Below are 54,801 nucleotides of genomic sequence, written 5' to 3' on the forward strand. Positions count from 1 at the left end.
GCGGCCGCTGACCGCCGCGATGCAGGCGATCCTCTCCCGCCCGAAGCTCGCCGCCCTCATCGCCGGCTTTCTGTCGGCGACCGGGTTCGAGCCGCTCAAGCTCTGGCCCGTCACCCTCGCCTGCCTCGCCCTCCTCATCCTGCTGATCGAACGCGCCCCTGATCGCCGCGCCGCTTTCCTGCGCGGCTGGCTGTTTGGGGTCGGCCATTTCACCCTCGGCCTCAACTGGATCGCCCACGCCTTCACCTTCCAGGCAACCATGCCGCACTGGTTCGGCTATGGCGCGGTGATCCTGCTCTCGCTCTATCTCGCAATCTATCCGGGATTAGCGACCCTGACGGCATGGTGGCTCAACCAATCCTCCCCTGTAAGGGGAGGGGGACCACGAAGTGGTGGAGGGGTGTCCCCCTATCGAGAGGGGAACACCCCTCCGTCTGGCCTGCGGCCAGCCACCTCCCCTGCAAGGGGAGGATTGTCGCCTCTCCCCCTCCCCCTCTTCCTCGCCGCCACCTGGCTCATCAACGAATATCTCCGCGCCACCCTCTTCACCGGCTTCGCCTGGAACCCGCTCGGCGTCACCCTGCTGCCGACCGGGGCCGCGATCGCCGCCACCCTCATCGGCACGTATGGGCTGTCGGCAACAACCGTCGTCATTGCTGGTGCACTGCTGCATCACGTCCGCCACTGGATGAACGCAACGCCGGGGTGGCATGGTTGGAAGGTCGGTCTGAATTCGGCCTGGAAGGATGGCACTTGGCCCTCCTACGCAATCCTGTCGCCACTAGGCGTAATCCTCCCGCTCCTGCCGCTTCTGATCCTGTCCGCGCCGCCTCGCCCCGGCCCACCGCCTCCCCCCGGCGCGCCCCGCATCCGCATCGTCCAGCCCAATATCGGTCAGGGCGAGAAATACTCGCCCGAAGCCGAAGTCCGCCACTTCCGCACTCTCGCCGCCCTCTCCGGCCGGCCCCGCCCCGCCCCGCGCCTCATCTTCTGGCCCGAAGCCGCCATCCCCGCCTATCTCGACCTCGAACCCGACTGGCGCGCCCGCCTGGCCGCCCTCCTCGGCCCCGGAGACCTTCTGATGACCGGCGCGGACAAGGTCTATTTCAGGCCGGTCACCGAAAACGGCGTCACCACGCAAAAGCTCGCCGGCGCGAACAACAGCCTCTGGATCGTGACGCCGCAGGCGACCATCGCCGGCCGCTATTCCAAGGCGCATCTGGTGCCCTATGGCGAATATCTGCCGATGCGGAACATCCTTGAGCCGATCGGCCTCTCCCGCCTCGTCCCCGGCGACGCCGACTTCTGGCCCGGCCCCGGCCCGCAGAGTCTCGCCCTCTCTCCCGCCACCGGCCGCCCGCCGCTCAAGATGGGCGTGCAGATTTGCTATGAGATCATCTTCTCAGGGCACGTCATCGACCGCGCCAACCGCCCCGCGTTCCTCTTCAACCCCTCGAACGACGCCTGGTTCGGCAGCTGGGGTCCGGTCCAGCATCTCGCGCAAGCTCGCCTCCGCGCGCTGGAGGAGGGCATCCCCATCCTCCGCTCCACCCCCACCGGGGTCTCCGCCGTCATCGACGCACGCGGCCAGGTGCTGCGCTCGCTCGGCCTCAACCGCGCCGGCTATCTCGACTCCGCCCTGCCCCCGGCGCTCCCGCCGACCCTCTTCGCGCGCTTCGGCAACCTCCTCCCCCTCCTCTTCGCCGCGCTGCTGCTGGGCCTCGCCATTGCCAGCCGCCGCGCCAGCCGCTAAGGCGTCCGCTGCACATAAAGTTTTCTTTATACGCAGACACAGCATCAGACTGGAGCAACCATGCGTTCGACCTACCTCTTCACCTCCGAATCCGTGTCCGAAGGCCATCCCGACAAGGTCGCCGACCAGATCAGCGACGCCATCGTCGACCTGTTCCTCTCCAAAGACCCCGAAGCCCGCATCGCCTGCGAAACGCTGACCACCACCCAGCTCGTCGTCCTCGCCGGAGAAATCCGCTGCAAGGGCGTCTATGAAAATGGCGAGTGGGCGCCCGGCGCGAAGGAAGAGATCGAAGCCACGGTCCGCAACACCGTCCGCGAAATCGGTTACGAGCAGGACGGCTTCCACTGGAAGAGCTTCCGCTTCGAAAACAACCTGCACGGCCAGTCGGCCCATATCGCCCAGGGCGTCGACGCCAGCGGCAACAAGGATGAAGGCGCGGGCGACCAGGGCATCATGTTCGGCTACGCCGCCGACGACACGCCCGACCTCATGCCCGCCACCCTCTATTACAGCCACAAGATCCTGGAGACTATGGCGGCCGACCGCCATTCGGGCGCGGCTCCCTTCCTCGAACCCGACGCCAAGAGCCAGGTGACGCTCCGCTACGAAGGCAGCAAGCCCGTCGCCTGCACCGCGATCGTCGTCTCGACCCAGCACGCGCCGGGCTATGACCAGGGCGAGAAGGAAGCCGAGCTTCACGCCTATGTGAAGTCGGTGGTGGCCAAGGTCATTCCCGCCGCGCTGCTGAGCGACGAGACCGTCTATCACATCAACCCGACCGGCAGCTTCGAGATTGGCGGGCCGGACGGCGACGCCGGCCTCACCGGCCGCAAGATCATCGTCGACACCTATGGCGGCGCTTCGCCCCATGGCGGCGGCGCATTCTCGGGCAAAGACCCGACCAAGGTCGACCGCTCGGCCGCCTATATCACCCGCTACCTCGCCAAGAACATCGTCGCCGCCGGCCTCGCCCAGCGCTGCACGATCCAACTCGCCTACGCCATCGGCGTCGCCAAGCCGCTGTCGCTCTATGTCGACACCCATGGCACCGGGACGGTCGGCGACGACAAGATCGAGGAAGCGATCGGCAAGATCGAGAAACTGGGCGGCATGACCCCGCGAGGCATCCGCACCCATCTCGGCCTCAACAAGCCGATCTACCGCAAGACCGCCGCCTACGGCCATTTCGGCCGCACGCCGGAAGGCGACTATTTCCCCTGGGAACGGCTCGACCTGATCGACGACCTCAAGGCCGCGCTGTAACGAGCGCCACGCCGTCGAAAGCAAAAGGGCGCCGGCATCATCCGGCGCCCTTTTTGCACGTCAGACGATCAGGAAGTCGGCCGCGCTCAGCGCCAGCCCCGGCGTCAGCGTGGCGAACTGCACCGCCCCCCCGCTCCCCGATCCATCCTCGTCGAAGAACAGCGCGCCGCTTGTGCTGTCATAGATGATGCGGTCGCTGGCATCCACCGCCGCGCTGCCGACGACGAAGGCATCGGCCGGCAGCGCGCCCTTTGTCCCGCGGAACACGGTGCGGGCAAGCCAGATGCTATCCTCCCCCACGACAAAATCTGTAATCCGGTCAACGTTGTAATAGGAAGACCATGTATCGAACACGAAACGATCACTTCCGGCCCCACCGGTCAGAACATCGTTGCCGTCGCGCCCTCGGATGATGTTGTCTCCGGCATTGCCGCTTAACTCGTTGTCCAACGCGCTGCCCGTCAAACTCAAGTCCCTGCTGCCCACCAGCCGCACATTCTCGATCTCGGACAGCACCGCGAGCTTGATGGAGATGGAACTAATCATCAGGTCGATGCCGCCCTTGGCACCTTCGACCACCTGATCGCCCTTGCTGTTGACGTGGTAGATGTCGTCGCCCGCCCCACCGATCATCACGTCCTCGCCACCGCGCCCGATAAAGCGATTGTCGCCGCTATTGCCGGTCAGCACATTGTCGCTGTTATTGCCGGTCGCATCGATATTGCCGCGCCCCAGCAGCGTCAGCGCTTCGACATTGTCTGCGAGTGTATAATCGACCTTGGCGAACACCCGGTCATAGCCGCCGCCCGCCGCTTCGACGATGGTGTCGCCGACATTGTCGATCCAATAATCGTCGTTGCCGCCCAAACCGATCAACGCATCCGCGCCGCCCAGCCCCGTCAGCACATTGGCGCCATTGTCGCCGGTCAGCACATCGTCGAACGCCGATCCCCGGATATTCTCGAACCCCGACAGCAGATCATTGCCAGCCCCGCCGCTCGCCACCCCGGTCGCAAGCGACACCACAACCCCGGCGCCTGCGAGTTCATAATTGACGACGTCGAAACCGTCACCGCCGTCGAGTTGGTCATCACCTGGGCCACCGTCGATCAGATCGTCGCCGGCCAATCCGCGTATCACATCCGCACCGCTGAGCCCCGTCAGCACGTTGGCGCCATCGTCGCCGGTCAGCACATCGTCAAACGCTGACCCACGCACATTCTCGAAACCTGTCAGCAGGTCGCGGCCCGCCGCGCCGCTGGCCGTCCCGGCTTGGAGCGAGACCACCACCCCGGCGACCGCATGTTCGTAAATGACGCTGTCGACACCGTGCCCCCCGTCGAGCATGTCGTTGCCCAGGCCGCCGTCGATGGTGTCGTCGCCAGACCGACCATATAGCCTATCGTCTCCGGCTCCGCCCCGAATGACGTTGCGCCCGATACTGCCGGTCAGCGTCTGCCCCGCATCGGACGTGCCAGTCAGTATCTCAATATCGCCCCACAAAGGTAGCTCATAGCTGGTCAGGCTGGTCCGAACTTCGTCGATGCCTGCATCATCTTCGAATTCGATCCAGAAGTCTTCTCCAGCCTCTCCCTCGACGATGAAGACATCGTCTCCGGCCCCGCCGGACACGGTCAACAAGTAGTTCGCGCCCTGCGTAATATGGAGCACATCATTTCCGGCGCCCCCAAACATTGTCCCGCCCGAACCGCCATACAGAATGTCGTCGCCATCTTCGCCATAAAGATTGCTGCCGCGCAATATGTCGTTACCGCCGCCACCGTAGAATGTCGCTCCACCGCGACTTTCAGGATCATCAGAAAAAACGTCGTTTCCTGAACCTCCCCTTAAGCTCAGGCCGCCTGTGTTATAAAAAGTCACGTTCCCGATTTTATTTATGCCATCGCGATCATATGTAAAAATCCGACCTGCTGTTTCGTCGGAAACATTTAGCAAAACTGATGCTCGTCCACTACCATCGACTGTGGCGTTGATAAGGATCGAACTGACACTGACGCCACCCCAGTAATGCTTGATGTTTATATGCTCGATATTGGAGAAATATGAAGTGAAGACATTGTACTTCGTATTAAACGTGATCTGATCCGGCTTCAAAGCGACACCGATTGGATACAGCGCCGGATAAGCGGAATAATCGACATTCAATATGTCGAACCCGGCGCCACCGTCTATATCGGAAGCGCCATCCCTGTGGGTGATGTGGAACACATTATCCTCAGGCCCGCCGACATAGTCCGTCATCATCCACTCTCCACCCAGTCCGCACTGCCGGCAAGGCAATGGGCATCAACACAGTGCGACCTGCTACCATCCTACCGCTTTTACATGACAATTCAGCGCATGGCGAGCGGCCCGGGTGCCGCCGCGCTTCAAATCACCAAGAAATCGGCAGCGCTCAGCGCAAGTCCCTGCGTCAGCGTGGCGAACTGCACCGCCGCACCGCCGCCCGACCCATCCGCATCGAAGAACAGCGCACCGCTCGCGTTGTCATAGATGATCCGGCCGCCGGCATCTGCCGCCGATGATGAAGGCAGCCCGAGAATTTCTACTTTGTCGCGGGTCGGTACTGCAGGCGTTGCGCGCCTTTACAGGTCTTCTTCGATTAATTGGTCGCATTCCACCGCTGTCAGCCCGATGACTTGCTTTCTTTACCAAGCTCGCTACCGTTGGTCTTGCACAAGAGTTAAGGGAGGGAGAAGCCGATATGATGCGCATCGTACAGCTGGCTGCCGCTCTCTTCCTCGCTACAGCGCCGGCCTTCAGCCAGCCGCCGAAGATCAAGGATGTCGCTGTCAGGCTCGACCGGAGCTGGACGCATAAAGCCAGCCGGATCGGCTTTCCGCCCGCCATAGCGGGATTTGCCCGAAGCGCCGTGCAGGATCTGAGCGGCGGCCCGCAACTCGACATGTCGATCGCCTATGACGATCCGCTCAGCCGCGCGCATGTGAACATCTATGTCTATCATGCGGCGATGCCGACCACGGCGCTCTGGTTCGATGTCGCCGCGACGATGATCGCCACCAATGAGGGTTTCGGCACGGTTACGCCCGCAGGCGTGCCGGCGACTTTCGCCTTGCCCGGCCACCCGGTGGCGGCAGGGCTGCGCCAGTCCTTCACCATTACGAAGATCGGCCGGTCGAGCGGGGTCGCGCTGATCGGGGTCGGCGAATGGGTGGTGAAGCTGCGCCTGACCTCGCCGACACATGATGCCGCGCAGACGGACGCGCTGATCGCCCGGATCATGGACGGGATCGCATGGCCTGCCAAGCTGCCGCCGCTCGCGCTCGCCGAACCGCTGACGCCCTGTGCTGCGCCGCTGCAGTTCGGTCCGCTGGCCGAGAAAGCACCCCAAGATGGCGCGACGCTGCTGCTGGCGGCGATACGCGGCAGGGTGGCCCGGGATGACGCCGAGAAGGCAGCGAAGGAGAAGCGGGCGCCGGCTCCGCCCACCTTGTGCATCCACCCTGATCGCATCATGGGCCGCCTGCCCCTGTATCAGCATATGGGTGAAGACGGGGGGTATATCATCCCGCTGGGCGACTCCGGCGTGCTGATCGATATCACTCGCGATCCGGTGGTCGGCCTGCTGGCTAAGGAAGCCGGCGCGGGCAAGCCGACCCCGTTCGGGGTCACGGTCATGAAGCATGACCGCTGGGAGCAATATCCCAATTACGCCACCATGCCGGCCCCAATGCAGGCGGTGCAGATCGTGCAAAGCGAAACCCCGCTTTCCACCACCAGCATGCTGGGCAAGGGCAGCCAGATCACCATCGCCTCCGACGCCCTTAAATAGACGCTATCGGATGAGCGCCGCGGCTTGCCCACCCCGCCCTCGCCCGCTAGGTCGCCCAGCCATGACTGCGCATAAATCCGGCGACCCAACCACGCTCAACCGCCTCTATGGCCGCCAGTCTGGGGCGAAGCTGCGCAAGGGGCAGCAGGAACTGGTCGATACGCTTCTCCCCGCCATTTCGGTGCCCGAGGAGGGCGAGGTCACCGCCGCCGGACTGTTCGGTTATGATCGCCCGCTCCATTTCGAGATCGGCTTCGGCGGCGGCGAGCATCTCGCCTCGCGCGCCGACCTGCTGCCCGACCATGGCTTCATCGGCGCGGAGCCGTTCCTGAACGGCGTCGTCCAGGCGCTGGGCCATGTCCGCGACCGGCATCTGGGCAATGTGCGGCTGCATATGGGCGACGCGCTACAGGTGCTCACCCGCATCCCCGACGGGGCGCTGAGCTTCGTCTATCTGCTCCACCCCGACCCCTGGCCTAAGGCCCGCCATGCCAAGCGGCGGATGATGAACCCCGGCCCGGTGGCGATGATCGCACGGAAGCTGAAGCCCGGTGGCGAGTTCCGGTTCGGCACCGACCATCCGGTCTATCTGCGCTGGGCGCTGATGGTGATGAATGGTCATCCCGATTTTGAGTGGCTGGCGAACGAACCCAGCGACTTCCAGAACCGTCCCGGCGGCTGGCCCGAAACCCGTTACGAGGCCAAGGCCCGCCGGCTGGGGCATGAGGTGTGGTACTTCCGATACCGGCGGATTTAGGTCAACGACTTAGCCTGTCGTTCTAAGTGTTATCAGTAGCTTAAGCCGAAACGCACCGCCGCCTGCCGCCGCCCGTTTCCGTTTCGGTGATTGCTGGGTGATTACTTTTTTGGTACATGAGGTTCGTCATGGCCACCGGAAAAATCACCAAGCGAACCCTTGATGCTCTCCAGGCGGGGGCTGTTACCGGCTTCCTTTGGGATGACGAACTGAAGGGGTTCGGACTCAAGATTACTGCAGGCGGCTCTGCGTCCTATGTCGTCCAGTATCGGATGGGTGGCCGCGAGGCGAAGACGCGTCGCTTCACCATCGGCGGTCATGGCTCGCCATGGACGCCCTTCACCGCTCGCGAGGAGGCGACGAGACTCCTCCGCCTCGTCGCCCAAGGGATCGACCCCGTCGAATCGGACAAGCAGCGACGGCGCGAAGCTGTCGACCTTGCCTTTTCCAACTACGCCGACCGCTTTGCGGCCGACTGCAAAGGGAAAGGTTGGTCGACACTCGTAACACGATCACTTCGGCGACACGTCAAACCCGTCTTGCGGGACAAGGCGCTTCCCGCAATCACGCGCATTGATGTGGTGGCCGTGTTCGATAGCATGCCGCAAAATCAGGCCGCCAATCGTCGCAACGTGTTCGCGGTCCTGAGGCGCCTATTTCGATGGGCTGTGAGCCGTGGCGACATCGACAGAAGCCCAATGGAAGGCATGGAAACGCCGAAAGCCGTTAAACCTCGCGAGCGCTGGCTGAGCGACAGCGAGTTGGCGAGGGTCTGGATTCATGCCCCGGAATGCCATCGGTGCTTTGGGTCGATCGTGCGACTCCTGATTGCTACCGGCCAGCGTCGTGAAGAGATCGGCGGGCTTCACTGGCAGGAGTTGGATCGCGCTGAACGTGAGATGCGGCTGTCCGGCGATCGGACGAAGAACGGCGAGCCGACCACCATCCCGCTCAATGACCTCGCGGTGTCCGAACTCGACAAAGTGGCGGGGAGCGAAAAGTGGCCAGTTCGTGGAAGGGTGTTTCCAACAGCGACCGGTGCCGCGTTCACGGCTTATCACAAGGGCAAGACGAAGCTCGATAAGCTGATTTCGAAGGACGGCGGCAGCTCGATGCCGCCGTGGCGCCTCCATGACCTTAGGCGAACACTGGCGACCGGGTTTCAACGGCTCGGCGTGCGCTTCGAGGTAACCGAAGCCGTCCTCAATCACGTTGGAGGCTCGCGTTCCGGCGTTGCGGGCATCTATCAACGTCACGATTGGAAGCCTGAAAAGCGCGAGGCGCTGGCAATGTGGAACGATCACCTCACCAGCGCCATCGCAGAAGTCCAGAAATAGCGCTGCAGCCTATTACGCTACCTCAGTAGCTGGCTTTTCATGGTTCTGCGAAGGCGACGTTCGAATCCTTCCGGGCGCGCCGCCCCGCGCAGGATAAACCTGACGAATATGAGTCGCCGTTTATACTACTATAGGACTGCCGCCAGATGCCGGCTATCGCCCTACGCCGTACTGCGAAGCCATTAGTCCTACTGCGCAATAATTGGTCTCGAATTCAGACAGGCGCAAAGTGCGACCTTCTCGGATTTAGGAAGAATCGCACCGGCGGCGCGAAATCGTCGCGCGATTGCGAATGATCTGGATCATAGCGAAGGACGTCGTTCGCGAAGTGCATCGCGTCCGCCTCGACGAGCGGATCGGCCGCGCTGCGGATGTTTCGGCGGCGCGCATCGAAGACCACAAGATAGCCGCGCGTTGCGGTGCTGGCGGTGTGCCGCACTTCGCGGTCGAGGTAGTCGGCCAACTGGTCGGCCCCTTCCTGGGCGCGGGGCGGCCCATAGTCGGTATAAGTGGGCTCCGGCGCAGGGTTGCGGGACCGCGCGGTGGACCGTCCGAGCCATTTGACCTCGATCAGCGCGGCGGCGCCGGAGGCGAACCATTCGACGCGGACATCGACCGGCTTGGTCTCGTCGGTGTTGTGCTCGGGCCGTGCATTGGCGTCGCGCAGGACCAGTTGCAGTGCCTGGATAAGCGAGTCCCGCATGATCGATTCGGGCCGGTTAACCAGGACCAGCCGCGGACCATCGACGCCGCCTTCCCAGACATCCGCCAGGATGCGGCATTTCGTTTCCCGAGCGAATTCGCTGTAGCGCGAAAGCGCCTCCTCAAGGCTGTTCAGCGTCGCATTGGCGAAATTGCTGGCGAGGATCGGTGAGACCTTCTGGACATAGTCGTCGTGGTGTTTGGCGAGAATCCGGTCGACGCCACTGTCGTAGCGATAGACTAGCGCGTCGGCGGCGGCCGCCTTGAGGTCGATATCCGATCCGAGCTGAAGGAAACGGAAAGTGCCATCCGGCACCAGTTCGATCAGGCAGTGCGCGCCGTCATCCGCGCCGGCGAGCGCGGTGCCGAGTTCCTCATAAGTCTGAAACGCTGACGGTGCGCCCCAGGCGGCGACCATAGGCGCCGCCGGCGTCGCGCTCATGCCGATCATGACCGTCAGCGTCCCGCCCAGACTTTCGGGCGGATAGCGCTGATAGATCAGCTTGACGGCATCGAGGAGCGCGGTGATCGCGCGCGCGCCCGGCTCGCCGAACGCCTCGCTCGCGTGCGGGAGATAGGCCATGCGCACCAGCGCCTGGACGTTTTCGAGGTTAATCAACGGGCGCGTCCTCCGTCCGCAGGATCCGCGCGGACAGCCAGATGACTGCGGGCGAGAGCAGATCCTTCACGTCGGCACCGAGCACCGAACTGACGATGCCATATTCCTCGTAGAGCAGCTCGATGTCGTCGGCCTGGAGCAGGAGGCGCCGCTGGCCTAGCCGGACCGAGGCGGCTAAGCCCGGCGTCTGGCCGATCGCATGGCGGATCGAGCCGACCGGAAGCGCGAGAGCGCATTGCGTCGCCGCGCGCAGCCACTGGCGCCGGTCGACCCAGGAACCCAGGGTCAGAAGGCTGCCGATCTCCGCCGCCAGCTCGTCGTGGCGCGCGCTCATCAAGCCCGCTCCATCCTCGTCGACTAAGCCGCGCGCGACGACCATCGACCGTGCCGTCTCAAACTGGACGCTGAACGGGAATCCTTCGGACGTGACCGCGAACGGATAGCCCCAATCGCCAACCGCCTGGCCTTTGAAGAGGCCGAGGATGCAGCCGAGATAGGCATAGAGATGGGCTTCGATGACCGTCATCGGCATGACCGACGCCGGCGCATCGGCGGCGATCGCCACGGCGTCGAAATACGCTTCGGGAATGATGTCGGCCGCGCTGGTCAAGTGAGCGCCGCGTCGATCGCGTCATAGGCTTGGGTGAACAACACTTCCTCGGTCTGCTGCACCTCGCTCAGGTCGGTCCAGTCGGTCATGCGCACGATCTGCATCCCCGCGCTTTTCTGAAGCCCGGCGAGACGCAGCACGAGCTGCGAGCTGCGCAAGTTGGCGGTCATCAGCACGCGATTGCCTTCGGCGACGAACTTCGAGAACATCGAGCCCGCGCGCGCCTCATAGGCGATGTCGAGCGAGCCTTCGGGCGTGTCGACCAGGAGCGTGGCGGCGCCGTCCGCCATATATTCCGACAGCGCCATGCGCAGCGCGATGTCGATGAAGAAGCGCTGGCTTTCCGACACGGTATCGGGCTGCGCGCGCAACTGGTCGTCCATGCGCATCCGCAGGCCGAAGCCGGAATCGTTGGCACCCTGACGATGCTCCAACTCGACGTCGATCGGCAGTCCGATGAAGTCCTCGGCGAGCTCGCGGAACCTGGGGACGAAGCGCTCGGAACCCGCCTCATACTGCGCCTTGAGCGCCTTTTCGTGGACGCGAAGCTGATCGCGCAGCTCGTCGCGCTTTTTGTAGTGCGCCTCGCTCTGAGCAAGAAATTCCTGGCGTTCCTTCTCGAGCTTGTCGATTTCCTGCTGGATCGCGGAGAAGCTGGAGCCGCTCTGCACCTTGGCGAGGCCCGCCGCCTCCTTCTCCTCGAACTGCCTAAGCTCCTCGGCTGCCGCCTCCTCGCTCGCCTGGGCGGCGGCGAATTCGTCGCTGATGCGCGCGCGGCTGTTCAGGATCGTGGCGAGGTCGTCGCGGATTTGGGCGATCTCGCGATCGAGACGCTGCAGTTGGGCGATGGCGTCCGCATCGGCGCCTGATCGGTCGAGAACGCTGTCGCACAAGGGGCAATCGCCCTTGTCGAGGGCGGCCTGAATCTTCGCGGCGACATGGACGGTGCCGCAAAGCGCACAGCGATCCTCCGACAGAGTAGCGCGGACGATCGGATGATGGTCGACCGAGGAGGATTGCTGCAGCCGGCTCGAGAACAGGCGGCGATATTCGAGCTGGGTTTCGGTGAGCGAGGCGCTGAGGTCGGTCCATTTGAGGTCGGCGTCGCGCAACTCGGCTTGCTTGCGGCGCATGCGCTGCTCGGCCTCGGCCTGCCGGCTGACAAGCGCGTCGTGCTGGGCCTGAAGCTCGGCGCCGGTCGTATGGTCGTCGGTTTCGGTGCCCTTGAGCAGATCGGCGAGCTGCTTGATGCGATCGGCGACGTGCCGCGCGGAAAAGCGGACGTTGCGGCCGCGCGAGCTTTCCCGGTCCATGTCGCGCTGGAGCTTATCCGCGGCCTTTGCCGCGACGGGATCGGCACCGAACGCAAGATACAGCGCATTGGTGAGCGCCGCGTCGTCCCACATCAAGAGATGCCGGCCTTCGTCGAAGGTGGCTACAAAATGCATGAGGAAGACGAACTGTGCGAAATCCTCGAGGCCGGCCAGCGCGAGAACCTTGGCCTGATAGAGGCCAGTCAGGTCGCTGCCGTCATCGTCGCTCGATTGGTGAACGTCGGTAGCGCCGGAGGCCAGGTCGGCGATTGCCAGGCGCGTGACTCCAGCGGTGCCGAACAGGTCGCGGGTGACGCTCACGGTGGTCGTCGGCCAGGCAAGGTCGACGGTGACGCTTGCGATCGGGCGGGCATGCTCGCTGATGCGGCCGCTGAAATAGTCGTCGGCGCGGTCGGCGCGCCCGGCGTTGCGGAGATAGTCGTGGGCCGACTGGAACTTGCGGCTGGGATCGGGGATCGCGCCGGTGATCGCGAAATTGATGGTGTTCAGGAAGGTGGACTTGCCGAGGCCATTGGCGCCGATGAGGCAGAAGACCGGACGTTCGATCTCGGCACGGGCATTCGGCTCGTTGGAATAGAGGTCGAAGTTCGCAAGCGCGACCCGCGCGATCGTCGGCAGGGAGATCTTTCGATCGGCAATGTCAGGCACCTGGCGTCTCCCCCCAACTCCGCGTCACACGCGCTCGAATACCAGGCAGTGTTCGGACAACTCGAATCCCCCTCCGTGCTGCGAGCTGTTGCGCATTGATCGGATAGCGCCGCTCTCGGTCAGGCGAAAGCCCAGAGGCTGCACGCATTCGACGAGAATGGAGGCGACATCGACGTGGATGCCGCCATATTGGCTGTCGCCGATCGCGACGACGGCGTGCCGGCCGGGCGCAAGAATTCTACGGAGCTGCGCGAAGATCATGGCGAGATCGTCGAAATAGAAGCCGATCATCTCGGGAATGTGGGGATTCCAGAGGTCGCGCCTGGCGCGGCGCAGCGCGCCGAGCGTATCCTCAAGCGCGGCCGAGGCGGCTACGCGCTGCGTCTCGCGCCATTTCATCTGCACGTGCGAGCGCAGGGTCTGATGGCGCAACGTGCGATTATCGGGGCCGGACTTCAGATAGCCGAGCATCCACAATTCGAGATTATAGACGTCAGTATAGTCGAAGGAGTTGGGGTAAGGCGGCGAGAAGACCGCGACGTCCGCCTTGTCGACGTTCGCCAGCGTGCTCCGGGCATCGCCGCGATGGACCACATGGCGGCCTCGGCGCGGTCCGGCATAGGAGGTGAGGTCGGCGGCGGCCATGTCGACCGCATCGTCGAGGCTGGCGATGAGGTCGGCGGCCGAGCGAGGCCGCGTTTCCCAGCCGCGGCGGTAGCGCCGGCCTTTGCCATTGATGGTCACGTTGCTGTTGGGGACGAGCACGGACCCCAGCAGCACCCTGAGCAGTCGTGCCTCGTCGGGCGGCAGGGCGGCCGATGCCCGAACGATCGCGCGGACTGTCGCATAGACGTCGGCGGCGAAGACGAAGCGTCCTTTGACGCCGGGTTCGGCCATCGTCGGCGGCATGCCCTCGATGGGAAGGCAGTCGCCGGGCTCGCTCTCCAGGTCCGACAGCAGGCGATCATAGGAAGCGCAGAAGCTGGCGGCCGGCACGGGCGTAAGCTTGGCTTCGATGAGATCCGCCAGGAACGGATTGACCTCGATGACGTCCGACGAGATGCCGAGCATGCGGCAGGTCACGGCGGTCGTGCCGCTGCCTCCGAACGGATCGAGGCATCGATCGACCTTGTAGGGCAGCGCGCCCAGGGTGTCGGCGACGAACTTGGGGGAAAAGGCTTCCTTGAAGTGGAACCACCGTTGGAAGGGAATGTTGGCCGCGCCCTGGTTCGATGAGGTCGGCGCGGCTTCGGCATAGCATTCGAGCCAGTTGCCGACATCGCTCAGTGCGACTCGGCGGCGCGCCAGGCGCTGCGAGGTCCGAACCGTCTCCGCCAGGGGCGCGCGCCAGAATTCCGTCATGCCGCGCGTCCTCGGCTCCGGCCGGTAAGCAGGCGCTCGGCGAAGCCAGGCTCGATGTCTGACGACTGGATCAGCGCGGCGAGCACCGCGCGGCGCTCGAGGTCGGGCAGCCGGGCGAGCTTGTGCACCCATCGGCTGGTCTTGCGGCGAATGCGTTCCCGCTCGCGGAAGCTGCCCCCGATCGGCGCATAGTCGTGGAGGTCGGGCGAGAATTCGAAGTTCGCCCATAGCCGTTCGTGGCGCGGCCCGGCATGGCTGACGTTGACGAGTTCCTTGACCTCCCATCCCTGAAGCGCCTGCTCGTAGAGCGCCGAGGGATAGCCGGAGATCATGACCCGGCAGTCGAGCTTCAGGAGGGCGTCGAGGAGCCTGCAATGATCCTCGTCGGTATATTCGTGCCGGTAGTAGCGGCGGTTCTTCTTGGTGGCCGCGACATAGGGCGGGTCGACGTAGAGCAGTTCGCCGCCGTCGAAGGCGTAGCCGGCGAGAAATGCGAGTGCGTCGCCGGTATGCAGCACGAGTCCCGGCACGTTCCAGGCGCTCGCCGCGCGGACGACCTGCGGGTCGATATCCACGCCGATGCTGACCCGCGCCGGGCGCTTGTTGCGCATGACCGCGCCGCCGCCTAGGTGCGTTTCGATATAAGTGTCGTGCGGCGGCATCAGGGACACGATGTCCTGCCAGAGCCGCCCTTTTCCGCCCGCATATCCCATGCGCGCACTCATCGCCATTTTTGACGATGCAGTCAAGCGCGATGAAGAGAGCTGGCGGATGGCCGGACCAGAATGATGCCCGCTTCAGGATTTTGAGAAAGTCTGTCCGCCGACGGATGTGAAATCAGAATCCGCTACTTCACCCGGAGCGATTCGAACGAAATTACCGAAGCGCTCCGCCGCCCCTACTACTTTGAACGCCCAGCGGTTTGATTGGTCGTAGCCGCTGCGGTCCCTGCGTAGAAGACGGCGACAATCGGCGGCATTTGGCGCCCCGCGCAGGATAAAGGTAACGAATACGTATCGCCGTTAACGCTACGCTAGAAGCGCCAATCTGCGCAACGTGCCGCCCTTCCCCGATATAGCCAGCCACTAATACTACTCCGCCGAGCCTGCAGGATGGTTGTATTGACGGACGAAAAGCGGGGGGAAGTAGCCCGCTTCCTAAGTTGAACCATCGTAGCGGGTCCATTGATCTCGCACGCAGCGGACCCGTCCCTGACCGACTGCCCTTTCGAGACGGGCGCGCCGTCCAACCGCCAGCCTTGCCATTTTTGAACCGATTGCGCGCCGGCGGCTTATCTCCGCTTGGAACTGAGATATATGTGTTTCATTTTAACATTCTTGGTGATACGCATGTGCTATGGAATCCTCGCCCGACCCGGAACATTGGTTAGCACTGCTGCACCAACTACCCGCGAAGCCACCCTACATGCGCGTGAAGATTTGGCGTCGCTTACAAGCGATTGGCGCGGTGCCGCTCAAAAACGCGGTTCATGTGCTCCCCCGTCGCGAGGAAAACGAAGCCGCATTCCGCGACCTGCTGGGAGAGATCACGAACAGCGGCGGCGAGGCGGTGCTGATCAACGCGCAGATGATCGAAGGCCAAAGCGACGCGGAGCTACGAGGGCTTTTCGACGCTGCGCGTGACGCCGACTATGACGAGGTGGCCCTGGCCGCACACAGGCTGCTCGACACCGGGCCGACGTCGGGGGCCGAGATTGCGAAACTCCAGAGACGGCTTTCCGAGATTGTCCGGCTAGACTTCTTTGGCGCTCACGGCCGTCAAGGTGCGGAGGCGGCGCTGCGGGAGTTGGGCGAAAAGCGCTATGCCCATCCCGATGTCGGCCGCACGGGCGAAGCGGCTGCGTTTTCGCCCGCCGACCTCAAGAATCGTGTCTGGGTGACGCGGCGCGGCGTCCATGTCGATCGCATCGCCTGCGCTTGGCTGATCCGACGATTCGTCGACCCCCACGCCAGCTTCAAGTTCGTCGATGGCAGGAGCTACACGCCCGATGCGGGCGAGCTGCGCTTCGACATGGCCGATGCCGAGTTCACCCACGAACAAGACCGGTGCAGCTTCGAGACGATCGTGAGGCGCGCTAGGCTCGAAGATGATCCCGCACTCGTCGCGATCGGCGAGATTATCCATGACCTGGACATAGCGGACGGCAAGTTCGGGCGCTCCGAGACGCCAGGCCTTGGTGCCATGCTTGCAGGCGTATGCGCGTCCACAGATGACGATCTCAAGCGGATCGCCAACGCAAGCGACGCGCTGGACGGCTTCTACACGCATTTCACTCTGGGCAGTCCACTCGATCGGCAGTCAGCGCAGCGCGTTCGACCATCGGTCGAGGGATGACGATCATGATCTGAGGAACGTAGCGAATGAGCACAAAGGTGGCGGGTGGGGCATTGGATCCTGAGAACGGAGGCACATTGCCCGACCTTTCTTATGCGCAGATTTTCGCGAAGTTCCTGCGGTTCGGCTTCCTGGCCTGGGGTGGCCCGATCGCCCAGATCGCGATGATCCGCCGTGAGCTGGTCGATGAGGAACACTGGGTCTCCAGCGCCAGGTTCAACCGCATCCTCGCCGTCTATCAGGTGCTCCCTGGTCCGGAGGCGCACGAGCTGTGCGTCTTCTTCGGCACGCTTCCCAAGGGAAAGCTCGGCGGCCTTCTTGCGGGTCTGGGATTCATGATGCCGGGCTTCGTCCTAATGTTCGCGCTGTCGTGGCTGTATCTCTCCACCGGGATCATGCAGACTGCCGCCGCGACCGCAGCATTTCTCGGAGTGCAACCCGCCGTCATCGCCCTGATCGTGCGCGCCGTGCACCGGATTGGCGGTCACATCCTGCTCGACCGCTGGCTTTGGGGTATCGCGGGCGTCGCCGGCCTGGCGGCCCTCGTCGGCACTCCGTTCTGGCTCACCCTGCCGATCGCGGGCCTCGTCTATATGTTCGCGGCGCGCCATCAGCGGGTGATGGCCGGCCTGCTCATGGCCGTGCTCGTCGGGGTCGGCCTCTACTTCGCCTGGGTCACTTTCGGCAGTACGGTCGGTGGGGATGCGGTCTCGGCGCAAGCCATCGCAAACCAAAAGCCGTCGCTGCTGGAGCTTTTCATCTCGGGCCTCAAGGCCGGGCTCCTCACCTTTGGCGGGGCCTACACAGTCATCCCGTTCCTGCGTGCAGATGCGGTCGGCAATGGATGGATGACGGATGCGCAGTTCCTCGACGGGCTCGCCTTATCGGGAATTCTGCCGGCGCCCCTGATCATCTTCTCGACGTTCATCGGATATTTCGGCGGCGGCCCACTCGGAGCGATCGTCATGACGATCGGCATCTTCCTGCCGGCATTCAGCTTTTCTCTGTTCTTTCATGACCAGCTTGAACGGTTGGTAGACAACGAAAAGATCAAGACCTTCCTAGAGGGAATATCCGCAGCGGTCGTCGGGCTGATCGCCGCCACGACGCTGGAACTAGGGCAAAAGACTCTCGTGAACGTGCCCGGCGTGGTGATCCCGCTCGCAATCTTCGCCGTCGCCCTCGCGCTCCTTTATGTGTTCAAGGCCAAAACGACGATCCTGTGGGTTGTTCTCGCCGCGGCGGGGACGGGCCTTGCCCTGTTCGGATGATCGCGACGCACCATCACTCTTACGCAGCCTAATCAATCATGTTGGAAAGGACCGAACGTGGCGATCGACAATCTCTCCCGACGCAGTGCAATCGCAACCATAGGCATAGGAGCCGCCGCCATGACGATCAACGAAGCCTCCGCCCAGACGCCGGCCGCCGCGCCGCCGACTGTACCCGCCTTTGCCAGCAACCATCAGATCAAGCCGCTCAAGTTCGATCCGGCCAAGCTCGAGGGCCTGTCCGAGCGATTGATCACGTCGCATCACGAGAACAACTATGCCGGCTCGGTCAGGACGCTGAACGCATTGCGGCCACGGCTGGCCGCCGCGCTCGCCGATACCGAAGCGCCGCCTGCCATCTACGGCGGCCTCAAGCGCGAGGAACTGCACCGTACCGGCTCGGTGGTGCTGCATGAAATCTACTTCGACGGGTTGGGCGGCGACGGTCAGGCGGCCGGTTCGGTCCGCGACGCGATCGACGCCGCCTTCGGCTCGTTCGCGAACTGGGAGGCCGAGTTCCGGCGCACCGGCATGAGCCTGGCGGGAGGGTCGGGCTGGACGATCCTGGGTTACAACCTCCACACCCGCTCGCTCAACAATCACTGGGCTTGGGACCATATGCACGGCGCGGCGGCTGGCGTGCCGGTGCTCGTCCTCGATATGTACGAGCACAGCTTCCACATGGACTATGGCACCCAGGCAGCCAGATATATCGATGCCTGGTTCAAGAACCTCGACTGGGAAGCAGTCGACCGCCGCTATGCGCATGCGATCGCCGCGGCCAGCGCCTGAGTTGGAAAGCGGCGATGAACGGGAAGCGAGCGAAGTCAGCCTTGGCCGCTTGCCCCAAGATCGGCCTGCTGTGGCGAACCGACGTCCCTACCAGCCCCGCGGACGCGCACAGCGCGCGCCAGTGGCCGATCATGGCAGCCCTGCGTGAGCTGGGCGGCGAGGTCGAGGCGATTGGATATGCCGACGAGACGGCTGGTACAGCGCGCGACCGTCTGCTGACTTGCGACGGCGTGATGGTCTGGGCCGACCCGATCAGCGACGCCGGTGACCGCTCAAGGATCGATCCGATTTTGCACGAGGCGGCGGGGGCGGGCGTCTCGATCAGTGCGCATCCCGATGTCATCGCGAAGATGGGCGTGAAAAACGTGCTTCATTCCACGCGCGCGCTAGGCTGGGGCACGGACACCCACCGCTACGCCGATCTAGAGGAACTGCGCGCGCTGCTCCCCGAACGCCTCGCTTCCGGGGCGCGTGTGCTCAAGGAAAACCGGAGCAATGGCGGCCGGGGCGTGTGGCGGGTCGAAGTTGTTGACCGGGGGCGCGGCGCCCAACCCAACGTTTCGGTCCTTCACGCCGCGCGGGGCAGCGTTCCGCTTGAGATGCCCCTCGATGCCCTGATCGATCGGTTCGCACCCTATTTCGAGCGGGGCGAATGCCTTATCGACCAACCCTTCCAGCCGCGGCTCGGAGACGGCATGATTCGCTGCTATGTCAGCGCGGACAAGGTCGTCGGTTTCGGGCATCAACTGATCCGCGCGCTGTTGCCGCCACCCTCCGAAGGGATCGACTCGCCGGAGGCGCAGCCAGGTCCACGGGTCATGCACCCCGCCGATGCGGGCGCTTTTCAGTCGCTCAGAGACAATATGGAACAGTCGTGGATACCTGGTTTGCAGCACATCCTCGCCGTCGAGCGTGACGAGCTCCCGCTGCTCTGGGATGCTGACTTCCTCTACGGGCCAAAGGATGATCGCGGCTCGGACAGCTATGTCTTGTGCGAGATCAACGTCAGCTCGGTAGCGCCGTTTCCGCCCAGCGCCGTGCGGACGGTAGCCGAGGCCGCGTATCGGCGCGCGGTTGCCGCGCGGGAGCGCCGTGTCGCCGGCCGAGGAACCGCCGCTTCGCCGGCATAAGCGTTCGCGCGTTCCGGGACACGCTAGTCGGTCTCTGGACTAGCGGAGCGTTTTCGGTCGCGCTTAGTCAGCGATGCGCGTTCAAGGCGGCCGTCTCCGCCAATTCCCGCGGTAGTCTGATTTCGACGGCCAGGCCCGGCTGGAGCCGTGCAAAGGTCAGTGTTCCGCGGTGCAGCCGAGCCACGGCGTCGGCGATCGCGAGGCCGAGACCGTTGCCGGATTTACGCCGCGCTCGGTCCAAGCGCCCGAACGGGCGCAACATCTCCTCGACCTCGCCATCGGTTACGCCAGGACCGTCGTCCACGACCGCCATCGTCACCGTGCCCGCGTGCTCGGTGACCGAAACATCGATCCGAGCGTGCTCACGGGAGTATTTGAGCGCGTTCTCGATCAGGTTGGCGAGCGCGCGCGCCAGCAAGTCGGCGTCACCGGCGACCGCCGTGCGAACCGAGCGGACCGAGATGTGGCGGCCGGAAGCCTCAATCTCCGCACGGTAGGCATCCACCACCCGGTCCACGATCTCCGCCAGATCGATCGGCTCAAATCGCGCGCGAGCATTACCGGCATCGATCTCCGCCAGCTCCAGCACCGCGCTGAACAGACGGAGCGCCTCGTCGAGCCCCGCCATCGCCCGTCCCAGCGCCGCGGTCCGTTTCTCGCCATCGGGCTGCGCGAGCGCCGTTTCGACCGCGTGCCTCACGCGTGTCAGCGGCGTGCGCAGGTCATGCGCGACCTCCGCCGACACGCGGCGGATCGTGGCGACGAGCGTGTCGATTTGGTCGAGCATTCGATCGATCGCCAACGCGAGTTGATCAAGATCGGTGCGCGCGTGAACTGGAGCTCCAGTCCGCGCAGAGAGATCTCCGCCCTCGACCGCGCGGACAGTGACGTTGATCCGCTTCATCTGGCGGAGCGTTTGCCGTGTGGCAAAGAGGCCTGCGACGATGCCAAAGACCAACGCGATTCCGCCGGCGATCAGAGTGGCCCCGAAAACAGCGTCGCGGATCGCTTCGCTTCGCTCCATGTCCTCCCCGACGATTAGAAGGGAGCCATCGGGAAGGCGTTGCGTCAGCGCCAGTAAATGAACGCCCTCGATGCCAGGTCGCGGCGAAGGCTGATCGGCGAAATGCCAACCGGTCTCTCGCGGCACCACCTGAAGGTCGCCGATCAACGTGCGTCCATCTGGACCAATGAGATAATACTCAGGCGAACCCGGCCGTTCGGCCTTCGTCCGGATCATGGCCAGTGCGCGATCAAGCCCTCCCCGGTCCGCCTCGACGGCGATGACATGCGACTCCAGCTCGATGCGGTTTCGAGCCTCGCGTTCAACGACCCCACGCGTTGCGATCCAGCCGCCGAGCGCGCCGGCGACCATGCTGATGACGAGCAGAAGCGCGTTGAGGGCAACAAGACGCGACACCGTCGAGCGCAACAGCCGGCTAATCACTCCAAGCGGCATAGCCTTCCCCACGCACGGTATGGATCAGGGGGGGATCGTCACCGCGATCGATCTTGGCCCGCAGCCGACTGATATGGCTTTCGACGAGGTTCCTGCCAGGATCGAAACGGAACTTCCACACGGTCTCCAGCAGCATCAACCGCGTGAGCACGGCCGGCGAGTTCAGCATCAGTAGTTCGAGAAGCTGGAACTCGCGCGGTATTAGTTCGATCGGCGTGTCGCCTCTCCGCACCGTCCGAGCGAGGCGGTCGAGCGTCAAGTCGCCCAGCGAGAGGATGCTGGGCGGGCCGGCTGCGCGGCGCTGCAGCGCTTCAACGCGCGCGACGAGTTCGGCGATTGCGAACGGTTTGACAAGATAGTCGTCGGCGCCACCTTCAAGACCTTCGACTCGTTGGCCCACTGAGCCTAGCGCCGTAAGCATCAGCACGGGTGCTACGACTTGCCGACGGCGCAGCTCGGTGACGACCGATAGCCCATCCATCTCTGGCAGCATTCGGTCAACGATCAGCAACGCGTGGGCGCCGCTCGCGGCGCGATCAAGTCCGCTTTTCCCATCCTCCTCCCAATCCACGGCGTGACCACGAGCACGCAGCGCTTCAACGACAGCGCTCCCCGTATCCTCGTCATCCTCGATCAGTAGCAGGCGCATAGTGCGGAGGCATCTCCTCTGCGTTGTTGGAGAACCATAGCCTTGTGCGAGCAGCATCGACAATGCACGCCAGTGTCGTTTGCCGCCGGCCGCTTTCGCACAAGGGTATGTTTGCGCGTTGTAGTGCAAAATGCCGCCAGCGGACCTTGTGAATCTACAAGGTGCCTTGCGGTCCGCGCCGATGCATGAGTCTCGCAGCCTTGGCGTGCCCGAAGAAGCATCGACCAGCATGTCATTATGCATCAGGAGTTGAAGCAAAACTATGCGAACGGTGTTGTTATCGGGGTTGGCCACGCTGCTGCTAGCCGCGCCTGCTTGGGCGGCACCGGAATGGACGAAGGTTGACGCCGCGCTGGGGCGCGTCGGCGTCGAGCAGGCCGACGGAGTTCGTCGCTACGGATTTCCTCGCTCCGACCTGCGCGTTGTCTTGGATGGCGTCTCGATAGAGCCTTCGCTGGCGCTCGGCTCCTGGGCCGCGTTTCAGCCGATGGGCGACGACGTGATGGTAATGGGCGATCTTGTGCTCACGCACGAGGAAGTGAACCCCGTGATGACCCGCCTTTTGCAAGGCGGATTCACCATCACCGCGCTCCACAACCACCTGCTGCGGTCTGCGCCCGGCACCATGTACATGCACATAGCTGCGCATGGCGATCCGGTAAGGCTGGCGGCGGCGCTGCGCCAAGCCATTGCCGCAAGCCGCACCCCAATGTCTCCACCGTCTCCTGGCGCGGGAGCACCCTCCCGCCTCGATCTCAACTCCGATGCTTTGGACGAGCTGATGGGAGCCGAAGGCAGGGTCAATGGCGGCGTTCTGCAATACAGTATTCCCCGTGCGGAGCGGCTCATGGATGGCGGCATGGTGACGCCTCAATCAATGGGAACCGCGACCGCAATCAATTTTCAGCCTACCGGCGGCGGCAAGGCGGCGATCACGGGCGATTTCGTCCTCATCGCGAGCGAAGTAGACCCCGTCCTTCGAGCGCTTCGAGCGAACGGGATCGAAGTCACCGCGCTTCACAATCATATGTTGAACGACGAGCCGCGCCTGTTCTTCCTGCACTTCTGGGCCAATGACGACGCGGCAAAGCTCGCACGCGGTCTCCGCTCGGCACTCGACACAATGAACAATCGACAAAATTAAGATCGGACGACGGCCAGTCGGGCCGCGACCGCCGCCCGTTCATCCCCCGGCCCCGAAGGAAGTGGAACGGAACATGGCTAGCAAACGAACTCTCGTCATCGGAGCCAGCGCTGCTGTGTTGGCGGTGGCAGGCGTGGCGCTCGCGGCGCAGCAGAACCATGAGGCGAACGAAAACCGCATTATCGGCGAGCATAGCGAGGAAGAAGTCGCACTCGACCAGGTGCCGGCGGCCGCGATGAACGCCGCACGCACACGACTCGCGTCCGTCCGCGAAGCCGAGCTGGTGACCAGAAAGGCGGACGGCAGCACGCTCTACGAGATCGAAGGCAAGGACCAAACTGGCAAGAACGTGGAGCTGTTCGTAACGCCGACAGGCCAAATCCTCGGGAATGAAAACGACAGCGATGAGGATGGCGACTGAACTCTCACTCGCCTGAATGGGCCTGAATGAGGGTAAGGCCCATTCCTTGACAACAACATCCGAGGATCAAGTATGTTTAGGACTATCGGTTATAGCATCGGAGCGTGTCTATCATCCGTCGTGCTCGCTGCTTCTAGTTATGCGCAGGAACAACCGACTCACACGAACGGCTCTGAACTTGTTGCAAGTTGCCGCGCCAACAACCCAGCGTGCGGCGCGTACCTTCAAGGCGTGCTGGACATGATGATAGTGGCGCGGGGTAGCGAGTGTGGGGCGCCGCGTTACGATCGGAATAGATTGCGTTCAGCCTATCTGCGCTGGGCAGAAGACAATACCTACTTCATGGACGTTCACATGGTCGCTGGCGCCGAACAAGCATTGGCTGAAGCTTGGCCTTGCTCGCCACGACGATAGGAGGAAGTTGCGTCATTCCCAATCGCTCCGCAGCGGCGCTCAGATAGGGTTGTTTCTGGCAGGTATCTGATATCACTGAACGGAGTAAGGAGTTCCGCTTGCCCTTTGAAATCCGCCAGCTTCGTTATGCTATCGCCGCTGCGGATCATGGTAGTTTTTACAGAGCCGCGCGGGCACTTGATATTGAACAATCGACCCTCAGTCGCTCCATTTCGAAATTGGAGCGCTCGATAGGAATGTCTATCTTCGAGCGGTCGCGGGCTGGGGTCAAAACGACGCTCGCCGGAGCCGCGTTTATTCGTGGCGCGCGACCAATGGTGGCAACGGCAGATAAGCTAGTCACCATGATGCTTGCAGCCGGCCAGGGCCGCGCTGGCGGTTTACTGCTCGGGTATAATAGTTCGGTCTCCGCCGGCAATCTCCGAGCGACCCTCATTAGCTGGCGCGAAGCGCATCCTGACGTCGAACTGGAATGCGTCGAGGCGGATCGCAGCGTTCTGCTCGCTGGGCTCGACACGGGCGAAATCGACATAGCGATCCTGGTGGGGACGCCCAGCCACAACGGGTTTCGCTGCGAGCCGCTATGGAGCGAGCGGATGCTAGCCGCGTTGCCCGCCTCACATCCGTTGGCTCAACGTGACATCATTCACTGGACGGATCTTCGGGGCGAGCACTTCCTTCTACCTGCGGCCGATCCCGGCCCGGAAATCCGCGACATGCTGCTTGGCAGACTTCCGATCTCAGGCGGTAAGCCTGACATTCGGATGTCGCGGGCGAGCCGTGAGACCGTGCTGAGCATCCTCGGCGCCAACTCGGGCGTCACCATTGTCTGCGAGGGATCGACCGGAGCGATCTATCCTAGTGTCGTCTATCGGCCGATTCATGGCGAACAAGGGCCGGCACTGACAGGATATTCGGGTTGCTGGCGAGACGACAATCGCAATCCAGCGTTGCGGCGCTTTCTTGGATTCATCAAGACCCGCTATGCTCTGTCTTTTGATTTCTCGAGAAGATTTCGGTAAACTAGACATCCAGTTGGTGGAGTTAGTTTCGATGTCACAAGGCAGGACCATAATCATCGTTCTTGTTACTTTAGTCATCGGCTTCACAGGCGGTTTTTTCTTGCGGCCGGTCCTCGCCCCCCTTCGTCAAACAGCGGTCGCCGTCAGTCCGGCTGCCGCCGCGCCTCAGCCGACCGCAGCGCGCGGCACTCAGTATTTTGCGGCCAATCTCGACGAGGCTCGGCAGATCGTAGCAGGGTGTCGTGACGGCTCGGTGCGCGGTGATGAATGCGCCAATGCCGAGCAGGCAGTTATCGAGGCCGATAGCCGGGATCGCTTCAAGCGTTTCACCGGTAACTGAAGGCCGGGAATCCCTTAACTGCCTTGCGCGCGGTTGCGACGAAAGCCGCGGTCGGTGTCCATGAAGCGTGCAAGCATAGGCGCGATCAGCTTTTCCGGCGGCATAGGTTGCTGGCCGGTCTCCGCCGCGAGCGCGGCGGCGTAGGCGACAAGATCGCGGTGGACCCCGGCGGGCAGCTCCACAGCTAGTTTGACAGGCCGATCGTCCACCAATGGCCCCAGCTTCAATTTTGTCATCGTGTCGCTCCCAAAGGTTCGAGCACTAGGTCGCGGGTGATGACCACGCGCAGCGGATGGCCCGGCCGGATGGTAAGGGTCGGCTGCACGTTGAGCTGCCGCCGAACGATCTGCTGGCCGGTCTGATTGATCGTGTCCTGCGAGCCGCGCCGAAGCGCGCGGGTCAAATCATCCTCGCTGTCGGCTCCCAGCTCGGCGCCGACGCCGAGCAGCGTCGAGACGGCCGCGGCCCTGAGCAGATTGCCCCAATGCTGATTCACGCGGTCCTGTAGGCCCGCGAACCCAGCGCCGTCCGCGCCGGGCTGGCGCTCGAGAACGATCGAGCGCCCGTCCGGCATGATGAGCCGGTCCCAGGCGAGGAGAACACGGGTCTGCCCGGCGGTGATCTCGCTGTCGTATTCGCCGATCAGCCGGGCACCTTGCGGGATGAGCAAGATGCGGCCTGTCGGGCTATCATAGACGTTCTGCGTCACCTGCGCCGTTATCTGGCCGGGCAGATCGGACCTGATCCCGGTGATGAGCGCCGCCGGGATGATGCTTCCGGCCTGCACGATGTTGGGCGACGGGGGTGCGGTCAGCCGCTCCGCGCTCACCGTTCGCTGGTTCGAGGCTTGCGCCATGAAAGCGCGCCGGCCAGCTTGATCGCCCTGCGCTGCGCTCGCCTGCTGCGATGGCTGAGCGGCTTGGTCGGGCAAGATCAGCGATGGGGCCGGCGCCGTTCCAGCGTTGCCCGCGTTGCCGCCGAGGAATACGCCACTCATGCGGGCAGCGTCGCGTTCCTGCTGGGCGCGCTGACGCGCAGCCTCCTCGGCCTGCACGCGCGGATCAGGTTGCGCCGGCTGCGTGCCGATCGGCGGCACGGGCACGTTCTCGCCGCGCTGCTGGGCGGACACGATCGGGCTGCCGAGGTCGCCGGGAAGTGGCGGCCCAAGGCGCGGCGCTTGAGCATAGTCCCTCGGTCCCGAGGTGATGGTCTCGGCCGTGGCGCGGCTCTCGGTGTTGTAGAGTTCTTCCGCCTGCCGTTCACCAGCCGGTTTGAGCGCGTAGATCAGCGAGCCGCCGATACCGAGGCCGGCGGCCACGCCTATGACTGTCAGCGCCTTTCGGGACAGACGCATGACGCGGGGCGGATCGCCTCGAAGCTGGAATGGCTTTGGATCGGCGGGAAGCGGCTGCGGCGCGGCCGGCTCGGTGGAGGGAATGTCGGTGCGATCGTTCACGGCCGCCGCTCCCGTCCATCGTCGCGCACGATGCGGACGCGCTGTTCATTGCGCCGATCGCCCAGGCGCAGCTCGGCGGCGGCGAACAGCCGGTCCACCACCATGTAGCGGCCCTGCACGCGATAATTGACTAGCTCGGCGTCCCCGGCCGCGCCGGTAACGAACAGCGGCGGCATCTCGCCCTGCGAGATCCCCGCCGGAAACTCGATGAACACCTGCCCGGAGTCGTCGAACGCACGAACGGGACGCCACGGGGCGCGGTCGCCCTCGATGCGATAACGGAAATTGAGCGAAGTCACATCCACGCCGGTCGCGGCCGGCGCGACCGCCGCAGCGGCGATGTTGCCGCCGCGTAGCGCGATGAGCTGATCTTGCGGGTAGGTCCACGACACTGAGGCCATGTAGGTCGCGGGCGTCGCACGCAGCTCCAGATGATAGGTGCGCCGATCGGTGTTGATGACGAGGTTGGTGGCGAGGTCCGCCCGTGTCGGCTTGACGAGGATGTGGACGCGCGCGGTCGCGCCCGCGCCGCTGATCGTGTCGCCGATGATCCAACGAACGGTGTCACCGGCCGCGACTGGCCCGGGTCCAACGAGCTGCTCGCCCTCCTGCAAGGCGATGTCCGTCACTTGGCCGGGGGCAGTATAGACCTGATAGAGCGCACCATCCGCCCAGGGATATTGCTGGATGGCATTGAGGAAGCCGTCACGCGCCGGCTGCACCCGCGCGGCGGCGTTTGCGTCGCCGACGCGCCTACGGGGATCGGTAGGCTCCGACCCGCGAGGCGCATCCGGCATTGGCTTGAGCTGACCGGGAAGCGGGAGCGGTTCGGGAATAGTAACGATCTCCACCGGGCGCGGCGGCTCCGCGGCCGGCGTCGCGGCCACTTCGCGCGGCGGATCGTCGTATGCGATGGCGGGCGGCCGGGCGGATGTAGTGGCGCAGCCGGCGAGTGTGGAGGTGGAAACGAGCAGCGCGGCTGTGACGGCGCGCCGGAAGGGAATGCCGGTCATTGCGACAGCTCCTTTGACCAGTTGAGGGCATTGACGAATACGCCGAGCGGATTCTTGCGAAGTGCGTCTGGCGTGCGAGGCGGCTGCACGACGATGGTGAGGATCGCCGACCAGCGTTCGGTGGTGGTGAGGCTGCCGTCCTGATAGCGGCGCTCCGTCCAGGCGACGCGGAAGCTATCCGGTGACGCGCGGATGACGCTGGACACGTCCACCGCCACCTGCACCCGCCCGACGTTGGCGAACGGGTCGTTGGCGCGAGCGTAATCGTTGAGCGCGACCGCGCCCCGATCGGTGGTGAAGTCATACGCGCGAAGCCAGTTCTGACGAACGATGACCGGATCGGCCGGCACGCTCCTGACTTGCTCGATGAAGCGGGCGAGATGGAACGCGATCTGCGGGTCGCTCGGGCGATAGCCGGCCTCGACCGGCGCGACCGCCTGCGCCTCACCGAGCCGATCGACCTGCACCACCCAAGGGACGATATGGCCACGGGCCGATTGCCAGACGAGGCCACCAGCCAGGCCGCCCGAAAGGGCGAGCGTGCCGAAAAATGCGAGACGCCAGTTCTTGGCCTGCACGCGCGCCGAACCGATCCTGTCGTCCCAGGCTTGGGCGGCCCGCTGATAGGGCGTGGTCGGTTCGGGGGTCTGGCCGTAGCGGATGGTCGGTCGTCGGAACATGGCAGCTAGTCCTTCTGATGGAGATCGACGGACGAGCCGCTTCCCCCGCCGTCGCCGGAACGCAGGGTGTGGGCGGCGATCGTCGCGCCGTGGGTCATGGTCTGGCGGCGCTTCATGGCCGATGCCCAAGCGGGCCTGTCGTCGGAGACTGGTGCCGATGGCGAAGCGCCGCCTGAAATCGTGCCTCCCGTCGCCGTGACTGCGGCGCGACCGCCGGAGCGATAGCTGTCTTTCAGGGACGCGGCGGCTTTCCGAAGCGGGGACATCGCCGCACCCGCCGCTGCTTGACCGACGCCGACCGCGCCACCCGCGACGGCGGATGCGCCGGTCTTGCCTGCCGAGCCGAGCGCATAGGCGCTGCTGGCGGCGCCGGACGCAAAGGCGCTCCCTCGTGCCGCGCCGCCGATCGCGCCTGCGGCCGCACCGGTACCGAGGCGTGCGGCGGCTGCACCACCGACCAGCGCGCCGCCTGCGGCAAGCGCGGTCCCGGCGGCTGCGCCCGCGCCCAGGGCCGGCCCGCCTGAAACGATGCCGTTCGCTACGCCGGGGCCGAAGATCGCCAGGCCAAGCAGCGACAGCGCGCCGAGCGCGATCGACATCGCTTGCTCCAGCGTGGGCTCAGGGCCAGCGGCGGCGGTGAATTGACTGAACAACGTCGTGCCGATGCCGGTGATGACGGCGAGCACGAGAACTTTGATGCCGGTGGAGACGACATGGCCTAACACCTTCTCGGCCATGAAGGCGGTCTTGTTGAAGAAGGCGAACGGCAACAGCACGAAGCCGGCGAGCGTCACCAGCTTGAACTCGATCAGCGTCACGAAAATCTGGATCGCCAGAATGAAGAAGGCGATGACGACAAGCGCCCAAGCGAGCAGCAACACGACGATCTGCACGAAGTTGGTGAAGAATGAGATTGGACCGACCAGCTCGCCCGCGGCAACGACCAGCGGCTCACCCGCATCCAAGCCGGTCGCGGCGATGAAACCGGGCCGCATGAAGTCGGCGATGCTCATGGCATCGCCCGTCGCCTTCAAGCCCAGCCCTGCGAAAGACTGGAACACGATCGTCGCCAGCGTCGAGAAATTACCGATGATGAAGGCAAAGACGCCGATGTAGAGCGTCTTTTTGATAAGGCGTTGAAGCACGTCCTCATCGGCGCCCCACGCCCAGAACAGGCCGGCAATCGTCAGGTCGATGGCGATCAGCGTGGTTGAGAGGAACGCGATCTCGCCGCCGAGCAGCCCGAACCCGCTGTCGATGTATGTCGTGAAAACCTCTAGGAAGTTGTCAATGACGCCGGTGTCGTTCACGGCTGAGTGCCTTCTTTTCCGAAGAACCGGCGCTGGTGCGCCGCCCATGCCGCCTCGCAGCCTGAGTCCGGCATGGTGAGCGCGCGGCAACGCGCCAACTCCGCCGCCAACGGGTCGCGCTCGGCGCGTGTCGCTGCGGCGTTGACCGCCTCCGGCACGCGCGGCTCGGTGACGGCGGCGATGACCGCCACCGTCATCATGAACCCGGCCAGCGTGGCGACGCCGGCAATCTTGGCGGCAGCCGACATCGGCTCAGTTGCCGAGGAAGCGGCGGAGGCGCTCGCGCCCCTCGGCTTCGGCCGCTGCGTTTCGCGCCGCCTCCAGCGACTGCGCCCGGCCTTGGGCCGCCAGCAGCGCCGCGATGTCGGCGAGCTGCTGCGATTGGAGCGCGAGAAGCTGGTTGCCGGCCTGAGCCGCTTGGAGCGCGCCTTGAGATGATTGGCTCGCCGACACGAGGCGGTCCATCGTCGCGCGCGAGCCGTCGATATTCCCGACCACTCCGGCTTGAACGCGGAGCGCGTCCTGAAACGCGCCTACGCTGGTCTCCCACCGCTCGCGCGCATTTGCGACGAGCTGCCGTTGCGGGACCGACATGGCGCCGGCGGTGTATCGGCTGGTGAAAGCCTGGTCGATCTGGCCCACGTCATAGGCGATGCGCTGCGCCTGACCGAGCAACTGCTGGGTCTGGCGCACTTGACCCTGCAACTCGGCGAGCGAGGATTGCGGGAGGCTCGCCAGATTGCGGGCCTCGTTGAGCAGGGAAGTCGCCTGATTCTGAATCTGGCGAATCTGATTGTTGATCTGCTCCAGCGTGCGCGCCGCGGTCAGCACGTTCTGCGCGTAGTTGGTCGGGTCATAGACGATCCCGCCGAGCTGCGCGTAGGCCGGCACGGGCGCCGCGATCGGCGCGATGGTCGCTGTGGCGAGGACGCCGGCCAGAATGGCACGGCGCAGGGGAAGTCGGGTCATAGCGGTACCTCCTGCTGGCTGGGGGGAAGAAGCTCGATCGCCCACGCGCAGCCGCGATGGCGCAGCCATTCGGCCGCGAAAGCAGCTTGGCCGTGGGTTTCGATGATGTCGGCGATGCGGAGCTGATCGGCCTTGGCCGACGCGGCTGAGAAGGCCAGCGCGACCTCGCCCAGCCCCAGCTCGAACAGCCGGTTGCCGCGCCGGGACTGGCAATAATAGTCGCGCTTGGGTGTCGCCCGGCTGAGGATTTCGACCTGGCGGGCGTTAAGCCCGAACCGCTCGTAGATGGCGGCGATCTGCGGCTCGGCGGCGCGCTCGTTCGGCAGGAGGATGCGCGTCGGGCAGCTTTCGATGATGGCCGGGGCGATGCTCGACGTTTCGATGTCCGCGAGACTCTGCGTGGCAAAGACGACGCTGGCGTTCTTCTTGCGAAGGGTCTTCAGCCACTCGCGGAGCTGCGCTGCGAAGTCCGGGCTGTCGAGAACCAGCCAGCCCTCGTCGATGATGATGAGTGTCGGCGAGCCGTCCAGCCGCCCGCCGATCCGGTGGAACAGGTAGGACAAAACGGCGGCGGCGGAGCCGGCGCCGACCAGTCCTTCGGTCTCGAACGCCTGCACGGCGGCTTCGCCCAGGCGCTCGTCCTCGGCGTCGAGAAGCCGGCCCCACGGCCCGCCGATGCAATACGAGGCGAGCGCTTGTTTGAGCTGCTGGTTCTGCAACAGCACGGCAAGGCCGGTCAGCGTGCGTTCGCTGACCGGCGCCGACGCCAGTGAATTGAGCGCCGACCAGATATGCTCCTTGGCCTGCGGATCGACCGCGACGCCTTCGGACGCGAGGATCGCCGCCAGCCATTCCGCCGCCCACGCTCGTTCGGCCGGATGGTCGATGCGGGCGAGCGGTTGGAGCTGCACCCCGTCGCCGGTTTCGTCGGCAAGCATTCCGCCGAGATCTTGCCAGTCGCCGCCCATGCCGATCGCGGCGGCACGGATGCTGCCGCCGAAGTCGAAGGCAAAGACCTGGCTGTTCTCGTAGCGGCGGAACTGCATCGCCATCAGCGCGAGCAGCACCGATTTGCCGGCGCCGGTCGGGCCGACGATCAGCGTGTGGCCGACATCGCCGACGTGAAGGGAAAACCGGAACGGGGTCGAGCCTTCGGTCCTTGCGTAGAGCAAGGGGGCTGCACCGAAATGCTCGTCCCGTTCCGGCCCCGCCCATACTGCTGACAGGGGGATCAGGTGGGCGAGATTGATAGTGGAAATCGGGGGCTGGCGAACATTGGCGTAGGTGTGCCCCGGAAGGCTGCCCAGCCACGCCTCGATCGCGTTCATGCCCTCGGGAATGACGGTGAAGTCGCGGCCCTGAACGACCTTCTCGACGAGCCTGAGCTTCTCGGCCGCGATGGCGGGATCGCGGTCCCATACCGTCACCGTGGCGGTGACGTAGGCCATGCCGGCATAGTCGGCGCCCAGCTCCTGCAAGGCGGTGTCGGCGTCGGCGGCCTTGTTCGAGGCGTCGCTGTCGAGCAGCGTGCTCGCCTCGTTGGTCATCACCTCCTTCAAGATGGCGGCGACGGACTTGCGCTTGGCGAACCACTGGCGACGGATGCGGGTAAGCAACTTGGTCGCGTCGGTCTTGTCGAGCATGATCGCGCGCGTGGACCAGCGATAGCCGAACGCCAGCCGGTTCAGCTCGTCGAGCAGCCCCGGAAACGTCGAGCTGGGAAAGCCGGTAATGGTGAGCGTGCGGAGATGATGGTCGCCCAGGCAAGGCTCCAGGCCGCCGGTCAACGGCTCATCGGCGAGCAGCGCGTCAAGGTGCATCGGGGTTTCCGGCACGCTCACACGCTGTCGCCGCGTCGAAATCGTCGAATGGAGGTAGGTCAGCGTCTCGCCGTCATCGAGCCAGCGGACCTCGGGCACGAAACCCTCGACCAAATTGAGCACGCGGTCGCTGCGATCGGTGAAGCCTTTGAGCAGCTCCCACGGATCGACGCCGGTGGTGGACCGGCCCTCGTAAAGCCAGCCTTCGGCCCGCGCGGCTTCCTCGGCCGGCGGCATCCACAGCAACGTCAGGAAATAGGCGCTCTCGAAATGCGCGCCTTCCTCACGGAACTGTTCGCGGCGCTCCATGTCGACCAGCGCAGAAACGGGGTCGGGAAACTCGGACTCGGGGTAATCGAGCGCGGGACTGCGCTGCGCCTCCACGAAGATCGCCCAACCGGAGCCCAAGCGCCGGAGCGAACTGTTCAAGCGCGCCGTGGTGGCGACCAGCTCGGCCGGCGTCGCACTGTCCAGATCAGGGCCACGGAAGCGTGCGGTGCGCTGGAACGACCCGTCCTTGTTGAGCACGACGCCTTCGCCGACCAACGCGGCCCAGGGCAGGAAGTCCGCAAGGTGTGCGGCTTTGCTGCGATATTCGCGCAAGCTCATCATGGCTGCATCCATGTCGGGAAGCGGAGATGGCGCCGGGCCACGTCCACGAACTGCGGATCGCGCCGTGCAACCCATACGGAAAGCGCGTGGCCGATCGCCCAAATGACGAGGCCGGCGATCCAGAGACGCAGGCCGAGCCCGATCGCGCCGGCCAGCGTCCCGTTGACGATGGCGAGCGACCGGGGCGCGCCGCCGAGCAAAATCGGCTCGGTCAGCGCCCGGTGGACGGGGGCATAGAAACCCGCGATCGGCTCGGCTGCGTCCTGCATCAGACCAGCGCCCCGCCGCCGAACGAGAAGAACGACAGGAAGAAGCTCGACGCGGCGAAGGCGATGCTGAGGCCGAACACGATCTGGATCAGCCGGCGGAAGCCGCCGGAAGTATCGCCGAAAGCCAGCGTTAGGCCGGTCACGATGATGATGATGACCGCCACGATTTTGGCCACCGGCCCCTCGATGCTTTCGAGGATGCTTTGCAGCGGCGCTTCCCACGGCATCGACGATCCGCCCGCGTGGGCCGGAACGGCAAAGGTCAGCGCGAGGACGCTGGCGGTGGTGGCGAGCATGGCGCGACGCGCGCTATGCCGAATGGCATGGATCATGGCAGGTCTCCGGGCTGGGGTTTGGGAAGCGGGGTAAGGCGGTAGTCGCCGGTCGCGGCGTCGAGTCCTTCGACGCGGGCCAGCTCGGCGAGATGCCGGCCGTGCGCGTCACGGACCAGCACGGCGATCAGGTCGATGGTCTCGGCGATCAGCGCGCGGGGGACCGTCACGACCGCCTCTTGAACGAGCTGCTCCATGCGGCGGAGCGCGCCAAGTGCGGTGCCGGCGTGAATGGTGCCGATGCCGCCCGGATGACCGGTGCCCCAGGCTTTGATGAGGTCGAGCGCTTCGGCGCCGCGCACCTCTCCGATCGGGATGCGATCCGGCCTGAGCCGCAGCGACGAGCGGACCAGCTCGGACAGCGACACAACCCCGTCCTTGGTCCGCATGGCGACGAGGTTGGGCGCGGCGCATTGCAGCTCGCGCGTGTCCTCGATCAGAACAATGCGGTCGGTGGTCTTGGCGACTTCGGCAAGAAGCGCGTTGACCAGCGTGGTCTTGCCGCTGCCGGTGCCGCCTGCGACGAGAATGTTCGCGCGGGCCGCTACGCCATCGCGCAGCGCCGCAGCCTCGGCCGGCGACATGATCCCGGCCGTCGCATAGTCGTCGAGCGTGAACACCGCGACGGCGGGCTTGCGGATGGCGAAGGCGGGAGCCGCAACGACGGGCGGCAGCAAGCCTTCGAATCGTTCGCCACCCTCCGGTAGCTCGGCCGACACGCGGGGGCTGCGAGCGTGAACCTCGACGCCGACATGATGCGCGACCAGGCGCACGATGCGTTCGCCATCGGCGGCGGTCAGCGTCTCGCCGGTATCGCTGACTCCTTCACCGAGCCGATCAAGCCACAACCGCCCGTCCGGGTTCAGCATCACTTCGATCACGGCCGGGTCGTCCAGCCATGCCGCGATCGATGGCCCGAGCGCGGTGCGCAGCATCCGCGCGCCGCGCGTCTTGGCCTCGGATCGGGTCGGGTGAACGGTCAAGGAACTGGCTCCTGCGAAGGGCCGGGCGAACCGCCGCCCGGCTGTCGGGGCACAGCAAGAGACGCATAAATACATCTGCCGCAACAGCTACTTGCGGGCGTAGTAGAGGGGGCGGCAGATACGTTGCCGGCGGCGGAATCGCCTTTCGACTACACGGTGGTTGGTGCGTCTATTCAGTCCGACTCGGATGAGGCGGAGCGCGGCCAGACATCTTCCGGTATCTCATCCCTCAAGCTCTTGCCGCTGGCGAAGCGCCGGCCGAGCGTCTCGACGAAACCCTCGTAGCGCTTGCGCCCCTTTACCTGCGCGGCCGCTTGATCCTCGTCCGGCAACGGCGGTGTGACCGTCAGCCAGAACCGCACAAATAATGTCAGCGCCTCGGTCGTGAGTCCGGTGTCGCGCTCAAGCCGCTGGACCTGACGCGACAAGCGATCGAGCCGTCGAGCGAACGCCGCCTCCATGCGGTCGGCGCCGTCCGGCGAGAGGTAGGAGGCGACCGCCGCCTCCACGATCGCCGAGCGAGAGATGCGGCGACGGATCGCCAGCTCGTCCACCTGCTTGGCGAGCGCTGGCGGGAAATAGACATTGAGGCGGGTCCGCATAATCCCTCCTACAGCTCGATGCCGTCGCCGGGGTCGAGCGACGCTTGACGCGCGAGACCCTGCATCCGGCGCCGGACGGCAGCTTGCCGAGCCGCGTCATCCTGTTCGTCATCGACAATCGCAAACTCCTGCGCCGGGGGCGGCGATGTCTCCGGCGCGATGGCGACGTGCTCGGGCAATTCGGGCTCACGGCGCAGCCCGCCGTTGGCGGCATCCTCCTGCGCCCGGACGATCCGCGCCACGTCGGCCGGATCGGCGGCGGCCGAGCGCCCGGTCCAGTCGTCCGGCTGCGTTGTGCTTACGGCCGGCTTGGGGGCATCCGTAATTCGCTCTGCAAGCCGATGGTCCTGAAAATAGCGGGCCTTCTTCGCGCGGATCGGGTGAACGCCCGCGACCATGACGATCTCGTCGTCGGGCGGAAGCTGCATCACCTCGCCGGGCGTTAGAAGCTGGCGAGCGGTCTCGGACCGCGACACCATCAGGTGCCCGAGCCACGGCGACAGGCGATGCCCGGCATAGTTCTTCATCGCCCGCATCTCGGTGGCGGTGCCGAGCGCGTCCGACACGCGCTTCGCCGTGCGCTCGTCGTTGGTGGCGAAGCTCACGCGGACATGGCAGTTGTCCAGGATCGCGTTGTTCGGCCCGTAAGCCTTCTCGATCTGATTGAGGCTCTGCGCGATCAGGAATGCCTTGAGCCCGTAGCCGGCCATGAACGCCAAAGCGGACTCGAAGAAGTCGAGCCGGCCTAATGCGGGAAACTCGTCGAGCATCAGCAACACGCGGTGGCGGTTGCCCTTCGGGATCAGCTCCTCGGTCAAACGGCGCCCGATCTGGTTGAGGATGAGGCGGATGAGCGGCTTGGTGCGCGATATGTCGCTGGGCGGCACGACCAGATAGAGCGTCGCCGGCCGTTCGCCCTCCACCAGATCCGATATGCGCCACTGGCAGGCCCGCGTGACCTGCGCCACGACAGGATCGCGGTAGAGACCGAGGAACGACATGGCCGTGCTGAGCACGCCCGAACGCTCGTTGTCCGACTTGTTCAGCAGCTCCCGCGCCGCGCTGGCAACGACGGGATGCACGCCGGACTCGCCAAGGTGCGGCGTCGCCATCATCGCTGCCAGCGTCTGCTCGATCGTGCGAGCTGGATCGGAGAGGAAGGACGCGACGCCGGCCAACGTCTTGTCCGGCTCGGCATAGAGGACGTGAAGGATCGCACCGACCAGCAGCGAGTGCGACGTTTTTTCCCAATGGTTCCGGCGCTCCAGGCTGCCTTCGGGATCGACCAGCACGTCCGCGACGTTCTGCACGTCGCGCACCTCCCATTGGCCGCGCCGCACCTCCAGCAGCGGATTGTAGGCGGCCGACGCGGCGTTGGTCGGATCGAACAGCAGCACCCGGCCGTGGCGGGATCGAAAGCCGGCGGTCAGCGTCCAGTTCTCGCCCTTTATATCGTGGACGATCGCCGAGGCCGGCCAGGTCAATAGCGACGGCACAACCAGGCCGACGCCCTTGCCGCTCCGGGTGGGTGCGAAGCACAACACATGCTCGGGACCGTCGTGACGCAAATAGTCAGCAGCGAGCTTGCCGAGCACGACACCGTTCGCGCCAAGCAGCCCGGCCGCCCGAACCTCCCGCGTCGTCGCCCAGCGTGCCGAGCCATAGGTCTCGGCGTTCTTCAATTCGCGCGCACGCCACACAGACATTCCAATGGCGACGGCGATTGACACGAACCCGCCCGACGCGGCGATGAAAGCGCCGGTCTTGAAGATGGCTGGCGCGTATGCGTCAAACGAGAACCACCACCAAAAGAAGGCTGGCGGCGGATAGACACGCCAGCCGCCGACGATGAACCAAGGTGGCCCCAGCTCGGGTTGATAGGCCAAGGCCGCGGCGGTCCATTGCGTCGCGCCCCACACACCTGCGAGCACGATCAGAAAGACTGTGATGATCTGGCCCCACAGGATTTTCGTCGCGGACATAGCTGTCTCCTTCAGAGGCCGAGGCCGCGCTTGCGGCCCAAGACTAGGTCGATCCCGCCACCAGCGCGGACGACGCCGGACACTTGGCGGCCGAGCTTCTGTTCGAGCGCGCTGGCCCAGGGCACGAGACGGAAGCCAAGCCCGTCGTCGATCATGGCGAAGCGACCGGAGGCGAGTGCGAGGCGCTGGCGGACTATGCCGGCAATCTTCTCGCCGGAGGTGGTCGGGCGATACGCAAGGCCCGTTTCGCCCGCGATCTTCGCGCCAACTGAGTCCAGCTCACGTTTGCGCAGCGTGTCCAGCAAGCCGCGCTCGAACACCGTGCGTTCGCCATAGCGTCGCGCAAGCCCCTCGCGGACAAGTTGATCGGTGCGCGCGTCCATCGCCCGGCGCACCTCCGCGCCGAAGCCGCCGTCCGCGACACCCGTGCCACGCTCGATCAGCCGATGGTCAAGCCAGGTCGCGCCGGGCGCCTTCACCTGCGCGGCGATGTCGAGGTCCGATCGCGTGGCGAGGATCAGGGTGTGCTTCGGCTCGCCCGGCTTGCCTATAGCGCGCAGCTCGACGATCCCGCCGAGCGTCGGGCTTTGCTCCAGCGATTCAATGCCGGGCAGCCGCACATGATGGGTGCGGCCGTCCGTGCCGTCGATCACGGCATAGGCTGCGCCATACAGCTCGTCGTGCAACCCCTTGTCGATCAGCCGGCCGACGATCGGCTTGTCCGGCGCGCCGCTCACAACCGCGTAACTGTCCAGCGGCCGGTCCTGCCCGTGATCTTTCAAAGCCTGTCCGATGGTGCGGATAATGTCGCGGCGCGCGGCCAGCTCACGCAGCTTGGCTTGCGCGCCCTCGGCGACCGCCCACTGTCCAGGCTCGCCTTCAGCGGCCAGCCCCATCGTCTCCAGATGCTGCAAGCGGCCGACCATCAACCGGCGGAGGCGCGGATCGTCCGGGCCGGGCCGCTCGGTTCGCAGGTCGATGACGCCCAGCTCGTCGGCCGCGCGGCCGATCTCGGTATCGAGCCGCGTCCAGCGCTCGGCAGCCACTTCGCGGTCGAGCGCGCGCTGCACTTCATGCTCAGGCTTCGGCCCAAGTTCGGCCTGCGCCAGCTCCTCGGCATGGGAACGCAGGTTGTGGCTGATATAGTCCCGCGCCATGACAAGATCGGTGCCGGTGTCGGTGACACCGCGCACGAGCATATGAACGTGCGGGTTGTCGGTGTTCCAATGATCGACTGCGACCCAATCGAGCCGCGTCCCCAGGTCCGTTTCCATCTGTCGCACGAGATCGCGGGTGTATTCGCGCAAGTCGGTCAGCTCGGCCGCGTCCTCTGGCGAGACGATGATGCGAAAATGATGCCGGTCATCCTTGCACCGCTCGGTGAAACCGCGATCGTCGGCATTGTCTCCGGCCGCGTCGAACATGCGCGTCGGCGAACCGTCGCGGGTGACGCCTTCGCGCTTCAAATAGGCGACGTGCGCGGACAGCGGCGCCATACGCCGGCCGCCGCGACTGCGATGGCTCACGGGTAGCGCCTTCACCATCACTCGGCGACCCGAACCGAATAGCCGGCTGCGGGCAAACGCGGTGCGTCCCCGGCCAAAACTGGATTGGCCACCTCGGCGCGGGCCGCCCCCGGTGCGCCGGCCGCCGCTGTGGATCGCCGCGACGCGCAGCACCTCGGCCACCAGGCCACGGGCGTTCCGGCCTTGCGCCTTGCCGCGCTTGGCCTTGCCGGGCCGGATGCGAAACTCGTTGTCTTCGCTCACGGCCGGACCGCTTTCGGCCGTGAATGGCCCGTGGTGCCATTCGAGACGTTGATTTTGCTCGCTTTTCCCTTCCGCGCGGCACGCGCGCCGACCGACGCCCCCGCGTGAAGCCACGGAAAAGCCTTGGCTTTTCGGCGAAACGGGGTGCGGCTTATATCTTGCCCTCGTCTGTCCCTGCCGTTTTCTCCCTCCCCAGCCACTTTCCTGCTCGGGACGGATGATGGGGATGACGCGCGGATCATTGCGGTCGGCCCGCGCTGGCGCGGGGGACGAACAGCGTGTCCGCCGGCTCGCTGGCAGGCAGAGCAACGGCGCGAACGTCGCTCGATCTCGGCCGATCGGTCGGCAGTTCGGACGCGGGTTCTTCGTCGTCCGACTGCACTGAGGTGGCTTCGGGCGCAGCGCTCGCGGTGCGGACGAACAGCGCGGCGCGGCGCCAGGCGAACGGATCAGGCGGCGCGCTCACCGCCACCTCCGCAGCGCCCGATGTGCTGGAGATCGGTGCGAGCTGGGCGAGGTAGCCAATCGTCTCAGGCGGCAACGGACGCCCGCGCGACAGATAGTCGCCGTAGCGGCCCGGCCCGGCGTTGTAGGCCGCCAGCATCGCGCTCGCGTTGCCGTAGCGGTCGTGCATTTCGCGCAAGTAAGCCGCACCCGCCATGATGTTGTCGCGCACATCGAATGGGTCAGTGCCGAGCCCATGGCGCGCACGAAGTTGCGCCCAGGTTCCGGGCATGATCTGCATCAGGCCCATCGCCCCCGCGCGCGAAACGGCGCGAGCATTGCCAGCACTTTCCACCCGCATCACGGCCCATATCCACGCTTCCGGAATGCCGAACCGCCGCGCCGCATCAGCGACATGCGGTGCATAAGGATGAGGGACGGAGGATGGCGCAGGCGGCGGGTTCGCTTCCTGCGCCACTGCCGGTGCATGGCCGATTGGCAACGCGGCCAGCAGTGCGGCGGCAGTCAGCGCTGCGGCGCGCATGCACAGGGTCATAGGCCGATTGGTCGCGGCAGAACGCATCGATTCAGTCCTGCTCACGGGCCTTGCGCGGGCGGCTCCAGCGCAGCGACCAGGACGCCGGATCGGTGGCATTCTGGAACAGCGCTGCGCGGATCGGCTGCGGAAAGCTGGGATCGTCGATGCGCAGCGAGACGTAATCCCCGGCTCGCTCGCCGCTCTCGTTCCAGCCCGCGCCCACTTCCGGCCCTTCGCCGTCAGTACCGCGGTGAACACGCCAGTCGGGTGCCTTGTCGGCGCAACCGGGTTCAACCGGGATGAGCGAGATACGGATATTGAGCGTCGCGGTCTCGATGACGCCTTCGAAGCCTTTGTCGGTGCGGATGAAGCTGCCGATCTGCATGGGAATGGTCCTTTAGGTTGGAGTTTGAGGCTGGCTGTCAGCGCCAGATCAGCGGGGCGTCGGGCGTAGTGCGGGTGATGATCGGAATGGCGCGGCCGAGCACGGTCGACGCAGGCAAGGGGCCGAAATAGCGACCGTCCAAGCTGTCGGGATGCTCGGGGTTGAGAAGCAGCAACTCGTCGGCTCCAAGCGTTCGGCAGCCGCGCCAGACGGGCAGCGGACGTGCAAACCGGTCGTGTGTCAAAGCGAGCGTGACCGCCTCGCCGTCGACGGTCACTGCGCCGCCGATCCGGCAGACGCGCTGCCCTGCCTTGGCGGCGACATGCTTCAACAGCGGCACGTTTTCGCCGAGATATCCGCGCACGGCCATCCAGCGGCCAAGGCGCTGTGGCGGTGCCACGGCGACCAGCGTTCCGAGCGGCGGATCGCGGTCTGGCTGGATTCGATAAAGCCCAATCGGTGCGCTCGCACTGGCGTTCCAGACGATGCGTGGCAGCGGGTCGGTGGCTGCGATCACGCTGAATGAAATGGCGAATGAAGCGGCAGCAATGGCTGTCGCGCGGGCATAAAATCGGCGGGTCATCCTTCGATCTCCCGGCGCATGAGCCAGGCCCGATGGCGCTCCATCGTGTACGCGCGCGGCTGATGTCCGGCGGCGATGCGATTGTGAACGTGCCGCCAATGGTCGGGCGCGGCGTCGCAGGGATCGACGCCTGCGGTGTCCACAGCGTCGATATGGCCGAGCACCTGGGAGACTTTTGGCCAGCCCTCGATGGTGAGCAGGATGTCGCCACCGGGCTGCACGAATGGCAGCGTCGTGAACGGTTCGCCCGCGCCGACCGCACGCACGATGTCGATGCGCGAACTGACCGTGCCATAGTCATTGGCGGACCAGCGAACGAACGCGAAGATGCCGCCGGGACGGAAGCTTACGATGCGGCGACGACGATCGACGATTTCGTCCTTGGCGATCCGACCGAAGCGTATCCAGTGCTCGATCCGCTTCTCGATCCACGTCAGTTGAACGTTGGTCATGCCGTCGGGGCGCGGGGTGCCGTGTCGCTGGTGTGCGGGAGAGAGTGTCATTGCCGGCTCCGCGCGAAGGGCGAGTTGGCGCGCGGCAGCAGGTCGTTCTGGCCCGGCTCGCTGGTCGAATGCTTGGTGCCGAGATCGGCCCAGGCCTGAAGGTCGTCGACCGAATAGACCACCCTCCCGCCGATGCGGCGATAGGTTGGCCCGGTCCCGAAATAGCGGTGCTTTTCCAGTGTCCGCCCCGACAGGCCGAGGAAGCGGGCGGCTTCCGGTGTTCTCAGATAGCGGGGTGGCAGATTATGCGTCGTATCAGGCAAGGTCGGGCTCCTGCGGTTGGGGGTGGCAGGAGGCGAGAATGACGAAGCGCGCTCGGAAAGGTGGAGTATGAAGATTTGCGATCGCGAGGATGTGACCACCCGCGAAGACGGTAGACTCGCCGTTCAATCACAACGAAAACGAGTGCCGCTGCCTAGCAGCTACCGTTGAACCGCCACACTCGTCTGCTAACGTTGCTGAATGAAGCAGGAGGCCATTCGCATAATTCGGATCGCAGCGGCGCTGATCGATGATGAGGCCGGCCGCCTGCTGTTGGTTCGCAAGAGACGCACTCTTTGGTTCATGCAGGCCGGCGGCAAGATCGAAGCTGGCGAAAGTGCGATAGCGGCCCTTCAACGCGAATTGTTTGAAGAGGTTGGATTGTCGATTGCTGATAACGAAGCTCGCCACCTCGGTCGCTTTCCAGCTCCCGCGGCCAATGAAGCGGATTCCAAAGTCGAGGCCGATGTCTTCCACATCCGCACATCTGCGAAAATTGAAATGCAATCGGAGATCGAGGAAGCAGTTTGGGTCAGCCGCTCGGAGGCACTGTCGATGCCGCTTGCACCGCTTACCCGCGATCATGTTCTTCCACTGTCCTATGGATTGTGACCGCCGAGACTTGGGCAAGTTGTTAGCGCTCAGCGGATTCGCAGCAGCTTACGATAATCGCCATTCATCAGTGCAGTGGCATCGCGGACGAGCCGGATTACAAACGACCGCCCGGCCGATATTTTCCATTCGGTCGCTGGCAATACAGCATCATCTTCGCGGCCCATAGCGGCGGCAATCTTCCGATAGCTCGCCCCCGAAAGGCGAAGGTCGAGCGCCTGAAGCATCATGGCCAGGCGTGCTTGCCGGTAGCGGCTAAGCGGCCATCCGCGTGCCGGTGGCCCCGATTGCTTGCCGAACAATCGGCGATGGAAGCGCAGCAGGCTCGTCACCCGCGTCGTGAAATCCTTGTCGAGCGGGATGATCGCCGCCAGCGGCTGACCGGGCGTCGGATCGCGCAGCCAAAGCGAATGTGCGCCGTCCCGATCAGCCACCACGACGTGCCGCCCCTCGACCCCCGCCTGATCGGCCAGCAGCGCGCCCAGCTTGAGCGGATCGACAGCTTTAGCGGCGCCGAACCCTTCCGGCGCGGCGTCAAGAGTGACGGTGACGGCGGTCAGCTCGGGCCGCCAGATCACCGTGTCTTCAAGCTCACCCGGCGCATAGGCGAAAGGACAGCCCCCAGCGTCGCGCGAATACGGCTTCAGCGGCTTGGCGTGAAATTCCACTGCGCGCAATCCGCTGCTCCATCTGCGCATGTTCGGCGCGGTAGTTGCGGTTGCGCTTCAGAAATTCGGCGGCGAGTTCGGCGCGACCAAGCGTGTCGGCCGCCTTCTCACTGCCACTGGTACGCTTGTTCGACGACCTGGGCATGACAGTCTCCCGGCCGCGATCATCGCGGCCCGCGGACCAGAGCGTGGCAACGCCCTCGCGTATCGAAAAGCGTCAAAGCCGCATGCTACCACGCACGCAATGCGCTGACGTTTCGCCAAAAATGGACTGAAACGTTAATGCTTTAGCTCGCCGTCGCGCGCCAGCAGATGCGCATAGCCGACCTCGGTCATCCACCGCGCGCGGGCCAGATGAGTGGCATGCATCCGCTCGGCGCGTTCGGGTTCGCGGCCTGGATCGATATCGAAAATGATGACCGCCTCTCGCCAATCGGCGCCGTCGGCGTCAGCGTCGAGCAATCGGAGATAGTCGGTAAAGTGCGCCTCGTCATAGGGCGTGATCGTCGGAAGCTCAGGCGCAATGTCGTCGAAACGGCAACTCATGGCAGCGAATCCTCCCTCTTGCCCGCGACTGCAATAACGGAACTGCCGCTGGAAAATACTTGCAAGTCATGCATAGCTGAACGCACCTTTTGCAGCGCCGAAGCTTAAGTCAGGCCAATACACCTTATAAGAGATAAACCTCATCAGGTGTATCGTCCAGCGTGCCGTGCATGGACATGCGCCGCCTCGTGGGACTGAACTTCGCGCGTTTGCGGCGCGACAAGGGGCTGACACAGGAGCAGTTCGCGGAGATGTCGGGATTTACCCAGCAATATGTCAGCGATCTGGAACGCGGGCGGCGCAACCCGACGGTGGTGACACTGTTTCATCTGGCAGGACCGCTCGGGGTCGAGCCGTGTGACCTTGTCGCGAAGATCGAAGACGACGCCTCCGATCCGGGCGGAATGGCGTAGTTCAGAATGCAAAGAGCCCCGCCCGGGTGTTCCGGGCGGGGCGTCTGGCGGGTTCAACCGTCGCTGCGGCGGCCGTTCGGGCGCGACCAGATGAGGCTGAAGCTCTCGCCGCCCTCATCATCGAAGAGATTGGCGTAGATCGGCGCGTTGAAGCTGGGATCGTCCAACTTGACTGCGAGATAGTCGCGGCCTTCGTTCGAGGTCTTGCTCCAGGCGGCGCCGATTTCGGCGCGGTTGACCAGAACCCGGTGCGAAGGTGCGTTGTCGTTGGTGCGGGTGTCCTGCGGGATAATGCGGACACCCTTGGCCTGAACCGAGAGGGTGACGATTTCGCCGGTGTATTCGCCCGAAGCCGTCTTTTTGAAAGTGCCGATGGTTGCCATGATGAAGTTCCTTTCCTTGGATCGAACCGCCCGATTGCGGTCTCGATGGGTGATCCAAAGGCCGGGACGGACCCCGCCGCACCGCTTGCGGCCGCAGCGTCAGCGGAGGACGGTGGGTGGCGAGTTTCTTGCCTCGCGAGGAATGACCGAAGGTCAGGGGAAGAAAGTCGTGAGGCCGCCGTTGCGGCTAGGTGGACGAGGCGTAGCCGGTCTCGGTCAGATCAATCCCACGACGAGATAGTGGTCGGGTAAGTTGCCCAAGAAATGAGGTATGGCGGCAATCTAAAGCGCTGGATTGGGTGCGGTGCGGGCCTTCACGTGCTCACATCGAACGCGACGCTTCAGGGACAGGCTGATTCGGTTAGTGCAGCAAAACGACCGCTTTGCGCCCCACACGCAGTCATTGAGGTTCGCCCGCCGACCGACTGAAAGCGGACGCGATAACCAATCGGCCTGAATGGTAAGTCTGGGATTGTTCTTAATTCCCCGGCCCTCCAACTCCAAAGAGGGCTTCTCCGCGACCGGACGTTTCGGAGATCGCTGGATTTTGAGCCACAAGCGACGTGGCAGGGGCCAGTTAAGGAGATTCAGGGCTCAGCCAATCGGCAAGCAAAATTGCACGGTAATGAGCCTACCTGTCACGAGCACTCGCAGTCGCAGGGTCTAAGTCGTCGCGGCAAGCTTGACGGCCTCCACATGCGTATTTGCCGGCTGGTCCTGGTCGGCGCGCTCCGAATAACGATCGACGAGCTGATTCCCGTGGGGTCGCAGAAGTACTGTGAAGCGAACCAGTTCCTCCACCACATCCACGATGCGGTTGTAGTAGCTTGATGGCTTCATGCGCCCCGCCTCGTCGAACTCCTCGTAGGCCTTGGCCACGCTCGACTGGTTCGGGATCGTGAACATACGCATCCAGCGGCCAAGAATGCGAAGCGTGTTGACGCTGTTGAAGCTTTGCGATCCGGCACTGACCTGCATCACCGCAAGTGTGCGGCCCTGGGTCGGGCGCCGGCCCTTGTAGGCCAGCGGCAGATGATCGATCTGCGTCTTCATGATCCCGGTGATCTGGCCGTGGCGTTCCGGGCTGCACCAGATCTGCCCTTCCGACCACAGGGAATGTTCGCGCAGTTCATGCACTGCCGGATGGTCGTCGCCGTCGACCTGGTCCGGCAAGGGCAGATCGGAAGGATCGAATATCCGCGTCTCGCATCCGAAAAATTTCAGCAGCCGCGCCGATTCCTCGACCACGAGGCGTGAATAGGAGCGTTCGCGCAGCGACCCGTAGAGCAAGAGGATGCGCGGTGGCGGATCTAGCTCGCCGAGGCCGAGTGCCGGCCGGCAGTAGGCATATTCGGGCCTCAACGCAGGCAGGTGTTCGGGGTCGGTCAAAGTGCGCAAGCGGTGGAATGGTCCGTCGGTCATGCCCGTCCCTCCGCAGGAACGCTGTCGGGAAACCAGCGTCGCCCGAACCAGAACGCGACGTTGACCAACAGGATCAGCACGGGCACCTCGACCAGAGGACCGATCACCGCAGCAAAGGCGACGGGTGAGGCCAATCCGAACGCGGCGATGGCAACGGCAATCGCCAGCTCGAAATTGTTGCCCGCGGCCGTGAAGGCGACCGCGGTGGTACGCGGGTAATCGCTGGCGATCAGCTTGCCCATGAAGAAGCTGATGCTGAACTGGACGACGAAGTAGATCGTCAGCGGAATGGCGATGCGGATCGTATCGCCGGGCAGCGTCAGGATGTCGCCGCCCTTGAGGCTGAACATGGCAGTGATGGTGAACAGCAGCGCGAACAGGGTGATCGGACCGATCTTCGGCAGGAAGGTGCGCTCATACCATTCATTGCCCTTGGCCTTCACCAGCCACTTGCGCGTGAGGAACCCGGCAAGAAACGGAATACCCAAATAGATCAGCACCGCTTCGGCGATCGTCCAGAAGCTGATGTTGATCACGCTGCCCTCGAGCCCGAAAAGCGGCGGCAGAAAGGCAAGGAAGAACCACGCATAGATGCTGAAGAACAGGATCTGGAAGATCGAGTTGAACGCCACCAGCGCGGCGACATACTGGTTGTCGCCTTTGGCCAGCTGGTTCCAGACGATGACCATGGCGATGCAGCGCGCCAGGCCGATCAGGATGAGGCCGGTCATGTATTCCGGTTTGTCCGACAGGAAGATGACCGCCAGCGCGAACATCAGCACTGGCCCGATGATCCAGTTCTGGATCATCGAGATCGCCAGAACCCGCTTGTCCTCGAACACGCGCGGCAATTCCTCATAGCGCACGCGCGCAAGCGGCGGGTACATCATCAGGATCAGGCCGACGGCAATGGGGATGTTGGTGCTGCCCCAGGACAGGCTGTCGATGGCCGACGGCAAGCCGACAAACGTCGAACCCAGCCCGACGCCAAGCGCCATGGCGAGGAAAATCCACAAGGTGAGATAGCGATCGAGGAACGACAGGCGTTCGCGCTTGGGCTGGGCGGTCATGGTCGGTCCTGCTCAGCTGCCGACGCGATTGCCGGCGGCGTCGATCACCTGCTCGCCGTCTTCCTTGGCGAAGGCCCCTCGCTGGTCTGCCGGGATGAGATCGAGCACCGCTTCGGAAGGACGGCACAGCTTCACGCCAAGCGGCGAAACCACCAGCGGGCGGTTGATCAGGATGGGATGCGCCATCATCGCGTCGATCAGTTGCGCATCGGGGATGTCCGGATTGTCGAGGCCCAGCTCGGCATAGGGCGTGCCCTTTTCGCGCAGCAAGGCGCGGGGCGTGATGCCGGCACGTTCGATCAGGCTTTCGAGCAAGGCGCGCGACGGCGGCGTCTTGAGATATTCCACGACGTGCGGCTCAATCCCTGCGTTTCGGATCATGGCAAGCGCATTGCGCGACGTTCCGCATTCCGGGTTATGGTAGATGATGATGTCGATGGTCATGCGCTTGCTCCACTGCTGGCGCCTTCGCTCGTGCCGATTTCCGTGAGCCTTTGCTTCATCGCCATCTCGTCGATGCTGGCGATCGGCAGCGTCAGGAACAGCGAGATGCGGTTCGTCAGATAGCGCAGAGCCTGCAGAAAGGCGTCGCGCTGGCCGTCGCCCTCAACGGCCGCCGGATCTTCGATTCCCCAGTGCGCAGTCATCGGATGCCCGATCCACACCGGGCATGTCTCGTCGGCGGCACTGTCGCAAACCGTAAAGATGAAATCGAATTCAGGCGAACCGGGCTTGGAAAACTCGCTCCAGCTCTTCGAATACATCCCGGTCGTATCATAGCCCATGCCGTTCAGCACCGAGAGCGCCATCGGATGAACCTCGCCCTTGGGCTGGCTCCCGGCGCTCCAGGCGTGGAAGCGGCCGGCGCCGAGCTTGTTCATTACCGCTTCGCCCAGGATCGAGCGGGCGCTGTTGCCGGTGCACAGGAACAGGACGTTGTAAATCTTGTCTGACATGAGGAGCCTCAGGCGTTAGCGGGTTGAGCTGCGCTGCAGGTGAGATCGCCGAGCAGATCAGCGCACATTTCCGGCGCGCCCTGGCAGCAATCCTGCATCAGGAATGCGAGCAGACGGCGCATGCCGGCAAAGTCTGCCCGGTAGCGGATCACGCGGCTTTCGCGTTCCGAGTAGACAAGGCCCGCGCGCTCCAGCGTCGCCAGATGGTGCGACATGGTCGAGGGCGGCACGCTGGCTGCCTGCGCCACTGCCCCCGCGATCAGGCCCTCAGGACCCGCCTGGACCAGCATACGGAACACCGACAAGCGCGTCTCATGTGCAAGGGCGCCAAGCGCATCAACCGCCCAGACGCTGCTGTTGAGATCGTTCATGATTCTACCCTTCGAGAATCATCGAATAGCGCTATCGTACGGTTTGTCCATCGAATGTTCTAACATGATCGAAATATGATGCGTGAGGGTCACATGGCTGTCATAGCGCGATGCGACGGCAAGATGCCTCGAAGGAGCAATCACGTTGATCGCCAAACATATGCTCGTCGCCGTGATGGCCCTGTCCTCCCTGATGGCCTCGGTGGCCACGGCGCAGGAAACAGCATCCCACCCCAGCACGACCGAGGCCTATCGCGCCCAGGCGCGGGCCGAGTTGGCGCGGCTTGAACAGAGCAGACCGGTCGAAGGGCCCGCGCGCAACGTGATCATCTTCATCGGGGACGGGATGGGCGTGAGCACCTTGACCGCGGCCCGCATTCATGGGGGCCAGCAGGCCGATGTTGACGGGGAATCCTATGCGACCGCGATCGACAGGCTGCCTTACACCGCTCTTGTCAGGACCTACTCGCACGACGGACAGGTGTCCGATTCCGCTCCCACGGCCACTGCAATCCTCGCTGGGGTCAAAACCAGAAACGGCGTGATCGGCGTCGGTCCCGAGGCGGCCGAGAATGATTGCGGTGCCAGCAGAAGACACGAGCTACCGTCGCTCTTCGGTATCGCTCAAGCGCAGGGAAGGGCCACCGGGGTCGTCTCGACTGCACGCATTACACATGCGACGCCTGCCGCCGCCTATGCCCACACGCCGCAGCGCGACTGGGAAGCCAACGGCGATCTTCCGGAGGCTGCGACGAAGCAAGGATGCACTGACATCGCGAGGCAGTTAATCGAAGGCGGAATCGGTTCGCGCCTCGACCTCGTTCTGGGGGGCGGGCGTGCAAATTTCTTGCCCAGCTCGGCGGCCGATCCCGAGCATCCGAAGCAGCGCGGCAAGCGGACCGACGGTCGCGACCTTGTCGCTGAATGGCGCAAGCGTAATCCCCGGGGAGCCTGGGTCCGGACGACCGGCCAGTTGGCGAAGGTCGATCTGGCCCGCACGCCGCGGCTGCTGGGCCTCTTCGAGCCCGACCATATGCAGTATGAAGCCGATCGGGATACCAGCGATGCGGGAGAGCCATCGCTCGAGCAAATGACACGTGCTGCGATCACGATGCTTGGCTCGAAGGAAAAGGGCTTCGTCCTGCTGATCGAGGCCGGCCGGATCGATCATGCCCATCATGCGGGCAACGCGCGGCGGGCGCTCGAAGATACAATCGCACTCGACAAGGCGGTTGCCGCTGCGCTCGAGATGACCAATTCCGCTGACACACTGGTCATCGTCACGGCCGACCACAGCCATACGTTCTCGATCAGCGGATACCCCGGTCGCGGCAATCCCATCCTGGGTGCAGCGGCTGTCGGTGGCCAACCGCTCAAGGCCAAGGACGGCAAGGGTTATACCACGCTCGCCTATGCAAATGGGCCGGGTGCGGTCATCGACGGCCCGCGAGAGGACCCGCTTGGCACAGATACGACCAGCCTGGAGTATCGCCAGCAGGCACTTGTCCCGCTGGGCTCTGAAACCCACGCCGGTGAAGATGTTCTCGCCTTTGCCTCCGGGCCGATGGCGCACCTGTTCAAGGGCACGATCGAGCAACACAGCATCTTCTACCTGATCGAGAAAGCCCTCGCGGCCCAATAGCTCTCACGCGGGTCACCGCGGCGATTGGCGGATTGCGCATTGCCGACTATGATGTTCTGTCCATGGAACATCACGAGATATTGTCCGGGTTCATCCGTCTGCACATCCTCCATCACGCGGCGGAGGAAGAAATCTACGGGCAGTGGATGATGGAGGAACTCGCCCATCACGGCTACCGGATGAGCCCGGGCACGCTCTATCCCATGCTCCACGCCCTGGAGAAAAAGGGCTATCTCACATCCCGGGAAGAGCAGCACGGACGAACATTCCGCAAACTGTACCGCGCGACAGACATGGGCAGGGACGCCCTGCGCATCGGACGCGAGAAACTGCGCGAGCTGTTCAGAGAAGTCGGTGATCGGCCTTCACAGGGCAGCTAACTCTTCGAGTTCCGGAAATCGAGCGACCAACGTCCGGCACCAGCCAGCAGTAGATAGATGGCACCGCACAGCATCGCCCAATCCGTGCGCGTCTCGTGGGTGAAGCTCAGAAAACCGTAGCGGTCGAGCTCGCGCAGGCTGAACCCGCCCCATTCTCGACCAAGCAGGATCGGGATCTTGGTCGAGATGATTGCAACGATCATCGTGATGATGATCGGCACCGCAGCGGCGCGGGTAGCAAAGCCGACAAGGAACAGGATCCCGGCGAGCAGCTCCACCCAGCCGACGAAGGGACCGAAGAATTCCGGGTAGGGTATGCCGATCTTGGCGAACCGTCCGGCTCCCAGAATGTCGGGGTGCGTGAGCTTCTGCAGACCTTCCGGGATGAACACACCCGCGAGTGACAGGCGTATGAGGATCGACCAGGTCGCCTGGCCAGGCGACATCCACCAGGACTTGTTCATGGGTTCACTCCCTTTGTGTTGATCCAGAGGCGACGCGTCAGACGGCGCCAGACAAGGCCTACACCGATCAGCCCAAGCCCTGCAGCCCAGATGCCGACCGGCACCCAGAAGGCGAGGAACAGGCAGGCAATCAGGCCGGCGACTGCGATCCATCGCGGATACAGCCTCGCCTCTTTGGGCATTTTCAAAGCTGCAAGATTGGTGATCGCATAATAGAGCAGGACGGTGAAAGCGCTGAAGGCCCAGGCGGTTTCCACGCTGCCGACGGCCGCGAGGATCGCGGTGCCGCCGCCGACCAGCACGACAGCCGCCGTTGGCGCGCGGCCATCGCCGCTGACCTTTCCAAAAACGGGGGGCAGGTCGCCCTGCCGCCCCATCGCAAGGACGACCCTAGACAGCCCGAGCAAGAGATTGAGCAGAACACCGAGCATCGCGGTCGTCGCACCGATCGCCACGATTGCAGCCAAGGGCGCACCGGAGAGCGAGCGCGCGGCAAGCTCGAGCGGAGTCGCCATGGCCTCACTGCTGCCAGCGAAAGCCCTCGCGCCGCCCGCTCCCACGGCCACCAGTGCCACCAGCACATAGACGATTGCCGTGATGGCCATGGTCAGGATGATGGCGCGCGGGATGGTCCTGCGCGGCTCGATCACTTCTTCGCCAAGTGTGGCGACCCGGCCATAGCCAGTATAGGCCACGAACATGAGCGCAGTTGCATAAAGGAAGGCCTGCGCGCCTCCTGCGCCTGACGCTGGCGCGATGGGCAAAAGATTAGCCGATCGTTCGCCCAGCACTTGCGGCAGACCCAATGCGACAAGGGCGCCAAGTGCAAGGAGCGTGACCGCGACGATGATCGTATTGGCGTGGCTGGAGCGTTTGATGCCGGTCAGCACGAGCACCACGAAGACAACAACGGTGGCGACTGCCAAAACCGGCATCCAAACCAGATCGACGCCGGCCAGACGAAGCGCATACCCTGCAAAGCCGAGCGCGGCTGTCGCAGCGGAGGCAGACTTGGCAATCAGAAACAGCCAACCGGCTGAGAAACCCAAGGTCGGGTTCAGATAGCGATAGCCATATTCATAGGTGCCACCGGCGACCGCATGGCTGGCCGCAAGTTGCGCGCTGGAAAGGGCATTGCAGGCAGCCACCAGTGCCGCGAGCCCGATTGCCAGGATGACTGATGCACCGGTGACGCTTGCGGCGATCCCAATGCTGACGAACACTCCCGTCCCGATCATCGAACCGAGCCCGAGCATCGTGGCGCCAAAGATGCCAAGTTCGCGGCGAAGGCGCCCGGCCTCTAGGGATTCGCTCATTCAGCAACCCGCGCAGGGGGGACAAGGTCGAACACCTCCTGATTATTCATATACTCCACTTTTTCGGCCGTGTGGCACGCTTGGCAGGCGGTCTTTGCGCGCGCAAAACCCCGCCATGCGCGCGCGGGATCTCCGGACTTGAGATCGCCTTCCACGTCCGCCCAAACCGGGGTCAGGAACAGAGCCTCCGCATTCGCTTGACGCGCGGGGCGCTTGGCAACGCCATTCTCAATCGTCGTCTTGATCTTTTCCCAGTGATACAGGGCGAGCTCGGTATTGCCGCGGCTTAGCGCTTCATGCATCCGGGCATAGCGTTCTCCGACTTCCCACATCGGTTGATCGAAGCCGCGCATCTGGCGCTGGATCTGACGGAAGCGTTCATCGTCGCTGTTCGCCTTGAGGAGCCAGTCGTTTGGTTTAAGGCCATCCGACTTGCTTTGCTGATTGCATGCTCCCAGACAAGCCAAAGCGGCGATGAGAAAGATGCGGATATTCAAGCTGTATCGCACGGTCTGCTCCCTCGATCGGACAAAGCGATTCCTTGCCAGCCCCATGCTATAAACGCACTCAGCCGAAATTCGATATCGAATATCGTTATCGATTAGCATATACTCGCGCAAGTCAGCCGCCGGATCGGATGTCACGCGATCACGCTGCGGACGGGCTGCGGGTTAAGCGGATAATTCGAAACCGAACCAACTTTTTGCTGGGCGGCAGGTCGTCTGAAGCAACACACCACACACCGTTCTTCAGTACGGATCGTAAACACGCATAATCAGCATCGGGTCGCCATCGTAATCGGCATCGGTCATCACCGCGTAGCCATCGCTGGTCTGGATGAGCACCACGCAGGTCATCAGGGTCTTGGCGAGGCTCCAGGCGAACTTCTGGGCGGTGGGAAGCGACATGATCTTTGCTCCTGTTTCAGGAGCGGGGACCGCCCCCGCTCGACAGGCGCACAGGCGACCGACGCGCGGCCGCGATCACCGAAAGCGGAGCTGAAGGCCGCAAGCTGTGCTTAGCGGACCCCTTGCGGGTTGATCGTCACAAGGCAGCGCATAGGTCAGAGGTAGCCAGAGAGAGCGGGGCGTGCCCGCTTCGAAACGCGGTGCAGTGTCGTTTCACCGCCGGGAAGGTCGCTGGCGTACCGCTAACGCTGATGACTGATGGGGCAGTGCTCCAGCCATTGGTCACGCATGCCACGCTCAGGTCGGCGGCTGACTCTTGCGGAAATCGAATACTGGGATGCCGAGTTTGCGGGCCTTGTCGGCAAGGTTGTCCTGAATGCCGGTGCCGGGGAACACCACGACCCCGATCGGCAGCACATCGAGCATCGCATCGTTGCGCTTGAACGGCGCAGCCTTCGCGTGCTTGGTCCAATCGGGCTTGAATGCGACCTGCGTGACCTTGCGATTGTCGGCCCAACAGGCAGCAATGCGCTCAGCACCTGATGGCGCACCGCCATGGAGCAGAACCATATTCGGATGTTTGGCTCGCACGCGATCGAGTGCTGTCCAGATGGCGTCCGTATCGTTGCAGTCCTTGCCGCCGGTGAAGGCGACCTTGGTGCCAGTTGGCAGCATGACCTCGGTTTCGGCACGGCGGCGGGCGGCGATGAAGTCGCGGCTGTCGACCATGGCTGCAGTCAGCGCGAGGCGATTGACGAGGCTGCCGTGGCGGGGGTGCCAAGCCGAGCCGGTATGGGTGCGATAGAGATCGCAGGCAGCATCACGCATCAGTTCATGGGCATTGCGCCGCTCGATCAATGTCAGGCCCTGGGCCAACAATCGTTCCAATTCGAGCGAAGCGACCTCGGAGCCGTCCTGTTCGCGCTGCGATCGTCGTTGCGCCTGCTCATTGTCGTCGAGCTCGCGTTCGACGCGCTCGGCGGCACGGTGGAACAGGTTGACCGTCGACCATAGCAGGTCATCGAGATCGGGTTCGAGCCGCGTGTCGGCAAGCGTACCGATCAGGGCGTCGAAAATATCGGCGACGGCCCCGGCGACCCGGTCGCCTTCGGGCAGTGGTCGCGGGTCGGGTTCGTCATGGAATGGCCGGAAGCCATAGAGTTGCAGTTCATCGAGAATATGCGCTGTGGCGGATTGCTCCTGGGGCTCTTCGTGCTCGGTCATGACAGTCGCTCCGTTGTTGGACCGCGCCTCTCGCGGCCTTCATGGGCGAGCAAAGAGCGGGGGCGGATCGGGCTGGCACCTCCGGCCGAAGCGCAGCGGAGGATGGCGAGCACGACTTTCTTGGCGCGCGAGGAGCCGCGCATCCGGGGTCCCCGCGCGGCTTGACGCGTGGGGTGGTCGCGGCGGGGAAGAAAGTCGCGCGCAGCCGTTGCCGGCCCGGTCGGCTTCCGCTTCTCTCGCCCCTCTCGAAGGCCGAGGCGCGGCTCTGTCAGGGGAGTGACGGGTCATGGCAAACGTAGCTCGGACGCAGAGACGTCAACGCCTATGCTCAGCCGATGAACTGTTCGGCATCCTCCGGGGCAAGCTGTACTCGCACCGCTGCCCGCATCTCGTCCCGGCCAAGGCGCTGCAAATCGTCGTTGAAGTCACCCAGGCTGGCAGTCAGCATCAATGGCTCGATACCAGCCCCGATCGCACGCTCGGCCAACGTGTCAGCCGCATGTTGTCCAGCGGGGTCGTTATCGCGCGCGATGTAGAGGCGGCGCAGCGATGGTGTGATTTGCAGCGCGGACAGGTGACCCGCTGAGAGACTGGCGATCATGGGCATGGTCGGCATTATCTGACGGAGCGACAATATCGTTTCGATGCCCTCTCCGGCGACCAAGACTGATCCGGCCTGACCGAACCGCAAGCCGTTGCCGAGGAGATGACCCATG

General features: G+C 64.3%; 61 protein-coding genes (2 of these 61 only partly in view). 19 read left to right on the forward strand and 42 right to left on the reverse strand.

The window, feature by feature from the left end; genetic code table 11:
* The 3 genes in view from V2B31_RS02410 to metK are tightly spaced (at most 60 nt apart) and all read left to right on the forward strand, a layout consistent with a single transcriptional unit that may run on beyond the window.
* Positions 1-11 carry the 3' end of a YqaA family protein gene (locus V2B31_RS02410; RefSeq protein WP_328274957.1) on the forward strand. It extends 637 nt beyond the left edge of the window, so only the last 11 of its 648 coding nucleotides appear in the window; the start codon falls outside the window, past its left edge; the stop codon is at positions 9-11.
* 8 nt (positions 12-19) lie between these two features.
* Positions 20-1,753, forward strand: a complete 1,734-nt coding sequence (lnt, locus tag V2B31_RS02415) for an apolipoprotein N-acyltransferase (protein WP_328275205.1) — start codon at positions 20-22, stop codon at positions 1,751-1,753.
* 60 nt (positions 1,754-1,813) lie between these two features.
* On the forward strand, positions 1,814-3,019 hold the full coding sequence (metK, locus tag V2B31_RS02420; RefSeq protein ID WP_328274960.1) for a methionine adenosyltransferase: 1,206 nt from the start codon (positions 1,814-1,816) through the stop codon (positions 3,017-3,019).
* Between the two features lie 60 nt (positions 3,020-3,079).
* On the opposite strand, the gene V2B31_RS02425 is transcribed toward metK, so the two are convergent.
* The gene (locus V2B31_RS02425; protein ID WP_328274962.1) at positions 3,080-5,284 is read right to left on the reverse strand and encodes a calcium-binding protein; all 2,205 of its coding nucleotides are present in this window, start codon (positions 5,282-5,284) and stop codon (positions 3,080-3,082) included.
* Between the two features lie 460 nt (positions 5,285-5,744).
* On the opposite strand from V2B31_RS02425, the gene V2B31_RS02430 reads away from it, so the two are divergent.
* From V2B31_RS02430 to V2B31_RS02440, 3 genes are all read left to right on the forward strand, one after another.
* A complete protein-coding gene (locus V2B31_RS02430) occupies positions 5,745-6,833 on the forward strand; it encodes a hypothetical protein (protein ID WP_328274963.1) in 1,089 nt (362 codons plus the stop codon).
* A 61-nt stretch (positions 6,834-6,894) separates the two neighbouring features.
* Entirely contained in the window at positions 6,895-7,590 is a 696-nt protein-coding gene (gene trmB / locus V2B31_RS02435) for a tRNA (guanosine(46)-N7)-methyltransferase TrmB (RefSeq protein WP_328274964.1), read from the forward strand.
* 128 nt (positions 7,591-7,718) lie between these two features.
* Entirely contained in the window at positions 7,719-8,927 is a 1,209-nt protein-coding gene (locus tag V2B31_RS02440) for a tyrosine-type recombinase/integrase (protein ID WP_328274965.1), read from the forward strand.
* Positions 8,928-9,141: 214 nt separating this feature from the next.
* On the opposite strand, the gene V2B31_RS02445 is transcribed toward V2B31_RS02440, so the two are convergent.
* From V2B31_RS02445 to V2B31_RS02465, 5 genes are read right to left on the reverse strand one after another with little or no spacing between them, the layout of a single operon-like run.
* A complete protein-coding gene (locus V2B31_RS02445) occupies positions 9,142-10,248 on the reverse strand; it encodes a hypothetical protein (protein ID WP_328274966.1) in 1,107 nt (368 codons plus the stop codon).
* Positions 10,241-10,858, reverse strand: a complete 618-nt coding sequence (locus V2B31_RS02450; protein WP_328274967.1) for a hypothetical protein — start codon at positions 10,856-10,858, stop codon at positions 10,241-10,243. Before V2B31_RS02450 ends, V2B31_RS02445 begins: the two co-directional genes overlap by 8 nt.
* On the reverse strand, positions 10,855-12,840 hold the full coding sequence (locus V2B31_RS02455) for an AAA family ATPase (RefSeq protein ID WP_328274969.1): 1,986 nt from the start codon (positions 12,838-12,840) through the stop codon (positions 10,855-10,857). The genes V2B31_RS02450 and V2B31_RS02455 overlap by 4 nt, the downstream gene beginning before the upstream one ends.
* Before the next feature lie 24 nt (positions 12,841-12,864).
* Entirely contained in the window at positions 12,865-14,202 is a 1,338-nt protein-coding gene (locus tag V2B31_RS02460; RefSeq protein ID WP_328274971.1) for a hypothetical protein, read from the reverse strand.
* A complete protein-coding gene (locus V2B31_RS02465; protein WP_328274973.1) occupies positions 14,199-14,915 on the reverse strand; it encodes a DNA adenine methylase in 717 nt (238 codons plus the stop codon). The genes V2B31_RS02460 and V2B31_RS02465 overlap by 4 nt, the downstream gene beginning before the upstream one ends.
* Before the next feature lie 643 nt (positions 14,916-15,558).
* Here V2B31_RS02465 and V2B31_RS02470 point away from each other — a divergent pair.
* The 4 genes from V2B31_RS02470 to V2B31_RS02485 all read left to right on the forward strand — a co-directional run bounded on the left by V2B31_RS02470 (position 15,559) and on the right by V2B31_RS02485 (position 19,750).
* On the forward strand, positions 15,559-16,557 hold the full coding sequence (locus tag V2B31_RS02470) for a chromate resistance protein ChrB domain-containing protein (protein WP_328274976.1): 999 nt from the start codon (positions 15,559-15,561) through the stop codon (positions 16,555-16,557).
* A gap of 26 nt (positions 16,558-16,583) precedes the next feature.
* Positions 16,584-17,828 carry a chromate efflux transporter gene (chrA, locus tag V2B31_RS02475; protein WP_303696919.1) on the forward strand — a complete coding sequence of 415 codons (1,245 nt, stop codon included), beginning with the start codon at positions 16,584-16,586 and terminating at the stop codon, positions 17,826-17,828.
* Positions 17,829-17,948: 120 nt separating this feature from the next.
* Entirely contained in the window at positions 17,949-18,620 is a 672-nt protein-coding gene (locus V2B31_RS02480) for a superoxide dismutase (protein ID WP_303696920.1), read from the forward strand.
* Between the two features lie 14 nt (positions 18,621-18,634).
* A complete protein-coding gene (locus tag V2B31_RS02485) occupies positions 18,635-19,750 on the forward strand; it encodes a Cj0069 family protein (protein WP_328274982.1) in 1,116 nt (371 codons plus the stop codon).
* Positions 19,751-19,817: 67 nt separating this feature from the next.
* Here the strand turns inward: V2B31_RS02485 and V2B31_RS02490 are convergent, their stop codons facing one another.
* Together V2B31_RS02490 and V2B31_RS02495 are read right to left on the reverse strand one after the other, a co-directional pair.
* The gene (locus tag V2B31_RS02490) at positions 19,818-21,197 is read right to left on the reverse strand and encodes a sensor histidine kinase (protein ID WP_328274984.1); all 1,380 of its coding nucleotides are present in this window, start codon (positions 21,195-21,197) and stop codon (positions 19,818-19,820) included.
* Positions 21,190-21,858 carry a response regulator transcription factor gene (locus V2B31_RS02495; protein WP_066961358.1) on the reverse strand — a complete coding sequence of 223 codons (669 nt, stop codon included), beginning with the start codon at positions 21,856-21,858 and terminating at the stop codon, positions 21,190-21,192. The genes V2B31_RS02490 and V2B31_RS02495 overlap by 8 nt, the downstream gene beginning before the upstream one ends.
* A gap of 286 nt (positions 21,859-22,144) precedes the next feature.
* Here V2B31_RS02495 and V2B31_RS02500 point away from each other — a divergent pair, with 286 nt between their 5' ends.
* From V2B31_RS02500 to V2B31_RS02515, 5 genes are all read left to right on the forward strand, one after another.
* Entirely contained in the window at positions 22,145-23,002 is an 858-nt protein-coding gene (locus tag V2B31_RS02500) for a DUF1259 domain-containing protein (protein WP_303696923.1), read from the forward strand.
* 73 nt (positions 23,003-23,075) lie between these two features.
* Entirely contained in the window at positions 23,076-23,423 is a 348-nt protein-coding gene (locus V2B31_RS02505; RefSeq protein ID WP_303696924.1) for a hypothetical protein, read from the forward strand.
* 72 nt (positions 23,424-23,495) lie between these two features.
* Positions 23,496-23,837: a Rap1a/Tai family immunity protein gene (locus tag V2B31_RS20015; RefSeq protein WP_409418347.1), complete on the forward strand. Its 342-nt coding sequence runs from the start codon at positions 23,496-23,498 to the stop codon at positions 23,835-23,837.
* Between the two features lie 98 nt (positions 23,838-23,935).
* Positions 23,936-24,859, forward strand: a complete 924-nt coding sequence (locus V2B31_RS02510; protein WP_303696926.1) for a LysR family transcriptional regulator — start codon at positions 23,936-23,938, stop codon at positions 24,857-24,859.
* Complete coding sequence (locus tag V2B31_RS02515; protein WP_443021795.1) at positions 24,834-25,199, forward strand: hypothetical protein; 366 nt, start codon at positions 24,834-24,836, stop codon at positions 25,197-25,199. The genes V2B31_RS02510 and V2B31_RS02515 overlap by 26 nt, the downstream gene beginning before the upstream one ends.
* A 14-nt stretch (positions 25,200-25,213) precedes the next feature.
* Here the strand turns inward: V2B31_RS02515 and V2B31_RS02520 are convergent, their stop codons facing one another.
* From V2B31_RS02520 to V2B31_RS02610, 19 genes are all read right to left on the reverse strand, one after another.
* A complete protein-coding gene (locus V2B31_RS02520) occupies positions 25,214-25,435 on the reverse strand; it encodes a DUF2274 domain-containing protein (protein WP_303696929.1) in 222 nt (73 codons plus the stop codon).
* Positions 25,432-26,655, reverse strand: coding sequence for a TrbI/VirB10 family protein (locus V2B31_RS02525; protein WP_312166380.1), 1,224 nt, complete (start codon positions 26,653-26,655; stop codon positions 25,432-25,434). Before V2B31_RS02525 ends, V2B31_RS02520 begins: the two co-directional genes overlap by 4 nt.
* A complete protein-coding gene (gene trbG, locus V2B31_RS02530) occupies positions 26,652-27,668 on the reverse strand; it encodes a P-type conjugative transfer protein TrbG (RefSeq protein WP_328274993.1) in 1,017 nt (338 codons plus the stop codon). The genes V2B31_RS02525 and trbG overlap by 4 nt, the downstream gene beginning before the upstream one ends.
* Positions 27,665-28,348: a conjugal transfer protein TrbF gene (gene trbF, locus V2B31_RS02535; protein ID WP_328274995.1), complete on the reverse strand. Its 684-nt coding sequence runs from the start codon at positions 28,346-28,348 to the stop codon at positions 27,665-27,667. The genes trbG and trbF overlap by 4 nt, the downstream gene beginning before the upstream one ends.
* A gap of 5 nt (positions 28,349-28,353) precedes the next feature.
* Positions 28,354-29,658, reverse strand: a complete 1,305-nt coding sequence (trbL, locus tag V2B31_RS02540; RefSeq protein WP_328274997.1) for a P-type conjugative transfer protein TrbL — start codon at positions 29,656-29,658, stop codon at positions 28,354-28,356.
* Positions 29,655-29,906: a putative entry exclusion protein TrbK-alt gene (trbK-alt, locus tag V2B31_RS02545; RefSeq protein ID WP_088914106.1), complete on the reverse strand. Its 252-nt coding sequence runs from the start codon at positions 29,904-29,906 to the stop codon at positions 29,655-29,657. Before trbK-alt ends, trbL begins: the two co-directional genes overlap by 4 nt.
* 4 nt (positions 29,907-29,910) lie before the next feature.
* Positions 29,911-30,627: a P-type conjugative transfer protein TrbJ gene (gene trbJ / locus V2B31_RS02550; protein WP_328275002.1), complete on the reverse strand. Its 717-nt coding sequence runs from the start codon at positions 30,625-30,627 to the stop codon at positions 29,911-29,913.
* Complete coding sequence (trbE, locus tag V2B31_RS02555; protein ID WP_328275004.1) at positions 30,624-33,059, reverse strand: conjugal transfer protein TrbE; 2,436 nt, start codon at positions 33,057-33,059, stop codon at positions 30,624-30,626. Before trbE ends, trbJ begins: the two co-directional genes overlap by 4 nt.
* A complete protein-coding gene (locus V2B31_RS02560) occupies positions 33,056-33,328 on the reverse strand; it encodes a VirB3 family type IV secretion system protein (protein ID WP_054725812.1) in 273 nt (90 codons plus the stop codon). Before V2B31_RS02560 ends, trbE begins: the two co-directional genes overlap by 4 nt.
* Positions 33,328-33,660 carry a TrbC/VirB2 family protein gene (locus tag V2B31_RS02565; RefSeq protein WP_328275007.1) on the reverse strand — a complete coding sequence of 111 codons (333 nt, stop codon included), beginning with the start codon at positions 33,658-33,660 and terminating at the stop codon, positions 33,328-33,330. The genes V2B31_RS02560 and V2B31_RS02565 overlap by 1 nt, the downstream gene beginning before the upstream one ends.
* Positions 33,657-34,643: a P-type conjugative transfer ATPase TrbB gene (gene trbB / locus V2B31_RS02570; protein WP_328275009.1), complete on the reverse strand. Its 987-nt coding sequence runs from the start codon at positions 34,641-34,643 to the stop codon at positions 33,657-33,659. The genes V2B31_RS02565 and trbB overlap by 4 nt, the downstream gene beginning before the upstream one ends.
* Before the next feature lie 173 nt (positions 34,644-34,816).
* Entirely contained in the window at positions 34,817-35,245 is a 429-nt protein-coding gene (locus V2B31_RS02575) for a CopG family transcriptional regulator (protein ID WP_312166388.1), read from the reverse strand.
* Between the two features lie 8 nt (positions 35,246-35,253).
* Complete coding sequence (locus V2B31_RS02580; RefSeq protein WP_328275014.1) at positions 35,254-37,227, reverse strand: conjugal transfer protein TraG; 1,974 nt, start codon at positions 37,225-37,227, stop codon at positions 35,254-35,256.
* A gap of 11 nt (positions 37,228-37,238) precedes the next feature.
* On the reverse strand, positions 37,239-38,996 hold the full coding sequence (locus V2B31_RS02585) for a relaxase/mobilization nuclease domain-containing protein (RefSeq protein ID WP_312166390.1): 1,758 nt from the start codon (positions 38,994-38,996) through the stop codon (positions 37,239-37,241).
* 238 nt (positions 38,997-39,234) lie between these two features.
* Complete coding sequence (locus tag V2B31_RS02590) at positions 39,235-39,984, reverse strand: lytic transglycosylase domain-containing protein (RefSeq protein WP_328275016.1); 750 nt, start codon at positions 39,982-39,984, stop codon at positions 39,235-39,237.
* Between the two features lie 43 nt (positions 39,985-40,027).
* Complete coding sequence (locus tag V2B31_RS02595) at positions 40,028-40,363, reverse strand: DUF736 domain-containing protein (RefSeq protein ID WP_328275018.1); 336 nt, start codon at positions 40,361-40,363, stop codon at positions 40,028-40,030.
* A gap of 37 nt (positions 40,364-40,400) precedes the next feature.
* Positions 40,401-40,946, reverse strand: a complete 546-nt coding sequence (locus V2B31_RS02600) for a S26 family signal peptidase (RefSeq protein ID WP_328275020.1) — start codon at positions 40,944-40,946, stop codon at positions 40,401-40,403.
* On the reverse strand, positions 40,943-41,449 hold the full coding sequence (locus tag V2B31_RS02605; protein WP_328275022.1) for a DUF2840 domain-containing protein: 507 nt from the start codon (positions 41,447-41,449) through the stop codon (positions 40,943-40,945). The genes V2B31_RS02600 and V2B31_RS02605 overlap by 4 nt, the downstream gene beginning before the upstream one ends.
* Positions 41,446-41,712: a helix-turn-helix transcriptional regulator gene (locus tag V2B31_RS02610; protein ID WP_116968946.1), complete on the reverse strand. Its 267-nt coding sequence runs from the start codon at positions 41,710-41,712 to the stop codon at positions 41,446-41,448. Before V2B31_RS02610 ends, V2B31_RS02605 begins: the two co-directional genes overlap by 4 nt.
* Positions 41,713-41,911: 199 nt before the next feature.
* On the opposite strand from V2B31_RS02610, the gene V2B31_RS02615 reads away from it, so the two are divergent.
* Complete coding sequence (locus tag V2B31_RS02615) at positions 41,912-42,322, forward strand: NUDIX hydrolase (protein ID WP_328275027.1); 411 nt, start codon at positions 41,912-41,914, stop codon at positions 42,320-42,322.
* 29 nt (positions 42,323-42,351) lie between these two features.
* Here the strand turns inward: V2B31_RS02615 and V2B31_RS02620 are convergent, their stop codons facing one another.
* The 3 genes from V2B31_RS02620 to V2B31_RS02630 form a co-directional block, all read right to left on the reverse strand.
* Positions 42,352-43,020, reverse strand: coding sequence for a DUF2285 domain-containing protein (locus V2B31_RS02620; protein ID WP_328275032.1), 669 nt, complete (start codon positions 43,018-43,020; stop codon positions 42,352-42,354).
* Entirely contained in the window at positions 42,914-43,135 is a 222-nt protein-coding gene (locus V2B31_RS02625) for a transcriptional regulator domain-containing protein (RefSeq protein ID WP_328275034.1), read from the reverse strand. Before V2B31_RS02625 ends, V2B31_RS02620 begins: the two co-directional genes overlap by 107 nt.
* 134 nt (positions 43,136-43,269) lie before the next feature.
* Positions 43,270-43,536 carry a hypothetical protein gene (locus tag V2B31_RS02630; protein ID WP_328275035.1) on the reverse strand — a complete coding sequence of 89 codons (267 nt, stop codon included), beginning with the start codon at positions 43,534-43,536 and terminating at the stop codon, positions 43,270-43,272.
* A 170-nt stretch (positions 43,537-43,706) separates the two neighbouring features.
* Between V2B31_RS02630 and V2B31_RS02635 the strand changes: the two genes are divergently transcribed.
* On the forward strand, positions 43,707-43,949 hold the full coding sequence (locus V2B31_RS02635; RefSeq protein WP_328275037.1) for a helix-turn-helix domain-containing protein: 243 nt from the start codon (positions 43,707-43,709) through the stop codon (positions 43,947-43,949).
* Positions 43,950-44,002: 53 nt separating this feature from the next.
* On the opposite strand, the gene V2B31_RS02640 is transcribed toward V2B31_RS02635, so the two are convergent.
* The 6 genes from V2B31_RS02640 to V2B31_RS02665 all read right to left on the reverse strand — a co-directional run bounded on the left by V2B31_RS02640 (position 44,003) and on the right by V2B31_RS02665 (position 48,151).
* Complete coding sequence (locus V2B31_RS02640; RefSeq protein ID WP_328275039.1) at positions 44,003-44,332, reverse strand: DUF736 domain-containing protein; 330 nt, start codon at positions 44,330-44,332, stop codon at positions 44,003-44,005.
* Positions 44,333-44,995: 663 nt separating this feature from the next.
* Entirely contained in the window at positions 44,996-45,754 is a 759-nt protein-coding gene (gene arsH / locus V2B31_RS02645; RefSeq protein WP_328275041.1) for an arsenical resistance protein ArsH, read from the reverse strand.
* Positions 45,751-46,824 (reverse strand): ACR3 family arsenite efflux transporter, encoded by a 1,074-nt coding sequence (gene arsB / locus V2B31_RS02650; protein WP_328275043.1) that lies wholly within the window; start codon positions 46,822-46,824, stop codon positions 45,751-45,753. Before arsB ends, arsH begins: the two co-directional genes overlap by 4 nt.
* Before the next feature lie 12 nt (positions 46,825-46,836).
* Positions 46,837-47,268 (reverse strand): arsenate reductase (glutaredoxin), encoded by a 432-nt coding sequence (gene arsC, locus V2B31_RS02655; protein ID WP_328275045.1) that lies wholly within the window; start codon positions 47,266-47,268, stop codon positions 46,837-46,839.
* Entirely contained in the window at positions 47,265-47,780 is a 516-nt protein-coding gene (locus V2B31_RS02660) for an arsenate reductase ArsC (protein ID WP_328275047.1), read from the reverse strand. Before V2B31_RS02660 ends, arsC begins: the two co-directional genes overlap by 4 nt.
* A gap of 8 nt (positions 47,781-47,788) precedes the next feature.
* Positions 47,789-48,151 carry an ArsR/SmtB family transcription factor gene (locus V2B31_RS02665; protein ID WP_328275049.1) on the reverse strand — a complete coding sequence of 121 codons (363 nt, stop codon included), beginning with the start codon at positions 48,149-48,151 and terminating at the stop codon, positions 47,789-47,791.
* 145 nt (positions 48,152-48,296) lie between these two features.
* Here V2B31_RS02665 and V2B31_RS02670 point away from each other — a divergent pair, with 145 nt between their 5' ends.
* Together V2B31_RS02670 and V2B31_RS02675 are read left to right on the forward strand one after the other, a co-directional pair.
* Positions 48,297-49,793 carry an alkaline phosphatase gene (locus V2B31_RS02670; RefSeq protein ID WP_328275051.1) on the forward strand — a complete coding sequence of 499 codons (1,497 nt, stop codon included), beginning with the start codon at positions 48,297-48,299 and terminating at the stop codon, positions 49,791-49,793.
* A gap of 62 nt (positions 49,794-49,855) precedes the next feature.
* Positions 49,856-50,173 carry a PadR family transcriptional regulator gene (locus V2B31_RS02675; protein WP_328275052.1) on the forward strand — a complete coding sequence of 106 codons (318 nt, stop codon included), beginning with the start codon at positions 49,856-49,858 and terminating at the stop codon, positions 50,171-50,173.
* Here V2B31_RS02675 and V2B31_RS02680 read toward each other — a convergent pair.
* The 6 genes from V2B31_RS02680 to V2B31_RS02705 all read right to left on the reverse strand — a co-directional run.
* Positions 50,170-50,637: a DoxX family protein gene (locus V2B31_RS02680; protein WP_328275053.1), complete on the reverse strand. Its 468-nt coding sequence runs from the start codon at positions 50,635-50,637 to the stop codon at positions 50,170-50,172. The two genes, V2B31_RS02675 and V2B31_RS02680, sit on opposite strands and share 4 nt — an antisense overlap.
* The gene (locus tag V2B31_RS02685) at positions 50,634-51,953 is read right to left on the reverse strand and encodes an APC family permease (RefSeq protein WP_328275055.1); all 1,320 of its coding nucleotides are present in this window, start codon (positions 51,951-51,953) and stop codon (positions 50,634-50,636) included. Before V2B31_RS02685 ends, V2B31_RS02680 begins: the two co-directional genes overlap by 4 nt.
* The gene (locus V2B31_RS02690; RefSeq protein ID WP_328275057.1) at positions 51,950-52,462 is read right to left on the reverse strand and encodes a hypothetical protein; all 513 of its coding nucleotides are present in this window, start codon (positions 52,460-52,462) and stop codon (positions 51,950-51,952) included. Before V2B31_RS02690 ends, V2B31_RS02685 begins: the two co-directional genes overlap by 4 nt.
* Before the next feature lie 240 nt (positions 52,463-52,702).
* Positions 52,703-52,861: a hypothetical protein gene (locus V2B31_RS02695; RefSeq protein ID WP_328275058.1), complete on the reverse strand. Its 159-nt coding sequence runs from the start codon at positions 52,859-52,861 to the stop codon at positions 52,703-52,705.
* A gap of 297 nt (positions 52,862-53,158) precedes the next feature.
* Positions 53,159-54,085, reverse strand: a complete 927-nt coding sequence (locus tag V2B31_RS02700; RefSeq protein WP_328275060.1) for a DUF2493 domain-containing protein — start codon at positions 54,083-54,085, stop codon at positions 53,159-53,161.
* A 328-nt stretch (positions 54,086-54,413) separates the two neighbouring features.
* Positions 54,414-54,801, reverse strand: the 3' end of a protein-coding gene (locus V2B31_RS02705) for a DUF7146 domain-containing protein (RefSeq protein WP_328275062.1). Its footprint extends 644 nt past the window's final position; only the last 388 of its 1,032 coding nucleotides appear in the window; its start codon lies beyond the right edge, outside the window; its stop codon occupies positions 54,414-54,416.

It is taken from the genome of Sphingobium sp. (genome assembly GCF_036170395.1).
Taxonomy (GTDB): Bacteria; Pseudomonadota; Alphaproteobacteria; order Sphingomonadales; family Sphingomonadaceae; genus Sphingobium.

What these genes read in the sequence shown, in the direction of transcription:
- lnt (WP_328275205.1), top strand. Translation starts at nt 20, where the DNA reads ATGCAGGCGATCCTCTCCCGCCCGAAGCTCGCCGCCCTCATCGCCGGC.
- metK (WP_328274960.1), top strand. Translation starts at nt 1,814, where the DNA reads ATGCGTTCGACCTACCTCTTCACCTCCGAATCCGTGTCCGAAGGCCAT.
- V2B31_RS02425 (WP_328274962.1), bottom strand. Translation starts at nt 5,284, where the DNA reads ATGATGACGGACTATGTCGGCGGGCCTGAGGATAATGTGTTCCACATC.
- V2B31_RS02430 (WP_328274963.1), top strand. Translation starts at nt 5,745, where the DNA reads ATGATGCGCATCGTACAGCTGGCTGCCGCTCTCTTCCTCGCTACAGCG.
- trmB (WP_328274964.1), top strand. Translation starts at nt 6,895, where the DNA reads ATGACTGCGCATAAATCCGGCGACCCAACCACGCTCAACCGCCTCTAT.
- V2B31_RS02440 (WP_328274965.1), top strand. Translation starts at nt 7,719, where the DNA reads ATGGCCACCGGAAAAATCACCAAGCGAACCCTTGATGCTCTCCAGGCG.
- V2B31_RS02460 (WP_328274971.1), bottom strand. Translation starts at nt 14,202, where the DNA reads ATGACGGAATTCTGGCGCGCGCCCCTGGCGGAGACGGTTCGGACCTCG.
- V2B31_RS02465 (WP_328274973.1), bottom strand. Translation starts at nt 14,915, where the DNA reads ATGGGATATGCGGGCGGAAAAGGGCGGCTCTGGCAGGACATCGTGTCC.
- V2B31_RS02470 (WP_328274976.1), top strand. Translation starts at nt 15,559, where the DNA reads ATGGAATCCTCGCCCGACCCGGAACATTGGTTAGCACTGCTGCACCAA.
- chrA (WP_303696919.1), top strand. Translation starts at nt 16,584, where the DNA reads ATGAGCACAAAGGTGGCGGGTGGGGCATTGGATCCTGAGAACGGAGGC.
- V2B31_RS02480 (WP_303696920.1), top strand. Translation starts at nt 17,949, where the DNA reads ATGACGATCAACGAAGCCTCCGCCCAGACGCCGGCCGCCGCGCCGCCG.
- V2B31_RS02485 (WP_328274982.1), top strand. Translation starts at nt 18,635, where the DNA reads ATGAACGGGAAGCGAGCGAAGTCAGCCTTGGCCGCTTGCCCCAAGATC.
- V2B31_RS02495 (WP_066961358.1), bottom strand. Translation starts at nt 21,858, where the DNA reads ATGCGCCTGCTACTGATCGAGGATGACGAGGATACGGGGAGCGCTGTC.
- V2B31_RS02505 (WP_303696924.1), top strand. Translation starts at nt 23,076, where the DNA reads ATGGCTAGCAAACGAACTCTCGTCATCGGAGCCAGCGCTGCTGTGTTG.
- V2B31_RS20015 (WP_409418347.1), top strand. Translation starts at nt 23,496, where the DNA reads ATGTTTAGGACTATCGGTTATAGCATCGGAGCGTGTCTATCATCCGTC.
- V2B31_RS02520 (WP_303696929.1), bottom strand. Translation starts at nt 25,435, where the DNA reads ATGACAAAATTGAAGCTGGGGCCATTGGTGGACGATCGGCCTGTCAAA.
- trbG (WP_328274993.1), bottom strand. Translation starts at nt 27,668, where the DNA reads ATGACCGGCATTCCCTTCCGGCGCGCCGTCACAGCCGCGCTGCTCGTT.
- trbF (WP_328274995.1), bottom strand. Translation starts at nt 28,348, where the DNA reads ATGTTCCGACGACCGACCATCCGCTACGGCCAGACCCCCGAACCGACC.
- trbK-alt (WP_088914106.1), bottom strand. Translation starts at nt 29,906, where the DNA reads ATGTCGGCTGCCGCCAAGATTGCCGGCGTCGCCACGCTGGCCGGGTTC.
- trbJ (WP_328275002.1), bottom strand. Translation starts at nt 30,627, where the DNA reads ATGACCCGACTTCCCCTGCGCCGTGCCATTCTGGCCGGCGTCCTCGCC.
- trbE (WP_328275004.1), bottom strand. Translation starts at nt 33,059, where the DNA reads ATGATGAGCTTGCGCGAATATCGCAGCAAAGCCGCACACCTTGCGGAC.
- V2B31_RS02560 (WP_054725812.1), bottom strand. Translation starts at nt 33,328, where the DNA reads ATGCAGGACGCAGCCGAGCCGATCGCGGGTTTCTATGCCCCCGTCCAC.
- V2B31_RS02565 (WP_328275007.1), bottom strand. Translation starts at nt 33,660, where the DNA reads ATGATCCATGCCATTCGGCATAGCGCGCGTCGCGCCATGCTCGCCACC.
- V2B31_RS02575 (WP_312166388.1), bottom strand. Translation starts at nt 35,245, where the DNA reads ATGCGGACCCGCCTCAATGTCTATTTCCCGCCAGCGCTCGCCAAGCAG.
- V2B31_RS02580 (WP_328275014.1), bottom strand. Translation starts at nt 37,227, where the DNA reads ATGTCCGCGACGAAAATCCTGTGGGGCCAGATCATCACAGTCTTTCTG.
- V2B31_RS02590 (WP_328275016.1), bottom strand. Translation starts at nt 39,984, where the DNA reads ATGCGCGCCGCAGCGCTGACTGCCGCCGCACTGCTGGCCGCGTTGCCA.
- V2B31_RS02595 (WP_328275018.1), bottom strand. Translation starts at nt 40,363, where the DNA reads ATGCAGATCGGCAGCTTCATCCGCACCGACAAAGGCTTCGAAGGCGTC.
- V2B31_RS02600 (WP_328275020.1), bottom strand. Translation starts at nt 40,946, where the DNA reads ATGACCCGCCGATTTTATGCCCGCGCGACAGCCATTGCTGCCGCTTCA.
- V2B31_RS02605 (WP_328275022.1), bottom strand. Translation starts at nt 41,449, where the DNA reads ATGACACTCTCTCCCGCACACCAGCGACACGGCACCCCGCGCCCCGAC.
- V2B31_RS02615 (WP_328275027.1), top strand. Translation starts at nt 41,912, where the DNA reads ATGAAGCAGGAGGCCATTCGCATAATTCGGATCGCAGCGGCGCTGATC.
- V2B31_RS02620 (WP_328275032.1), bottom strand. Translation starts at nt 43,020, where the DNA reads ATGCGCAGATGGAGCAGCGGATTGCGCGCAGTGGAATTTCACGCCAAG.
- V2B31_RS02625 (WP_328275034.1), bottom strand. Translation starts at nt 43,135, where the DNA reads ATGCCCAGGTCGTCGAACAAGCGTACCAGTGGCAGTGAGAAGGCGGCC.
- V2B31_RS02630 (WP_328275035.1), bottom strand. Translation starts at nt 43,536, where the DNA reads ATGAGTTGCCGTTTCGACGACATTGCGCCTGAGCTTCCGACGATCACG.
- V2B31_RS02635 (WP_328275037.1), top strand. Translation starts at nt 43,707, where the DNA reads ATGGACATGCGCCGCCTCGTGGGACTGAACTTCGCGCGTTTGCGGCGC.
- V2B31_RS02640 (WP_328275039.1), bottom strand. Translation starts at nt 44,332, where the DNA reads ATGGCAACCATCGGCACTTTCAAAAAGACGGCTTCGGGCGAATACACC.
- arsH (WP_328275041.1), bottom strand. Translation starts at nt 45,754, where the DNA reads ATGACCGACGGACCATTCCACCGCTTGCGCACTTTGACCGACCCCGAA.
- arsB (WP_328275043.1), bottom strand. Translation starts at nt 46,824, where the DNA reads ATGACCGCCCAGCCCAAGCGCGAACGCCTGTCGTTCCTCGATCGCTAT.
- arsC (WP_328275045.1), bottom strand. Translation starts at nt 47,268, where the DNA reads ATGACCATCGACATCATCATCTACCATAACCCGGAATGCGGAACGTCG.
- V2B31_RS02660 (WP_328275047.1), bottom strand. Translation starts at nt 47,780, where the DNA reads ATGTCAGACAAGATTTACAACGTCCTGTTCCTGTGCACCGGCAACAGC.
- V2B31_RS02665 (WP_328275049.1), bottom strand. Translation starts at nt 48,151, where the DNA reads ATGAACGATCTCAACAGCAGCGTCTGGGCGGTTGATGCGCTTGGCGCC.
- V2B31_RS02675 (WP_328275052.1), top strand. Translation starts at nt 49,856, where the DNA reads ATGGAACATCACGAGATATTGTCCGGGTTCATCCGTCTGCACATCCTC.
- V2B31_RS02680 (WP_328275053.1), bottom strand. Translation starts at nt 50,637, where the DNA reads ATGAACAAGTCCTGGTGGATGTCGCCTGGCCAGGCGACCTGGTCGATC.
- V2B31_RS02685 (WP_328275055.1), bottom strand. Translation starts at nt 51,953, where the DNA reads ATGAGCGAATCCCTAGAGGCCGGGCGCCTTCGCCGCGAACTTGGCATC.
- V2B31_RS02695 (WP_328275058.1), bottom strand. Translation starts at nt 52,861, where the DNA reads ATGTCGCTTCCCACCGCCCAGAAGTTCGCCTGGAGCCTCGCCAAGACC.
- V2B31_RS02700 (WP_328275060.1), bottom strand. Translation starts at nt 54,085, where the DNA reads ATGACCGAGCACGAAGAGCCCCAGGAGCAATCCGCCACAGCGCATATT.